Source organism: Crystallibacter permensis (assembly GCF_025960875.1).
Classification (GTDB): Bacteria; Actinomycetota; Actinomycetes; order Actinomycetales; family Micrococcaceae; genus Crystallibacter; species Crystallibacter permensis.
The window spans coordinates 1-57671 of record NZ_JAODLR010000001.1 but is presented as its reverse complement, the minus strand read 5'-3'; the positions used below and the strand labels follow the sequence as shown (position 1 = coordinate 57671).

General features: G+C 64.6%; 46 protein-coding genes and 2 pseudogenes (1 of these 48 running past the window's edge). 35 read left to right on the top strand and 13 right to left on the bottom strand.

Features of this window, described 5'->3' with window-relative positions:
* A protein-coding gene (pdxA, locus tag B0G38_RS00235; RefSeq protein ID WP_264667570.1) for a 4-hydroxythreonine-4-phosphate dehydrogenase PdxA crosses the window boundary here: on the bottom strand, positions 1–956 show its 5' portion. Its footprint begins 37 nt before the window's first position; only the first 956 of its 993 coding nucleotides appear in the window; it begins with the start codon at positions 954–956; the stop codon falls past the left edge of the window.
* Positions 953–2173, bottom strand: coding sequence for a four-carbon acid sugar kinase family protein (locus B0G38_RS00230; protein ID WP_264667569.1), 1221 nt, complete (start codon positions 2171–2173; stop codon positions 953–955). The genes pdxA and B0G38_RS00230 overlap by 4 nt, the downstream gene beginning before the upstream one ends.
* A gap of 199 nt (positions 2174–2372) precedes the next feature.
* On the opposite strand from B0G38_RS00230, the gene B0G38_RS00225 reads away from it, so the two are divergent.
* From B0G38_RS00225 to B0G38_RS00160, 14 genes are all read left to right on the top strand, one after another.
* Complete coding sequence (locus B0G38_RS00225; protein ID WP_264667568.1) at positions 2373–3788, top strand: Nramp family divalent metal transporter; 1416 nt, start codon at positions 2373–2375, stop codon at positions 3786–3788.
* 10 nt (positions 3789–3798) lie between these two features.
* Positions 3799–4785: a phosphoglycerate dehydrogenase gene (locus B0G38_RS00220; RefSeq protein ID WP_264667567.1), complete on the top strand. Its 987-nt coding sequence runs from the start codon at positions 3799–3801 to the stop codon at positions 4783–4785.
* 57 nt (positions 4786–4842) lie between these two features.
* Positions 4843–5820: an aldo/keto reductase gene (locus B0G38_RS00215; RefSeq protein ID WP_264667566.1), complete on the top strand. Its 978-nt coding sequence runs from the start codon at positions 4843–4845 to the stop codon at positions 5818–5820.
* A 57-nt stretch (positions 5821–5877) separates the two neighbouring features.
* On the top strand, positions 5878–6642 hold the full coding sequence (locus B0G38_RS00210) for an HpcH/HpaI aldolase family protein (RefSeq protein WP_264667565.1): 765 nt from the start codon (positions 5878–5880) through the stop codon (positions 6640–6642).
* 178 nt (positions 6643–6820) lie between these two features.
* Positions 6821–7579 (top strand): SDR family NAD(P)-dependent oxidoreductase, encoded by a 759-nt coding sequence (locus B0G38_RS00205; RefSeq protein ID WP_264667564.1) that lies wholly within the window; start codon positions 6821–6823, stop codon positions 7577–7579.
* 159 nt (positions 7580–7738) lie between these two features.
* Positions 7739–8632, top strand: coding sequence for a universal stress protein (locus B0G38_RS00200; protein ID WP_264667563.1), 894 nt, complete (start codon positions 7739–7741; stop codon positions 8630–8632).
* The gene (gene pdxR / locus B0G38_RS00195; protein WP_264667562.1) at positions 8625–10163 is read left to right on the top strand and encodes a MocR-like pyridoxine biosynthesis transcription factor PdxR; all 1539 of its coding nucleotides are present in this window, start codon (positions 8625–8627) and stop codon (positions 10161–10163) included. The genes B0G38_RS00200 and pdxR overlap by 8 nt, the downstream gene beginning before the upstream one ends.
* Before the next feature lie 182 nt (positions 10164–10345).
* Positions 10346–11584, top strand: coding sequence for an alanine racemase (gene alr, locus B0G38_RS00190; RefSeq protein ID WP_264667561.1), 1239 nt, complete (start codon positions 10346–10348; stop codon positions 11582–11584).
* An 82-nt stretch (positions 11585–11666) separates the two neighbouring features.
* The gene (locus B0G38_RS00185) at positions 11667–13037 is read left to right on the top strand and encodes an aspartate aminotransferase family protein (protein WP_169992538.1); all 1371 of its coding nucleotides are present in this window, start codon (positions 11667–11669) and stop codon (positions 13035–13037) included.
* Between the two features lie 47 nt (positions 13038–13084).
* Positions 13085–14152 (top strand): phosphate acetyltransferase, encoded by a 1068-nt coding sequence (pta, locus tag B0G38_RS00180; RefSeq protein ID WP_264667560.1) that lies wholly within the window; start codon positions 13085–13087, stop codon positions 14150–14152.
* A gap of 43 nt (positions 14153–14195) precedes the next feature.
* Positions 14196–15773, top strand: a complete 1578-nt coding sequence (locus B0G38_RS00175; protein WP_264667559.1) for an APC family permease — start codon at positions 14196–14198, stop codon at positions 15771–15773.
* 76 nt (positions 15774–15849) lie between these two features.
* On the top strand, positions 15850–16923 hold the full coding sequence (locus tag B0G38_RS00170) for a YeiH family protein (RefSeq protein ID WP_413542004.1): 1074 nt from the start codon (positions 15850–15852) through the stop codon (positions 16921–16923).
* Between the two features lie 36 nt (positions 16924–16959).
* Entirely contained in the window at positions 16960–18087 is a 1128-nt protein-coding gene (locus B0G38_RS00165) for a PLP-dependent cysteine synthase family protein (RefSeq protein WP_264667557.1), read from the top strand.
* Positions 18088–18179: 92 nt separating this feature from the next.
* Complete coding sequence (locus B0G38_RS00160; RefSeq protein WP_264667556.1) at positions 18180–18875, top strand: DUF6994 family protein; 696 nt, start codon at positions 18180–18182, stop codon at positions 18873–18875.
* Positions 18876–19078: 203 nt separating this feature from the next.
* On the opposite strand, the gene B0G38_RS00155 is transcribed toward B0G38_RS00160, so the two are convergent.
* Positions 19079–19858, bottom strand: coding sequence for a hypothetical protein (locus B0G38_RS00155; protein WP_264667555.1), 780 nt, complete (start codon positions 19856–19858; stop codon positions 19079–19081).
* Positions 19851–20546 carry a helix-turn-helix domain-containing protein gene (locus B0G38_RS00150; RefSeq protein WP_264667554.1) on the bottom strand — a complete coding sequence of 232 codons (696 nt, stop codon included), beginning with the start codon at positions 20544–20546 and terminating at the stop codon, positions 19851–19853. The genes B0G38_RS00155 and B0G38_RS00150 overlap by 8 nt, the downstream gene beginning before the upstream one ends.
* Positions 20547–20721: 175 nt before the next feature.
* Here B0G38_RS00150 and B0G38_RS00145 point away from each other — a divergent pair.
* Together B0G38_RS00145 and B0G38_RS00140 are read left to right on the top strand one after the other, a co-directional pair.
* Positions 20722–20916, top strand: a pseudogene (locus tag B0G38_RS00145) (DinB/UmuC family translesion DNA polymerase); the annotation flags it as partial.
* Complete coding sequence (locus B0G38_RS00140) at positions 20913–21179, top strand: hypothetical protein (protein ID WP_264667553.1); 267 nt, start codon at positions 20913–20915, stop codon at positions 21177–21179. The pseudogene B0G38_RS00145 and the gene B0G38_RS00140, both read left to right, overlap by 4 nt.
* A 56-nt stretch (positions 21180–21235) precedes the next feature.
* On the opposite strand, the gene B0G38_RS00135 is transcribed toward B0G38_RS00140, so the two are convergent.
* Together B0G38_RS00135 and B0G38_RS00130 are read right to left on the bottom strand one after the other, a co-directional pair.
* Complete coding sequence (locus B0G38_RS00135) at positions 21236–22219, bottom strand: NAD(P)/FAD-dependent oxidoreductase (protein ID WP_264667552.1); 984 nt, start codon at positions 22217–22219, stop codon at positions 21236–21238.
* Between the two features lie 257 nt (positions 22220–22476).
* The gene (locus B0G38_RS00130) at positions 22477–23346 is read right to left on the bottom strand and encodes a class I SAM-dependent methyltransferase (RefSeq protein ID WP_264667551.1); all 870 of its coding nucleotides are present in this window, start codon (positions 23344–23346) and stop codon (positions 22477–22479) included.
* Positions 23347–23411: 65 nt separating this feature from the next.
* Between B0G38_RS00130 and B0G38_RS00125 the strand changes: the two genes are divergently transcribed.
* Together B0G38_RS00125 and B0G38_RS00120 are read left to right on the top strand one after the other, a co-directional pair.
* Positions 23412–23978 carry a helix-turn-helix domain-containing protein gene (locus tag B0G38_RS00125; protein WP_264667550.1) on the top strand — a complete coding sequence of 189 codons (567 nt, stop codon included), beginning with the start codon at positions 23412–23414 and terminating at the stop codon, positions 23976–23978.
* Between the two features lie 554 nt (positions 23979–24532).
* Positions 24533–25606 (top strand): DNA polymerase IV, encoded by a 1074-nt coding sequence (locus B0G38_RS00120; RefSeq protein WP_461610090.1) that lies wholly within the window; start codon positions 24533–24535, stop codon positions 25604–25606.
* Between the two features lie 2 nt (positions 25607–25608).
* Here the strand turns inward: B0G38_RS00120 and B0G38_RS00115 are convergent, their stop codons facing one another.
* The 5 genes from B0G38_RS00115 to B0G38_RS00095 form a co-directional block, all read right to left on the bottom strand.
* A complete protein-coding gene (locus B0G38_RS00115; protein WP_264667549.1) occupies positions 25609–25983 on the bottom strand; it encodes a PH domain-containing protein in 375 nt (124 codons plus the stop codon).
* A 27-nt stretch (positions 25984–26010) separates the two neighbouring features.
* Entirely contained in the window at positions 26011–27072 is a 1062-nt protein-coding gene (locus B0G38_RS00110) for a thermonuclease family protein (protein WP_264667548.1), read from the bottom strand.
* A 200-nt stretch (positions 27073–27272) separates the two neighbouring features.
* Entirely contained in the window at positions 27273–28988 is a 1716-nt protein-coding gene (locus B0G38_RS00105) for a cobaltochelatase CobT-related protein (protein ID WP_264667547.1), read from the bottom strand.
* A 61-nt stretch (positions 28989–29049) separates the two neighbouring features.
* The gene (locus B0G38_RS00100; RefSeq protein ID WP_264667546.1) at positions 29050–30018 is read right to left on the bottom strand and encodes an AAA family ATPase; all 969 of its coding nucleotides are present in this window, start codon (positions 30016–30018) and stop codon (positions 29050–29052) included.
* A gap of 2 nt (positions 30019–30020) precedes the next feature.
* On the bottom strand, positions 30021–30860 hold the full coding sequence (locus B0G38_RS00095) for an IclR family transcriptional regulator (protein WP_264667545.1): 840 nt from the start codon (positions 30858–30860) through the stop codon (positions 30021–30023).
* Between the two features lie 194 nt (positions 30861–31054).
* Here B0G38_RS00095 and xsc point away from each other — a divergent pair, with 194 nt between their 5' ends.
* From xsc to B0G38_RS00050, 9 genes are all read left to right on the top strand, one after another.
* On the top strand, positions 31055–32863 hold the full coding sequence (xsc, locus tag B0G38_RS00090; protein WP_264667544.1) for a sulfoacetaldehyde acetyltransferase: 1809 nt from the start codon (positions 31055–31057) through the stop codon (positions 32861–32863).
* Positions 32864–33004: 141 nt separating this feature from the next.
* Positions 33005–34396: an NAD(P)/FAD-dependent oxidoreductase gene (locus B0G38_RS00085; RefSeq protein WP_264667543.1), complete on the top strand. Its 1392-nt coding sequence runs from the start codon at positions 33005–33007 to the stop codon at positions 34394–34396.
* Positions 34397–34466: 70 nt separating this feature from the next.
* The gene (locus B0G38_RS00080; protein WP_264667542.1) at positions 34467–34802 is read left to right on the top strand and encodes a RidA family protein; all 336 of its coding nucleotides are present in this window, start codon (positions 34467–34469) and stop codon (positions 34800–34802) included.
* A 635-nt stretch (positions 34803–35437) separates the two neighbouring features.
* Entirely contained in the window at positions 35438–36529 is a 1092-nt protein-coding gene (locus tag B0G38_RS00075; protein ID WP_264667541.1) for a LacI family DNA-binding transcriptional regulator, read from the top strand.
* On the top strand, positions 36526–36918 hold the full coding sequence (locus B0G38_RS00070; RefSeq protein ID WP_264667540.1) for a substrate-binding domain-containing protein: 393 nt from the start codon (positions 36526–36528) through the stop codon (positions 36916–36918). The genes B0G38_RS00075 and B0G38_RS00070 overlap by 4 nt, the downstream gene beginning before the upstream one ends.
* The gene (locus B0G38_RS00065) at positions 36915–37202 is read left to right on the top strand and encodes a substrate-binding domain-containing protein (RefSeq protein WP_264667539.1); all 288 of its coding nucleotides are present in this window, start codon (positions 36915–36917) and stop codon (positions 37200–37202) included. Before B0G38_RS00070 ends, B0G38_RS00065 begins: the two co-directional genes overlap by 4 nt.
* A gap of 45 nt (positions 37203–37247) precedes the next feature.
* Positions 37248–38768: a sugar ABC transporter ATP-binding protein gene (locus tag B0G38_RS00060; protein ID WP_264667538.1), complete on the top strand. Its 1521-nt coding sequence runs from the start codon at positions 37248–37250 to the stop codon at positions 38766–38768.
* Positions 38765–39826, top strand: a complete 1062-nt coding sequence (locus B0G38_RS00055; RefSeq protein ID WP_264667537.1) for an ABC transporter permease — start codon at positions 38765–38767, stop codon at positions 39824–39826. Before B0G38_RS00060 ends, B0G38_RS00055 begins: the two co-directional genes overlap by 4 nt.
* A gap of 37 nt (positions 39827–39863) precedes the next feature.
* Complete coding sequence (locus B0G38_RS00050; RefSeq protein ID WP_264667536.1) at positions 39864–41216, top strand: hypothetical protein; 1353 nt, start codon at positions 39864–39866, stop codon at positions 41214–41216.
* 873 nt (positions 41217–42089) lie between these two features.
* Here B0G38_RS00050 and B0G38_RS00045 read toward each other — a convergent pair.
* On the bottom strand, positions 42090–43415 hold the full coding sequence (locus B0G38_RS00045; RefSeq protein ID WP_264667535.1) for an MFS transporter: 1326 nt from the start codon (positions 43413–43415) through the stop codon (positions 42090–42092).
* Positions 43416–43543: 128 nt separating this feature from the next.
* Positions 43544–44233: a GntR family transcriptional regulator gene (locus B0G38_RS00040; protein ID WP_264667534.1), complete on the bottom strand. Its 690-nt coding sequence runs from the start codon at positions 44231–44233 to the stop codon at positions 43544–43546.
* A 194-nt stretch (positions 44234–44427) separates the two neighbouring features.
* Between B0G38_RS00040 and B0G38_RS00035 the strand changes: the two genes are divergently transcribed.
* The 8 genes and pseudogenes from B0G38_RS00035 to B0G38_RS00005 all read left to right on the top strand — a co-directional run bounded on the left by B0G38_RS00035 (position 44428) and on the right by B0G38_RS00005 (position 57592).
* On the top strand, positions 44428–46524 hold the full coding sequence (locus B0G38_RS00035) for a hydantoinase/oxoprolinase family protein (protein WP_264667533.1): 2097 nt from the start codon (positions 44428–44430) through the stop codon (positions 46522–46524).
* Positions 46521–48293 (top strand): hydantoinase B/oxoprolinase family protein, encoded by a 1773-nt coding sequence (locus B0G38_RS00030; RefSeq protein WP_264667532.1) that lies wholly within the window; start codon positions 46521–46523, stop codon positions 48291–48293. The genes B0G38_RS00035 and B0G38_RS00030 overlap by 4 nt, the downstream gene beginning before the upstream one ends.
* A 166-nt stretch (positions 48294–48459) precedes the next feature.
* Positions 48460–49881 carry a 2-oxoadipate dioxygenase/decarboxylase gene (hglS, locus tag B0G38_RS00025; protein WP_264667531.1) on the top strand — a complete coding sequence of 474 codons (1422 nt, stop codon included), beginning with the start codon at positions 48460–48462 and terminating at the stop codon, positions 49879–49881.
* A gap of 27 nt (positions 49882–49908) precedes the next feature.
* Complete coding sequence (locus B0G38_RS00020) at positions 49909–51054, top strand: Glu/Leu/Phe/Val family dehydrogenase (protein ID WP_264667530.1); 1146 nt, start codon at positions 49909–49911, stop codon at positions 51052–51054.
* Positions 51055–51091: 37 nt separating this feature from the next.
* On the top strand, positions 51092–54049 hold the full coding sequence (locus B0G38_RS00015; protein WP_264667529.1) for an FAD-binding and (Fe-S)-binding domain-containing protein: 2958 nt from the start codon (positions 51092–51094) through the stop codon (positions 54047–54049).
* 252 nt (positions 54050–54301) lie between these two features.
* Positions 54302–55222, top strand: coding sequence for an EamA family transporter RarD (gene rarD, locus B0G38_RS00010; RefSeq protein ID WP_264667528.1), 921 nt, complete (start codon positions 54302–54304; stop codon positions 55220–55222).
* Positions 55223–56013: 791 nt separating this feature from the next.
* Positions 56014–56235: pseudogene (locus B0G38_RS23265) on the top strand (RidA family protein); the annotation flags it as partial.
* A gap of 355 nt (positions 56236–56590) precedes the next feature.
* The gene (locus B0G38_RS00005; RefSeq protein ID WP_264667527.1) at positions 56591–57592 is read left to right on the top strand and encodes an FAD-dependent oxidoreductase; all 1002 of its coding nucleotides are present in this window, start codon (positions 56591–56593) and stop codon (positions 57590–57592) included.
* Positions 57593–57671 lie beyond the last annotated feature (79 nt).

Below are 57671 nucleotides of genomic sequence, written 5' to 3'. Positions count from 1 at the left end.
GCCTCCACCATGCTACGGGAGTCGGCGATGTTCTTTCCGGCGATATCGAAGGCCGTGCCGTGATCTACCGACGTCCGGATGACAGGTAGTCCCACCGTGATGTTGACTCCCGCCTCGATCCCCAGCACCTTGACCGGGCCGTGTCCCTGGTCGTGGTACATGGCTACTACGAGGTCATAGTCGCCTCGCCCGGCCAGGAAGAATAGAGTGTCTGCCGGCAGAGGGCCGACCGCGTCAATTCCTTGCTCGCGGGCTGCCTCGATACCAGGAGTAATTTTGAGTGCTTCCTCGTCGTTGCCAAAGAGCCCATTTTCGCCGGCGTGCGGGTTGATAGCGCATACACCGATCCGAGGGCTCTCGACGCCGGCCCTCTGTAGGGCCTCGTAGCCGCGCTGGATGGTTCGCTGGACCAGTCCGGGCTCGATGCGCGCCACCGCGTCAAGTAGGCCGATGTGAGTTGTCACATGGATGACCTTCAGTTTGGGTGTGGACAGCATCATGGAGACCTCGTCGGTTCCCGTGAGAGTGGCCAGCATTTCGGTGTGCCCGGGATAGAGGTGGCCGCCGGCGTGCAGGGCCTCCTTGTTTAAGGGTGCGGTACAGATTGCCTGCACCTGCCCTGTCATGGCGAGCTCTGCGGCTACCTTGATGTACTGGTACGCCGCGTCGCCGGCTACTGGGGAGAGCATTCCCCACGGAAGGTCTCTCGGCAGGAGCCCCAAATCGATCACGTTGATGCGGCGCCCCTCGAAGACGGCTTCGCTTATGTCGCCGATCGCCTGAATCTGGGCGTCGGAGCCAATAGTTGTGGCGGCTGTCTGCAGGCGGGTCGCATCTCCGATGACGATAGGGCGGCACACGGCGAGAATGTCGGGATCTACCGCAGAGGCAACCGTAACTTCGGGGCCGATGCCGGCACCGTCACCCATTGTGACGGCTATATACGGGATGCTCATGAAACGCCCTTCCTGAAATGCACGTTTTGCAGTGCATTGATGGTTTGGAGAATGCGGGTGAGACTGTCGTCGGACCCATAGGAGCCAGGACGGGTGGCAATGAGCCGACCGTCGGAGGCAAGACTGACCACGGCGCCCGGATGTGCCTGGACGAGTGGAACGAGCTCGGTGACGCGCAGTTCGTCCAGTGCGGCTCGGGCAGTTGCTCCGCCGCTGAGCACAAGATGCCGGCCGGCACCTTCGCGGGCGGCTAGCTCGGCTAGGTCCCGCTCCAGACGCACTGAGTGATCGGGCTCGAAGGTGCCCTCGAGAACCACGGCAGCAGTGCAGCCCCTTGGCAGACGCAGACCCGATACGTCACCAGGTCCAACACGTACCACGGCGACCTCCGCCTCCTCTAGACGAAGCGCTTGGCGTCGAACTACTTCGCTGGCGCTGCCGAGGATGAAGAGAGTGTTCCTTGCCGGGCCGAGGAACACGGGCAGTTCATCTCCGTGATGGTCACTGTGGCGGTCCTCGGGAGGAACCTGCTGATGTACCCAAGCAAGTCCCAGACCCGCTGCACCGGCGAGGATGAAGCGTCCTTCCCCGGCGGCCTCGGCAAGCAGGGCGAGATCGGAATCATTCTCGGCATCGCAGATGACTACATTGTCGTCCGCAGCCGCCCTTTCCAGACGATCGGCACGATCTGCTGCACGGAGCGAGGCGAGGCTCAGTCGTGCAGTCTTTACGCCCGCGAACTGTCCCGCTACGGTGGCTGCCGGTGCAGCTGGTTCTGCCTGCCACAAGGAAGTACTGTGCAGGGGCTGGTCGCCGATGAACAGCACCCCGTCCACGACTGTGCGACGGTTGCTTGGCACAGCCGGACAGAAAACCACGGGAGCAAAATTGCGCGCAACGCGCAATTCGTGGGCGAGATTTCCTCGGAGCAGCGAGTCGAATTTGAGGAACAAGGGCGCCCCGCCGTCGGCGGACCACTTGCTTAGTAGCGCAGACATCGCCGCTGCAGCCGATTCGGGCCTTTTGGAGCGGTTGTTTGAATCAAGAACGTGGGGTCCCGAAGTGTGAGCAGAGGGCGCGTGTGCCCCTAAGGACACGGCGACCGTAGGGCGTGACGGCGCCCAAGCTTGGCCAGCTCCAGTGTCGGGAACGTCGGCCCAAGCCGCCGCGATTTCCGTCGCCCCCGAAAGATCGTCGGCAATGGCAGTCGGCAGCATCGTGGCCTCCTTCGGTTATCAGTTCGCGATGAATGCTTGCGTGAATCACGCTATTCTAGTTGCGGATTTCGCGCAAGTGACATAGCGTGATTCACGCAACAAGAATGCCATCCCACGCCGCGTTGTGGTGTACCGACGAGAAGCTTTGAGTTCGGTGGGCACAGAGCGACTACGATTTTTTGAGTCAAGGGAGACTGAAATGACTGCAACACCCACCCGGGCGGAAACGGGCGCATTGCCCGCCGACCCATATGCGCTGCGCCCCGAAGACGTGCAAGCACCGCCGGTTACTTTCCGAGGCCGCTTCCGGTATCTCGGACCCGGCATGGTGCTATCCGCCGCCGTCGTCGGTTCCGGCGAACTCATCACCACCACCGCACTGGGCGCGCAGGCCGGCTTCGTTCTGTTGTGGCTGGTAATCATCTCCACGGCCATCAAGGTCTGGGTGCAGATGGAACTCGCACAGTGGGCCATTTTGAGCGGCAAGACCGCTCTGGAAGGTTACAGCCAGGTCAAACCGCGCACGCGCCGTGGCAGTTGGATCAACTTCCTGTGGATCCTGATGGACTTCGCCAAGATTCTGCAGCGCGGCGGAATCATCGGCGGCGCGGTCGCGGCCATGTCCATCATGTTCCCAGTCATGAGTGACCCGCTGGAAATGCCGTCGCTGACGTTCTGGACCGTCATTGTGATGGCGTCTGTGATCACGCTGCTTGTGAGCGGGAAGTACAGCGTGGTTGAGCGGGCCGCTTTCGTTGCCGTGGTGGTCTTCACTCTCATCACCGTGGCTCTCGCTGTCGGCCTGCCTCTCACTGATTTCGCCTACAGCGGCTCCGACGTCATGTCAGGCTTGACGTTATCCCTCCCGGCAGGGGCGATCGGCTTCGCCGTTGCCATGTTTGGCCTGACTGGTGTGGGGTCAGACGAAATGACCACTTATACGTACTGGTGTTTGGAGAAGGGGTACGCCCGCTGGACCGGACCTGATGACGGCACCGAAGAACGCGCCAAGCGTGCGGAGGGCTGGATCAAAGTAATGCGCCTGGACGTGCTGGCGTCCTGGATTATCTGTACGTTGTGCACGCTGTCTTTCTACATGATCGGCGCTTCAGTACTGCACCCGCAGGGGCTGGTTCCCAAGGGAAACGACATGATCCTCACCCTGTCCCGGATGTACACGGACACGATGGGTCCATGGGGCCACTGGATCTTCCTGGTCGGCGCATTCGGGGTCCTGTACTCGACACTGATCGCTTCCACTGCGTCGGTACCGCGACTGTGGACTAACACCCTTGCAATCCTGGGCTTTTTTGACTGGACGGACGTGCGCAAACGCCGACGCATCATTTCGACGCTCACCATTGTTATGCCCATCATTTGGGCCTCGACATTTCTGGTCATCAAGTCTCCGGTCATCATGGTTGTCATTGGCGGCATGGCCTCCGCAGGTTTCCTCGTTGCCGTGGTGATTGCCGTTTGGGTGCTGCGTCGTCAAGTTGACCGCCGCTACCGGCCCAGCCCGGTCTGGACAGTTTTGCTTGCGGTCAGCAGTACAGCCATCGGCCTGATCGGCATCTACTCTGCGCTTGAGGTCTTCGGTGTCAGCATTGGTTAATGTGTCGACTATGGGAGATCCAACGGATACACCGATAGTGCCATTCAGCGATGTGCTGATCACTACCCCGAGCTTCGGACAACAGTCGTCCCTGCCGTGGGACGAGTTGGAGCGGCTGGGCTTGAGCCACCAGGCAATGACGGGAAACCACCCGCTTTCCAGCGAGCGGCTGGCAGCCGCCCTTGCTGGAAGTCGTGCGGCCGTCGTCGGATTGGACGAGGTGGGGCCGGAAGTCTTCACCGCCAATCCGCAGCTCCGGGTGGTGGCTAAGCACGGCGTCGGCGTGGACAACATCGACTGTGAGGCTGCCCGTACAGCCGGGGTCCGCGTGATAAACGCGCCGGGTTCGAATTCGGACGCGGTCGCGGACCTCACGATCGGCCTGATGCTGGCCTTGGCCCGGCAATTGGTTCAGGCCCACATCACCATGCTGGCGGGACGTTGGGACCGCTTCCACGGCGTTGAACTGGGAGGCCGGACGCTCGGCCTGCTGGGCTTCGGCCGCATCGGACAGGCCGTGGCCCGCCGGGCCAGCGCATTCGGCATGAACATCATCGCCTATGACCCGTATCTGCAGGACGAAGCGTTCGCCAACCAGGGCGTACAGCGGGCCAGTCTCGATGAATGCATTTCCAACTCCGACTTCCTCAGCCTGCATCTGCCCGGTTCGGCGGGGGATAGGCCCCTGTTGGATGCGGCACGGCTGGATGCAATGAGAAGGGGAGCTTTCCTGATCAACGCCGCCCGCGGCGGACTAGTGGACGAAGACCATTTGGCTGGTCTGCTGGACGACGGGCATCTGGCCGGCGCGGCGCTAGACGCCTTCGCGACCGAGCCTCTGCAAGCGGGTAGTCCCTTGGCGCTGCTGCCAAATGTCATCCTCACGCCGCATATCGGCGCTTTCACGGATAAGGCGAACGCCACCATGGGTGCCATGGTGGTGGCAGATATCGCCCGCGTCCTCCGCGGCGAGGAACCCGTCAACGGCATTGCCTGATTCAACCGAACATACGTGCCCGGGGTAGCGCCCCGAGCCCATTTCATGAGGAGAACAATGAAGACCAGACAACTGCCGGGACTGGAAAAACCGCTTTCCACCATGGTGCTTGGGACCATGACGTTCGGCGACACGTTGGACGAACAGGGATCTGCAATCATGCTCGAGTCCGCGCTTGAGGCGGGAATCACCGCTGTCGACACGGCCAACGTCTACGCAGGCGCGCAAACGGAAGAAATCCTCGGAAGGCTGTTGAGCGGGCGCCGCGACGACGTTGTGCTTGCCACGAAGGCAGGTATGCCGCATGTGGATGCTGACGGACATGCCCCACTGTCGCGACAAGGGCTGCGCCGATCACTGGAGGGCAGCCTGCGTCGATTGCGGACGGAGCATGTAGAGATCTTCTATCTCCACCAACCGGACAGAAGCACGAGCCTCGACGAGACGATGGAGACGCTGGCCGCGCTCGCCGCCGAAGGAAAGTTTGATGTCCTGGGAGTATCGAACTTCGCGGCTTGGCAAATCGCCGACGTGAACGTTGCCGCGGACCGGGCCGGGCTCTCCCGGCCGGTCGTCGCCCAGCAACTCTATAACCTCTTAGCCCGTCGCATCGAGGAGGAGTACGCCGAGTTCGCCCAGGTCACGGAGCTGCACACCATGGTCTACAATCCGCTCGGCGGCGGTCTGCTCACTGGCAAGCATCAGTTTGATGCCGCGCCTGAGGGCGGGCGATTCGAAGGCTCCCGACTGGCCGAAATGTACAAGGAACGCTACTGGGACCGTCGGCTCTTCGATGCCATCTCGGAGCTGTCTGCCATCGCTGATGGTGCCGGTATCTCCCTTGTAGAGCTTTCCCTGCGCTGGTTGTTATCCAAGCCGACCACAGGCTCAGTTCTGCTCGGGGGATCGAAACCGCACCAGTTGCAGTCCAACATAGACATCCTTCACCGCGGGCCCTTGGCTCAGGACATCATCAAGGCCTGCGATGAGGTTGGCGCTCAGTTGCGCGGGCCGATGCCGGCCTACAACAGATAGCCAATTCACATACGTCCCCCTCATACCTTCCCACCCACACGAAAGCCGGAGTACACAGTGAATCACCCAGCCGCAGATGTCATCGCCCAGGCCAAGCAGGGAAAGGTGACGGTCGGCTACTGGTCCGTGCTTGACTCACCGATCTCTAACGAGCGTGTGGCCATGACCGGCTACGACTACATCGCACTCGACGGCCAGCATGGGCTGATGGGCTACTCGGGAATCTTAGCCAACCTCATGGCCATCGACGCAGCTCACGGTCCGGCCGGCATCGTCCGGGTGGAGGCAAACAATGCGGCGGTCATCGGGCAGGCGCTGGACGCCGGTGCCCGTGGCGTAATCGTCCCATTGGTCAACAATTCTGCTGAGGCCGAAGCAGCAGTCCAAGCCACTCGATACCCGGGTACCGGCATGCGGTCCTACGGTCCCATGCGCTCAGGACTGCGGGTCGGTCCTACACCCGCAGATTCCGATGGCTCCGTGATCCTGCTCGTGATGATCGAGACCGCTGAGGGGCTGGACAATGTTGAAAGCATTTGCGCGGTTGAAGGCGTCGACGGCGTTTACATCGGTCCCTCGGATCTCTCCCTTGCTGTCGGAGGCAAGCGACCAAACGACCCTGACGTCGCGGAGGACTTCAACGCCGCCGTCAAACGGGTGCTGGCTGCTGCCAAGGCGGCGGGGCGGATTGCAGCCATCCACACACCCAGCGGTGCTGTGGCTCGCCAGCGCATCGAGCAGGGCTTCACCTTTGTCTCGATCGCCTCAGATCTGACACACCTGGAGCAAGCAGCGCGAGACCATCTGGCAGCTGTCCGGTAATGGTGAGGGTACGCCGGGAAGGCCGTTCCTAGTCAGCACAAACAGCGGCAAATATCCGCTTAAGGGCGACGGCGATGACCGGAATCGGTAGTGTGGGCGGCAGGCCCCAGGGCACGAGTACCAGCGGGCGCAGGGACGCCGCGGACCGTCTGCGGCGCGCAGCAGAATGGAGCGTGGCATGGCACAGTTCACGGACAGGGTAGCCCTCGTTACCGGTGGCGGCTCCGGCATCGGCGAGGCGGTCAGCAAAGAACTGGCGGCAAAGGGTGCCAGCGTAGTGGTGACCGACATCAATCTGGACGCCGCGCAGCGGGTCACGCAGGAGATCATGGACGCTGGCGGTACCGCCTCGGCCGTGAAGCAGGACACCGCCAGCAAAGAGGACAACGAAAGGGTCGTCCGCCACGCGGTAGACACCTATGGCGCCCTGCACTTTGCCGTGAACAATGCCGGGATCGGCGGCAAGCAAGCCCCTGCTGGCGAGACCGATCTGGAGGACTGGGACAAGGTCATCGACATCAACCTCAACGGCGTGCTGTATGGCATGCGCTTCCAGATCCCGGAGATGCTCAAAGCCGGAAGCAGTAAGAGCGCGATCGTCAACATGGCGTCCATCCACGGCTCGGTCGCGGCGCTGGGCAACGGCGCCTACACCGCCGCCAAGCACGGCGTAGTCGGCCTCACCAAGAACGCGGCCGCGGAATACGGGCCCCAGGGCCTGCGCATCAACTCGGTGGGCCCAGGCTACATCAGGACTCCTCTGGTCGAGCGCAGCCTCAGCCCGGAAGTCCAACAGGCCCTCGAAGGCAAGCATGCGCTCGGGCGCCTGGGCACCTCGGAAGAGGTAGCCCACCTCGTGAGCTTCCTCCTGTCGGATGACGCTTCGTTCATGACCGGCGGCTACTACCTCGTGGACGGCGGCTACACCGCCGTGTGACGGCATCCGCCGACGGCCAGCACTCGTCGTCGTTAGTGGCGGTGACGTACGTCATAATGGGTGCTGGTGTTTCCAACCCAGACTCTCGGCTGGTAGTGATGGGCGGACACAAAGCAACGGTGCCGTCGCGCGCGGCCTGAGCCAATGGAGGCTGGATAGATGCGATACGTGGTCGGCTGTACCGAGGACGAACGCGGCCGCGAAGCCATAGCCTTGGCACGTGCCCTCGCCCGGGCGCCCGGCGCGGAACTCGATCTGGTGCATGTCCTCCCCGGCCCGGGCGACCATCTCCGGTTGGCGCAGGAGCGCGAATACCAGCAGTACCTCGCCGGACAGGCTGACGTCTGGCTGGACAAGGCGTTGGCGCTCGTGCCGCCGGACGTCACCGCGCGTAAGCACATCCGGACCGCGGATTCCTTCGCGGAGGGCCTGATCGAGGCGGCCGAGGAATTCGGCGCGAAGCTGATCGTGGTCGGCGCCGCCAGCAAGGGCTTGTTCAAGCGGTTCACCGTCGGGGCGGTGGCCAACGCGCTGCTGCATGCCTCGCCGGTGCCGGTAGCGCTGGCTCCCTCCGGCTACCGCCCGCCCCGTGACATCACCAGGCTCACGTGCGCGCTCGGAACCCGGCCCGGCGCCGAGACCTTGCTCGATGTGGCGGTGGAGGCGGCGGCAATGCGCCATGTCCCGCTGCGGGTAGTTTCCCTGGTGACGCTCGACGCCGGACATGGCCGCTCGGTAGCAGAGGTGGAGGGCTGGGCAAAGAGTCATGTGGAGATTGCGCTGGCCAAGGCCGTGGAGGGTGTTGCCAGGCGGACGCTGGTGACCGCTGCCGTGGCGAGCGGGGACTCCATCGAAGACGCCATCGAACGGTTGGACTGGGACGAGAGCGAAGTGGTGGTGATCGGATCCAGCCGGCTCGCGGCGCGCAGCAGGATCTTCCTGGGCACGACGGCGAACAAGATGCTGCGCGCGCTGCCGGTGCCCATGGTGGTGGTGCCCCGCGACCATGTCCGGCTGGACGAGCACCCCGGGTTGCCGGCAGACAGTGATTAGCGCCGGGAGCGGGGAGCCGGACCGGCAGGCACGGGCGCAGGCGCAGGTATCCGCCGTCGCGTCCGCCGTACGCACGCCGATCTCCATCAACGAAGACAGCACCGCGCCGCTCTACCGGCAACTGCGCGAGGCGCTGGAGCACCAGATCATCAGCGGCGGCCTGAACCCGGAACTGCCGCTGCCCTCCTCGCGGGAGCTGGCGCGTGAACTGGGGCTTTCGCGCAATACCGTCAACGCGGCATACCAGGAACTGCAGGCGCAGGGCATCATCGAGCCGCACGCCCGCCGCGGTTTTTTCGTCAACCTGCAGATGCTGCAGGGCGCCGCACCGGCCGATGGCGGCACGGATGCGCGCGCCGAGAAGGTGGACTGGTCCCGGCATCTGGGCCGGCGGCTGGACGCGGGGATGCCCGAGATCACGAAGGTGCGCGACTGGGTCTCCTATCCCTATCCGTTCGTGGCCGGCCAGGTGGACGAGAAGGACTTTCCGCGGCTCGGCTGGTCCAAGGCGCTGCGCGACGCGCTGGACCCGCCGCACCTGCACTACAGCCTGCGCGACGGCGTCGACGAGGACGATCCGCTGCTGGTCCGGATGCTCTGCCAGCAGGTCCTGCCCGCCCGCGGCATCGAAGCCGCTCCCGAGAACGTGCTGATCACCTCGGGCTCGCAGCAGGGGCTGGACCTGCTGGCGCACACCATCATGGAGCCGGGGACCGTTGTCGGGGTGGAGGATCCGGGCTACACGGATGCGCGCCACACCTTTGTCCGCGCCGGCGCACAGCTGCGGCCGCTGCCGGTGGACGACGCCGGCCTGGTACCTCCGGAACGACTGGACGGCATCGGGCTGCTGTACCTCACTCCCAGCCACCACAGCCCCACCAACGTGACGCTCTCCGGTGCGCGCCGGCACCAGATCCTCGCCGACGCCCGTGCCGCCGACGCCCTGATCATCGAGGACGACTACGACAGCGAGTTCCGTTACCGCGGGAAACCGACGCCGGCCCTGAAGGCGCTGCCCAACAGCGAGCGGGTAATATACCTCGGATCCTTCACGAAGTTCCTCGCCCCGGGGCTGCGGCTGGGCTACCTAGTGGCCGATGCGGAGCTGGTCGCCGAACTGCGGAACCAGCGCCGCTACCGGCTGCGGCATATCTCCGGACACCTGCAGCGGGCCATGGCCCTGCTCATCGAATCCGGCCAGTACCGCCGGACCATCCGACGACGCCGGACGCAGCTGCAGCGCAAATGGACCGTCCTCACGGAGGCCCTCGACGACGTGCTGCCGTGGAACGTCAACGCACCGCCGGGCGGCGTGAGCGTGTGGCTCCGCGGACCCGAGGGGCTCGACTGCGTCCAGCTCGCCGAAAAGGCCCTCGCGGCCGGCGTGGTGATCGAGCGCGGCGACGTGTTCTTCGCCGATCCGCTGGCCAACCGCGAATGCTTCCGGCTCGGCTTCGCCGCCATCGACATCGCAGACATCCGGCCGGGAGTCGAGCGGCTGGGCAAGGTCATCGCCGAACTGACGGGGTGAGACCGGCGGCAAGCTGCCCTGCTGGTACCTGAACAATGGGGCCGGACTGGCCCTGTCCGTAGCCGATCCCCGTGACCCACAGTGTTGATACCGGGTGCGCTCCTGCGCGCCCCGCCCACCCAAGACAGACCCACTCATGCACCCGTAATTCCACCCGCACCTGCACTGAAAAAGGAGCAATCATGACGGAAACACTGGCCGGCCGGTCCCCTGCTGAAGTCCCTTCGCAGCCGCAGCCGCACCCGCAACGCGTCGCCATCATCGATCTGGACGCCATCAGCCAGAACGTCGCAACGCTGCGCTCGGTGGCCCGGTCCCCGGAGCTGATGACCGTGGTGAAGGCCGACGGATACGCCCACGGCCTGGTGCCAGTTGCCAAGGCCGCGCTGGCCGGCGGCGCCACCCGTTTGGGAACAGCCGTGCTCGAAGAGGCCTTCGCCCTGCGCGACGCCGGCATCACCGCGCCGATCTTTTCGTGGCTCGCCTCGCCCGGAACGGACTATGCCGCGGCCATCCGGCGGGACATCGAACTGGCGGCCTACGGCACGGACCAGCTGGCCGAAATCGTCCAGGCGGCCGAGGCGACAGGCACCCCCGCCGTCGTTCATTTGAAGGCGGATACCGGGATGTGGCGCGGCGGAGCGGCCCCGGCGGACTGGCCCGAGCTGGTGGCGGCCGCCCGGAGAGCGGAAGCGGACGGACTGGTCCGGGTGGTGGGGCTCTGGTCCCATCTGGCCTGCGCCGACGAGCCCGGGCATCCGTCCCTCGCGGCCCAGCTGCGCGTCTTCGAGGAGGCCACCGGCATTGCCCGTTCGGCCGGCCTCCGCCCGACGCTGCGGCATATCGCCAATTCCGCCGCGACGCTGTCCCTGCCCGAGAGCCATTTCGACATGGTCCGCCCCGGGATCGCGACCTACGGCATCAATCCGATTCCCGTGGAACATCGCGCGGGCATGCCGCGCCTGCGCCCGGCGATGACCCTGGCCGGAGCCATCGTCCAGACCAAGCGCGCCCCGGCCGGCTCCGGCGTCTCCTACGGCCATACGGAGATCCTGCAGCAGGAAACGACCCTCGCCGTCGTGCCCTTGGGCTACGCCGACGGCGTTTTCCGCAGTGCCAGCGGGACCGGTCCGGTGCAGGTGGGCGGCCTGCGTTACCGCGTCACCGGGCGCGTCTGCATGGACCAATTCATGATCGATGTCGGCGATGACCCGGTTGCGGCGGGGGACAGGGTGGTGCTGTTCGGCCCGGGCGACGACGGCGAGCCGAGCGCCGATGACTGGGCTGACGCGGCCGGAACCATTCCCTACGAGGTGCTGACCCGCATCGCTGCGCGGGTGCCGCGCGTCTACCGGGGTCTGGTACCTAAAAAGTCATCCCATTCTGGGTCTTTGGTGGGTCCTGGCAATAGTCCAGAGTGATACACACCACACCATGATCCGGTCATGGTGGTCCGATCAGCCCAGTGCTGATGCATCGTAAAGAATTCGACTGGAGGGTCCCGTGACTAACTCAGAGAACCGCACGCTTGCCCAGCGGCACCTGTTTCCGCACTTCACCACCGGTAAGGCCTGGCGGGACCCGAACCTGCCCATCATCGTCAGCGGCGAAGGCTGCTACCTCATCGACGAGGACGGCAACCGCTTCCTGGACGGGCTGGCCGGCCTGTTCTGCGTGAACATGGGCCACGGCCGCACCGACATCCCCGCCGCGGCCACCAAGCAGATGTCCAAGCTGGCCTACTGGACCAACTGGGGCTCCGCCCACCCTGCAGCCGTCGAGGCCGCCACCACGATCGCCAGCCTGGCGCCGGGCGACCTGGACGTGACGTTCTTCGTCAACTCCGGTTCCGAGGCCGTGGAGTCCGCGATCAAGTTTGCCCGCCAGTACCACCGCAGCCAGGGCCAGCCTGAGCGGACCAAGATCATCGCCCGCAACATGGCCTACCACGGCACCACCCTGGGCGCGCTCGCCGTCACCGGCATCCCCGCCTACAAGGAAGCCTTCGGCGAGCTGATGCCCGGCGTGCGGCACGTGCCCAACACACTCGGCGAGACCATCCCCGAGGGCGGCACCGCGGCGGACCTGCCCAGCATCCAGGCCATCCTGCAGGTCATCGAGGAAGAGGGCGCGCACACCATCGCCGCACTGTTCGCCGAGCCGGTGCAGAACTCCCGCGGCGCGCTGGTCCCGCCGCCCGGTTACTGGCAGGAACTGCGCGCCATCTGCGACCGCTTCGGGATCCTGCTGGTCGCGGACGAGGTCATCTGCGGCTTCGGACGTCTGGGCGAGTGGTTCGGCAGCACAAAGTACGACGTCGTTCCGGACCTGCTGACCTTCGCCAAGGGTTCCACCTCCGGCTACGCGCCGCTGGGCGGCGTCCTGATCCGCACCCCGCTGGCCAACGCGCTGCTGGATTCCCCGGCCGCCGGCATCTTCACCCACGGCGCCACCTGGGGCGGACACCCGGTATCGACGGCGGTGGCGGTCGCCAACCTCGGCGCACTGCAGGAAGAGAACATCCCGGGCAATGTGCGCAGCCTCGAACCGTACTTCCAGGCCGGACTCAACCAGATCCGCGACGCGCACCGCAGCGTGCTGGAGTGGCGCGGCACGGGCTTCTTCTACGCCATCGAACTCACCGGCGACCGCGAGACCGGACGCACCCTGACGCCCGAACAGTCCCAGGAGCTCCTCGGCAGCGTGATGCCCAAGGCCATGCGCGAGGTCAACCTGATCACCCGCCCGGACAACCGCGGCGCCACCATGCTGGTGCTCTCGCCGCCGCTGGTCGCGGACCAGGCCGTGCTCGATGACCTGCTGACCAAGGTGGACCACGTCATGTCCGCCACGGACAAGCATCTGGGGCTCTAGGCAATGAAGCAGCTCAACACGTCGAGGCCCATGGGGCGGTGCACGGCATGACCACGCAGTTGGCCCGCCGCCGGCTGGCGCAGACGATACCGGCGGACAAGCAGCTGGCGGACAACCAGCTGCAGGCCGGCTGGTGCGCCCGCCTCGCCGGGGACCGGAACCGGGTAGTGCTGGCGGACGGGCGGGACGAACGGGTCCTGGCCGCGGCCGCCGAGCTGGCCGGCCTAGGCATCGTGCCCGTGCTGGTCGACGAGCCGGCCGAGATCCGCCGAGCTGCCGCAGCCGCCGGTGTCAAGCTGCCGTCCGACGTCGTTATCCTGGCCCCGGAGCAGGTGCGCCGCTCCGGGGCGGGGGAGCTGCTCGCCGAGCGCGCGGCCGGACGCAAACCAGGAACGGCCGAGGGTTGGCTGACCGATCCGCTGTACCTGTCCATGGCGGCGCTGGCCGCGGGCGACGCCGACGCCTGCGTTGCCGGGGCGAATCGGCCCACCGCCGACGTACTGCGCGCGGCATTGCGCGTGGTCGGCACGGCGGAGGGTTCGGACTGCGTGAGCAGCAGCTTCCTGATGCACCTGCAGGACGGCCGGACGTTCGGCTACGGCGACTGCGCCGTGCTGCCGGAGCCCGACGCCGGCCAGCTCGCCGAGGTGGCGGTCGCCACCAGCCGCACCTTCGCGGCACTCACCGGCGAGGAGCCGCAGGTGGCCATGCTGTCCTTCAGCACCATGGGCAGCGCTGACCATGCCAGCGTGTCCCGGGTCCGTGAAGCCACCGCCATCGTGCGGGAGCGGGAGCCCGGGCTGGCCGTCGACGGCGAACTGCAGTTCGACGCCGCCCTGCTCGAATCCGTGGCCCGCAGCAAGGCGCCGGATTCCGGCGTCGCCGGACACGCCAACGTGTTTATCTTTCCCAATCTCGCCGCGGGCAACATCGGTTACAAGATCACCCAACGGCTCGGCGGAGCGGCGGCCTACGGCCCGATCCTGCAGGGCCTCGCCCTGCCCGTCAACGACCTCTCCCGCGGCTGCACCGCGGCAGACATCGTCAATGTAGCGATCATCAGCGTTTTGCAATCCCAAACCAGCGTCACCAGGCCCGGTCCCTTCGGACTGTAGCCAGCACGGGCAGAGAGTTCTGTCCCTGGAGAATGAGGTTTACATGAAAGCAACAACTGAGACCGGCAACGTGGCCGGCAGCGGAGCTTCGGCCGGACCGGCGGCAACCCCCGGACCCGACCAGCCCGAGCGGCTGGCCAAGACCCTCAAGCCCAGCTGGGTCTGGGCCATCGCCCTCGGCTCGGCCGTTGGTTGGGGCGCGTTCATCCTGCCCACCGACTGGATCGCCGCGGCGGGACCGGTGGGCGCGATGAGCGGCTTCCTGATCGGCGGCGGGCTGATGGTGCTGATCGCCGTCAGCTACGGCTTCCTGATCCGCAGCTTCCCCGTCTCCGGCGGCGAGCTGGCGTTCGCATTGGTCGGCTTCGGCCGGACCCACGCGTTCTTCTGCGGCTGGTTCCTGACCCTGGGCTACACCTGCATTGTGGCGCTGAACGCCTCGGCGCTGGCGCTCCTGTTCCGGAAACTGCTGCCGGGGGTGGTCCAGCAGGGCTACCTCTACACCATCGCCGGCTACGACGTGTACATGGTGGAAGTGCTCATCTCGATCACCGCGCTGGCGGTCTTCGCCTACCTGAACATCCGCGGCACCGCACTGTCCGGCCGGGTCCAGTTCATCGCCTGCATAATCATGTTGATTGCCGTCGCCTGCATCCTGGCCGCCGTGCTGGTCCACCCCGACAGCCTGGTCAGCAACGCCGCGCCGGCCTTCCCCGAGGGCGTCTCGCCGCTGACCGCCATCCTCGCGATCGTCGCCATCGCGCCGTGGGCCTACATCGGTTTCGACAACGTGCCGCAGGCCGCCGAGGAGTTCGACTTCCCGCCGAGCAAGGCCATGAAGCTGATTGTGCTGGCGCTGCTCGCCGCGGCCCTGCTGTACGCGGCCATGATCGCCGCCGTCGCTGTTGCCGAGCCGTGGGAACAGCTCGTCTCCGGGCAGTCGGCCTGGGGCACCGCCGACGCGGTAACCGGTCTGCTGGGCGGCGTCGGCATGCTGCTGCTGGCCATCGGCATCACCATGGGCGTGACCACCGGCCTGAACGGCTTCTACGTTTCCGCCAGCCGCATCCTGCTGGCGATGGGCCGGGCGCAGATGGTCCCGCAGGTCTTCGCCAAGCTGCACCCGAAGCACAAGACGCCGTACGTGGGCATCCTGTTTGTCGGCGCCTTCTGCCTGGTGACCCCGTGGTTCGGCCGGGCCGCGCTGGAATGGGTGGTCAACATGTCCGCCGTCGGCGTGACCGTGGCCTACCTGTACACCTGCCTCTGCGCCTTCAAGCTCTTCCGCAGCTCCGGCTCGGCACCCCGTCCGGGCGATCTGGAAGGCACACGTTCGACGACGAAGAAGGTGCTCAGCATGGTCGGCGCGGTCATCTCGGTGTCCTTCATGGCGCTGCTGCTGTTGCCCGGCTCACCCGCCATGCTCGGCCCGGAGTCCATGACGGCCCTGCTGATCTGGATTGTGGTGGGAGTGGTCTTCTTCCTGCTGCGGCGCAAGCACAACAGGACGCTGACCAACGAGCAGGTGGATCTGCTGGTGCTGGGCAAGCCCCGCCCGGAAGGGTTCGCCATCAAGGACAAGAACGCGCAGCGGGCCCAGGGCGACACGACGTCGGTCTAGCCAACGCTGCAAGGCCGGTGCGCCGCGGGCACTCCCCGCGGCGCACCGGCCGCCATGAACGGAAAGGAAAACGACTATGGTGAACACCGTGACACAGACGGTAAAGGGCGGTCCGGCCGGGAAGCAATCGCGGCTGCGCTCGCTGGCAGAGTGGCTGGGGCGGAACTGGCCCGGCCTCACTGCCTGCGCCGTTGCCGTGCCGGCGGCGTTCGCCCTGCACCTGCTGATGCCGGCCGTGCCGGTGATGACCCTGGCCGTGATCATGGGCGTGCTGGCAGCCAACATCCCCGGGATCTCCCGACTCACCGTCGGCCCGTGGCGGAAGGGCCTGGATTTTGCCGGCAAGCGCCTGATGCGCGCCGGAATCGTGCTGCTGGGCCTGAAGCTCAGCGTGGTGGACGTGCTGGAACTGGGCTGGGCCACGTTCGCGGTGATTGTCGCCGTCGTGCTTCTGGCCTTCGGCGGTACGTATCTGCTGGGCAAGGCCTTCCGGCTGCCGGGCGACCAGCCGCTGCTGATCGCCACCGGGTTCTCCATCTGCGGCGCCTCGGCTATCGGCGCGATGAGCGCGGTGCGCCAGTCCAAACAGCAGGACACGGTCATCCCGGTGGCGCTGGTGACCCTCTGCGGCACGCTGGCCATCGCCGTGCTGCCGCTGCTCATGCAGCCGCTGGGCCTGGGTCCGCTGGCCTTCGGCCAGTGGGTGGGCGCTTCAGTGCACGACGTCGGCCAGGTGGTTGCCACCGCGCAGACCGCGGGAACCGCCGCGCTCGCCGTCGCCATTGTCATCAAGCTGACCCGCGTGCTCACGCTGGCGCCCATGGTGGCTGTCACCGGCATCGTCAGCCGCCGCGGCCGGAAGGGGCAGGAAGGTTCCGAGCACCTGAAGCTGCCGCCGATCGTGCCGGCCTTCATCCTCGGGTTCGTCGCACTGGTCGCCGTGCGGTCCCTGCTTCCGGTGCCGGAGGGCGTGCTGGAGGCGGCGACCATTGTCCAGGACGTGCTCCTGGCCGCCGCGCTCTTCGGGCTGGGTTCGGCCGTGCGCATGCGCGAACTGTTCAGCTCCCGCGGCAGCGCCGTGCTGATGGCCCTGTGTTCCTGGGCGCTGATCGCCGGCCTGGCCTACGGCGGGATCCTGCTGCTGCAGTAAGCTTCTTTCGCCGAGCAAACACTCTGGAAGGAAGCGATGACCGTCCCCACCCCCACCACCCCGCAGGTCCACGCCGAAGAGGACGTCGACCGGTACGACGCCGGCTACCGCAGTTGGCTGGCCGAGGCGCTGGCGAAGGTCCAGGCGGACGCCAACCGCTCCTCCGACACGCATCTGCTTGCCGTGCCGCTGCCGGAACAGTGGGGCGTGGACCTCTACCTGAAGGACGAGTCAACCCATCCCACCGGCTCCCTGAAGCACCGGCTGGCCAGATCCCTGTTCCTGCACGCCCTGTGCAACGGCTGGATCCGGCCGGCCAAGCCGGTCATCGAAGCCTCCAGCGGCTCCACGGCCATCTCCGAGGCGTACTTCGCGCGCCTCATCGGCGTCCCGTTCATCGCAGTCATGGCCCGGTCTACCAGCCAGCAGAAGGTACAACTTATCGAGTTCTACGGGGGCCAGTGCCACTTCGTGGAGAACCCGAACGAGGTGTACGAGGCCGCCGCGGCCCTGGCCCAGCAAACCGGCGGCCACTACATGGACCAGTTCACCTACGCCGAGCGGGCCACCGACTGGCGGGGCAACAACAACATCGCCGAGTCGATCTTCGACCAGATGTCGCAGGAGCGGCACCCGGAACCCGCGTGGATCGTAGCGACGGCGGGCACCGGCGGCACCTCTGCCACGCTCGCCCGCTACATCCGCTACACCGGGCGGGCCACAGGCATCTGCGTCGCCGATCCGGAAAACTCCGCGTTCTTCCCGGCCTGGCGGGAGCAGGACGCCAGCGTCACCACTGCCACCGGTTCCCGGATCGAAGGGATCGGCCGCCAACGCGTCGAAGCAAGCTTCATCGGGTCCGCTATCGACCGAATGATGCGCGTCCCCGACGCCGCCGCCATGGCCTCCATCCGTCTGCTGGCAGAACTGCTGGGCAGGCGGACCGGGGCATCGACCGGAACAGGCCTGTGGTCGGCGTTCCGGATCATCTCCGAAATGATCAACACTGGGCAGCAGGGCAGCGTTGTGTCTTTGATCTGCGATCCGGGGGACAGGTACCTCGACAAGTACTACTCCGATGAATGGCTGGCGGAGAACAAGATCGACGTCGGACCCTACTACCGCCGGTTGGAGACTTTCATGAACACAGGCACCCTTTCCTAAAGGACGGGCAAGAAGAGGGTGGCTGCGCTCAGACGAAGGCGGGTAGCGTGTCGAGGGCAGCGAACGTCGGCCGCTCCTGCTAGCTTCAGTTCATGGGCGAGCCTAATGAGATTGACGTCGACTACAACTTCTTCGATGACACTCCGACGGGTAAGGACCCCGATAGTCACAGCCCCACACTCCGGCGATACCACCAGCTCCTATGGAGCAAGCCGCTCCCCGACGGGCGGCCGTTCGAGCTCCAGACTGCGCGCGCACTTGCGCCCTATCTTGTGTATGAAGCAGGCGGCACGAGAGTTGTTCTCGGGAGCGACACGATTGCGACGCGGCATCGAAGGAAACTGCACCACCTCTACGCGCAGCTCCCCGACGAGGTCAATAACTCGTTCCTGCGGCGCTCCTACACGATCTGCGGCTTCATGATCTTCCCGGTCTCGCAGGGCGGTATCAATCAGAGACGAGGCATTCATCCGCGGATCCAAGACCGATGGGACTTGACTCTCGAAGCGATCCGGCGCTTTTACGAGGGTGGCACGAATCCCTTGGCTGCAGTCATGGATCGTCATGCCGACTTCTTCGAGCTCTTCGGTTCGTTCCAGGGATACGTCAAGCATTTCCTTCTCGACGACTTCGTGGATGAGCGTGGCGCCGTACGCTTCTTGCTCCCCTTCGACGACTTCGAGCCACCGGCGTTGCCCTCCGACCTGCCAACGTACGCGCGTTATCGTCTGGACAGTCTGGAACTATTCGAGGCACGCCGCCTGCGCATCCTGAACGCGATCAGGTAGCAGCCGCTGCGCGCTCGGCTCATCACCAAGTCTGGCAATAAGAACAAGATCGACGTCGGACCGTACTGCCGCCGGTTGGAAACCTTCATGAACACAGGGACCCTGTCCTAAGGCGCAGGAGGCCGAACCTAAGAACGTCGGCGGAGTTGGGCGGCGTAGGCGGTGTTCAGGACTGGCGATAAGGGTGGGCGTCGTCGGCGTTCTTATTTGAGCTTGAGCCTGTTCAGCGGCCGCGGCGACGGCGGATCTGCTGCCAGGATGCGGAGGGCATCGGCGGCCGGTTGCCGGTCGGCTGCTTCCAGCAACAGCCATGACGTGTGCGATGGATCAGACAGCGGCTTTTCGAGCATCCGGATCCGGGACCGGTCGCTGCCCTTCATCTGTTTGGCGGTGCCCAGTGGGTCTTTTACCGTTGCCAGCAGAACCGCTGCGTCATCGAGGTGGCGGGATTTGTCCCGGGAGTCCTCTTGGTAGGCGGCGCCCTTGAGGACCAGTGCGCCCAGGGCGTTGGGGATGCTGACCAGCACGGGCTCCTCATAGGGCAGCGTGATGCGACAGTTCACGGTGCGCTGCAGTGCCTGGGTTCCGGCAGGCAGCTTGAAGGGCTGGCGGCCGCCGAGGCGGGAAATCATTTTCGGTGCCGCGTGGTCGGCGATCATGACGTCGATCTGCTCATCGCCGCGCACGAAGCGGTGCGCGGGCGCTTCGCTGTCCACCGAAGTATGCAGCGTGTACCCGAGCTCGCCGAGTACCTGCTGGACGCGGCCGGTGGTCGCGGCCCCGGTTTCGATGTGCAGCACGATGTCGACGTCGGCGGTCGGCCGCGTAACGGCCAGATTGGCGGCTGCCGAATGCAGCTGCACCATGAGCCCGCCCACCAAAGTCCACTGGTCGGCCGGCAGATGTCTGGCCAGCTCTACGCACTGGGGCCAGGGCGAGTCCCAGCCACCGGGAGGGGAGGCTACCTCCCACAGCTCACGCACGGCGGAACTCCTCGAGCAGTTCGGTCAGGACCCGTTCTCCAGCACTGCGTTCCCGTGTGGCCAGTGAGTCCATCAGGTCTACGGCGATGGCGGCCAGCGGCGGCCGACCGTTGGCGGCGGCGAAGGCGTGAAACACCTCGATCTCATGGATCACTACGTTGCCGGCTGGGTCCGGGGCGAGAAAATAGTGTTCGGCGAGAGCATCAGCATCGCCGATGGCGACGTAGCCTTCCGCGATTCCGCCGCCGGCTGCAAGGCCGAAACGGGCGGCCGTGTGCTTGTCAGTCATAGCCGTAGGGCCTGTAGTCACCAGTTCTTCGGCTACCGCCGGAATACTGGCCGGGGGAGTGCGGTACCTTTTGACCTTGTCTTTGTGCCGGGCCAGACTGTGGATGTGGCGTGCGGTCAGCTCGGGATCGCGAAGGGATGTTTTGATCCGCGACCGGCGTGGCGGGATCAGCCATTCCGGGTTGTCACCCGAGAGCATGCTCAGCGTCGCCCATGCCGTGTGTGGAGCCCAGACCCGGCCACGCCGCACGCCCTGGTACTTGACCCGTTGGACCGAGGCTGGATCGATGATCATGGAACGCCCGGTGTGGCCGAGTTTGATGAGGCGGCCGGATGCCACCAGGTCTCGCACGCGGGCTTGATTAATGCCCAGCTGCTCCGCTGCCTCTGTTGAGGTCATTCCGTCCATGATTACCACAAACACCTTCTTACCAACGGGTTAGTGATAATTTACCAGATACACGACGATATCATCTGGATAGTGGTAACCGTTGATGCAGGGCGAACAAAAGGGGCCGCCTTCCGGCGGCCTCCCTCGTCGATCGTTTGTCAGACCTTTTCGCGCGCCAGCTTGATCACCCAGGCGGACCAAGACCCACGCGAAGAAGATTCCCGAGACCTTCGACCGGAACGAAATCCTCGCGCGGGCCTTGGACCTCGCAACGGCAATCGAAGCGGGCCGGCCGATCCGACTTCTGGGCCTGCGGGCCGAAATGACAATGCCCGACGACGCACGAAAGGGACATACGCCGACGCGCGGCGGTTGGTGACGGCGTCCACATCCGGCGGTGCAGAGCTGCTGGGCCGGCGAACCGGGGCGTCGGCCGGGGCCGGCCTGCGGTGGGCGTTCCGGATCATGTCCGAAATGATCAACACGGGCAGGCAGGGCAGTGTTGTGTCTTTGATCCGCGATCCAGGGGACAGGTACCTCGACAAGTACTACTCCGACGAGTGGCTCGCGGAGAACAAGATCGACGTCGGACCGTACTGCCGCCGGTTGGAGACTTTCATGAACACGGGGACCCTTTCCTAAACGACGGGCAAGGCACTACCGGGCAGCTCGGCGGTCAGAGGCGAAGGCTCACTGGATTATTGATACTGACCCACGCTCTCGACCGCTGCCTTTTTCATGCGCAACTCAGCCACTTTACGAGCGAACTCTTCCTGCATGAGGTCGGCATTCACCCTAAGACCCATGCCGAGTCCGTCGGCGGCGGCCATGATGACCTGAGCCATGGGGTTGGCGACATTTCCTGCAAGCCAGAGCCCCGGCACCTCGGTCTGGCCTCCATCGTCGACGGGTACGTGCCGGCCGATGCCCGAGACGTGCTCCTGCGTCACCAGCCCAAGAGATTTCACGCAGGAGACATCGACGTCGAAGTTCGGCGTAATGACCAACGCGTCGATCTCACGTTGCGTTCTGTCGCTGAGTTCAACGCCCTGCACGGAGCCCGCCTCGCCGAGCACAGCGGTAACCGCCGCCTCCACGACTTCCACACCCAGCGCTTCCAGCTGTTCCAGTTCCTCGGCAGCAAGCACCTTGTTCGGGTCCTTGAACAGGGTGACATGATTGGACCACTGGGTGAACATCGGTGCCTGATGCATCGCCATGGCGCTGTCGACAACGCCGAGGCGCAGGTCCTTGACCTCCCAGCCGTGGCAGTACGGGCAGTGCAGCACGTCATTGCCCCAGTGTTCGGCTAGGCCGGCGATGTCGGGCAACTGGTCTTTCAGTCCGGTGGCAAGAATGAGTCGGCGCGCCGAGACCTCCGTGCCATTGCCAAGTGTGATGGTGAATCCGGCGTCGCTGCGGCGGCTGTCCAATGCGCGGGTGTTGATCACCTCGACGCCGTACTTGACGAGTTCTGCGCGCCCTTCCTTGAGCAGTTCCAGTGGGTTCATCCCGTCGCGGGAGAGGAAGTTGTGCATGGCGGCCGCCGGTGCGTTGCGTGGTTCGCCCGCGTCGATGACAACGACCGAACGCCTCGACCTTCCCAGCGCTGCTGCGGCACTGAGCCCAGCGGCCCCGCCACCAATGATTGCCACGTCGTAGTTCTTTGTCTGCATTTCCATATGTTTTGCTCCAAGTCGAGTTGTTCGCCGCGCTTTGTGCCGACGCTAGTTTGAGATGATGATCTTGCCGCTGGGCCATGGTCCGGAGGGGCTTCAGGCATTCGAGCTTGTGATTCCGCCGGGAGGCTATCCGAGAATGGGGATCTTAGAACCCAACGAGGGCTACGGGTGGCTGTACGTACTTAAGGGCAGGATCCGCCTCTGCCTCGGCGAGCACGACATCGTGATGCCTGCCGGGCCCTTGCGGCGCGAGGAGCTTAGCGCCCCGGACGTGCGGCCCACACGGTGCGGCTTCCGCGCATCGACAGGTCCGTGCGTCTGGTCAGGGACTGCGGGCCGTGGGGATCAAGCAACTGGTCGATGGTGGCAAGGTCCTCCGCTGACAGGGGGTCTCCCAGGCTGGTGCGCATCCTGGAGAGGAACGTCTGGGCGTTGTGCGCAATCAGTTCCCGGTTTTCATCCGTGGCGTAAGTAAAGGTGCGCTGTTCGGCGATCTCCATTCCAGCTTCCCGGATGGCCGGGGCCCAATCCGGGTGTGCGTTCCAGCCAGCAAGCGCCACAGCATCGTGGAGGCGCTGTTCGAGCCCCGGGGCGCCGAATCCAAGGTCATCGGGCAGGTGGCGCGGCAAAGTATCCATTTCCACGACCACCAGCAGGCCCCCCGGTGCCAGCGTTTTGCCGATCTGGCTCAAGATGTTGGCCGGGTCGCCCATGTGGTGCATTGAGGATGCCGCCCAAATCAGGTCGATGTCGGCAAGTTCGGGCCATGTGGCATCGAGGTCCACTTGAAGGGTGGAAACCCGGTCCGACAGCTGGTTTTTCTCAACCGCCGAGGCCAGGTGGGCGAGCATGAACTCGGACTGATCGACTGCCACGACGCTGGCCTGGGGAAAGGTTCGCGTCAGGCCGAGGGTTCCGGTGCCCGTTCCCGCGCCCAGGTCCACAATGGTGCCCGGAGCCGGCTGGTGTTTGGCGGTCCAATCGAAGATTTCCTGCAGATGCTCATGTAGCAGCAGTGCATCGAGGTCCAGCGTTTCGGCCAGGCCCGGTTCGTGCGACTGCTGGGCCTCGTTGTGCCGGCCCTGCTGGTGACCGTGGTGGTGTCCGCGTGAATGCTCACTTGTCATGGATCAAGCGTAACCAGGTAATGCTTCAGTGGCATATACTCTTGCGTATGACGCAAGAACTTTCTATGGATACTGTAATTCGCCAACGCATCAAGGGCTTGCGACTGGCCAAGGGCTGGTCTCTGGACGCCCTTGCCGCACGCTGCTTCCTAAGTCCATCCACGCTGAGCCGCATTGAAACAGGCCACCGCAGGATTGCCCTGGACCAGCTGGTACCTCTGGCCAAGGCGCTTGGCACCACACTTGACCAGCTGGTCGAGCCCACATCGGACGAGGACGTCGTCATCCGCCCCGAGCCCGAACACCAACAAGGGTTGACCAGCTGGCTGCTCTCACGCGAGCACTCGGCGAACGGCACCACCGTGGCCAAGATGCGCATCACGCCCGAACGCTCCATGGCCGACATCGACCGGAGCGTGCATCCAGGCCGCGAGTGGTTCACGGTTTTGTCGGGAACCGTCAGCCTGCTGCTCGGGGACCGCACCATTCTGGTGCACGAGGGGCAGGCCGCGGAGTTCTCCACCATGGTCCCGCACCATGTTGCTGCCCACGACGGGCCGGTGGAGATCCTGAGCATCTTCGACCACGGCGGAGAACGCGCACATCTTCACCCTCCGGAGCGATTGAGCTAAGAATGCCTGTCGACTCCCGCGAGACGAATGGCCTGGGAGGGACATGACCTGAGGGAATCGACATCGAGACAGTGCTTTCCGCACCGGCGCGGGATATCGGAGGCCCTAGCTGGAAAGCGTCATGAATACATGCCTGCCGGGGTTCACGGCGGTATCCCTTTTGCAGCGGCGCCCCCCTGCGGCTAATGTCGCAGCGAAGACTTCTGCCACCGTCCGCCGGATCTTCCCCGGACGGACACGGAAGAGCTGCGCAGGCGACTTTGGACACCTAATGCAGTCGCCTTCGGAAAACGACATCGTGAGAGTTCGTCCACGTCCGGCGATACTCGTAACTATGTCTCGAAACCTTCTTAGTGAATCGGTGTGTTCACCGTTAGTTACGAGACACGTCGGAGCGGTCAGGAGCTGGGTGGCGCCTAAAGTCTCGAGGTGTTCCGGAAGAGGAGCCCGAGCGGTACGATTTTGGACCGCCATGCTCAGGACATTGCAGGATCCGCGGCCAAGCTCGCTGCAGAGTTGATGCTTGCTAAGGATGTTTAGGGCAGACTGGTGCCGTGAGCGGAATCCCCTGGATACTGCACGTCGATCTCGACCAGTTCATCGCTGCGGTCGAGGTACTCCGGCGGCCGGAGCTTGCGGGCAAGCCGATCATTGTCGGAGGCCGGGGCGACCCCACGGAACGAGCCGTGGTGTCGACCGCATCCTACGAAGCCAGGGCGTTCGGCGTCGGCTCCGGAATGCCCCTACGCATCGCGGCCCGGAAAGTGCCCGACGCTGTGATCCTGCCGGTCGATCAGGTGGCTTACCTCGCGGCGTCTGAAGTGGTGATGGCTACCCTGCGCGCGCAGTCCGGAGCCATCGTGCAGGTGTTGGGTTGGGATGAAGCTTTTGTCGGCACAGAGACAGAAGACCCGGAGGCCTACGCCCGCCAAGTTCAGGCCGCTGTCTTCGAGCGGACGCAGCTGCATTGCAGCGTGGGCATCGGCGACACCCTGGTCCGGGCCAAGGTCGCCACCGGTTTCGGCAAGCCTGCTGGCGTCTTTCGCCTCACTGCCGTGAACTGGCTCGACGTCATGGGCAGCCGGCCCACCAAGGACCTGTGGGGTGTTGGACCCAAAGTGTCGGGCCGGCTGGCCAAACTAGGCATCAACACAGTCGCCGAGCTCGCCGCGGCCGACCCCCAGGACCTGGTCCCGGAGTTCGGCCCCAAGATGGGTCCTTGGTACGCGGAGCTCGGACGCGGGGACGGCGCCAACGTTGTGGACGACACCCCGTGGGTCGCCCGTGGGCACAGCCGGGAAACAACCTTCCAGCGCGACCTGACCGAGCCCGCCCAGGTGGACGAGGCCGTAAGGGAGCTGACGGTACGAGTCCTCGAGGATGTTATGGCCGAAGGACGGCCGGTGATTGGGCTGACCCTCAAGGTCCGGTACGCGCCGTTCTTCACCAAGACCCACGCGAAGAAGATTCCCGAGACATTCGACAAGAACGAAATCCTCGCGCGGGCCCTGGACCTAGCAGCCGTAATCGAACCGGGCCGGCCGATCCGGCTCCTGGGCCTGCGCGCCGAAATGACGATGCCCGACGACGCCCGCAAGGGACATACGCCGACGCGTGGCGGCTGGTGAAGTTACAGGACAAACTGGGCTATGAGTTGCGAGAGTCCCTGTACATTGACGTTTCCCTTGAACTCGAGGCGGATCTTGCCGAGGCCGCTGAACCACAGGTCAAGCTCGCCGTCGAGGTCGAACGTGCCGGCTGTTTCCACGGAGAACGCCTGGACCTTTGAGTAGGGCAGCGATGTGAAATCGCGCTTCTTGCCCGTGATGCCCTGGATATTAACCGTGATCAGGCGCTTGTCGGTGAAGACCACGAAGTCGCGGATCCCGCGGAAAGCGGCAATCGCGTTTTCTCCCTGGACGAGCAGCGGCTCGATGTCGCCGAAAATATCCTGGACGTTGGCCGGTTGGAGTTTGAAGAGCGAGCCGTTGGCGAAGTCGATCATGAGGTTTCTCCCGTAGGTAATTACTTGCTAGCAGGGTGTGTAGGTCTTACCGCCCGGGGCGTAGCAGCGGGGGCCGGTGTATCCGGGGTAGGGATCCTGCTGGGCAGGAGCCGGAGCCGGCGCGACATTATGCTGTTTCGGTGCTTCGTAAGCCGGTGCAGGCGGTGCGGCGCGTCGAGCAGCTTCCGCTTCGGCGGCAGCCCGCGCGGCAGCCTCTGCCTCCGCAGCCGCGCGTGCGGCGGCTTCCTCGGCTGCCTGTGCCGCAGCTTTTTCCGCCCGTTCTTCAGCGCGGCGTTTCTCCTCTGCCAGCCGTTTCTTCTCGGCAGCCTTGGCCTTGGCGGCAGCAGCCTTCCGCTTCTCCTCCGCCTTGACGTCGGCGGCGCGCCCCTCAAGTGCCTTGTGCTGTGTCTCGGCAGTTGTGAGGGAGCGTCCCAGCTTCTTCTCGGAGTCGGCGGCAGCCGCTGCGCCGAGAGCTGCGACCACCACCGCGGCCTTCGCGTCGTTGAAGAGGTCCTTTACTGCTGAAGCCGCGGCAATGGTCGTTCCGAGTGCGGCTGCCGCCGCCGCAATCTCGGCCGACGTCGCCGCGGTCCCCGGCTCCACCGGTGCGGCAAGCGCAGCGATCTGCGCTTCCGCGAGGACCGCAGGGCTGCAGGCGAGCCCTTCCTGGAACAGCCCGGCCTTGTTCTGCGCCGCCTCGTCTTGGGCCGCCTTGACGTCGTCGTAGTACTTGTCGTTGGCGCCGAACGTTACGGCCGTGCCGAGTCCGACGCGGGCGATCGAGGCGTTCACCAGTTCGTCGCCGACAAATGCTGCTGCCAGGACACGGTCGAATTTGTCCGTCTTCTCCTCGTCGAAGCGCAGCGTGACGGTTGATCCCGGCGGCAGCTTGTTCTGCAGGAACTCCGTGGCCTCCGGACCTTGGCACTCCACAATCTTGTTCGGGTGCTTCGTTTCCGGAGTGTCGATATTCAGCAGGCGGACCATTTTCGTGGCTCCGCCGTACTGCGCTTCGAACGTGTCGCCGTCGACGACGCGGACCACTTCCGCCTCCACGGAATCGTCCGGCGAACAGGCCGAAAGGCTCATGACGGCCAGGGCTCCGACGACGGCAAAAGCCGGAAACGAGCGAAGGCGCGCGGATAGAAGGCGCCCTGATAGACGTGCCATTGTTATTTCCCCCAACAACGAATTTACTGGCGGCTCGAGCGGCCGGGCCAGAACTTGATTGTACCTTTAAGCTTTCGCGGCACCAAGGGGTACAGGTGGTCTGTTCCGGGCACGGGCCGCTACCGCAGCGGCGGCAGCGACCGCTCCAGCAGCCCGAGCAGTTCGCGCACGCCTTCGGGCTGGCCCAGCCGCTCCGTGTCCAGGATCAGCGAGCGGGAGAAGTACGGGCTCATGTCCAGTCCGAGGCCGACGCCGAAGACGTTGACCGCGCCGACGTCCTCCAGTTCCCGGACCACGCTGGCGAGGTGCTGCTGCAGGTAGTGTTCGTCGTTGGCCAGTGCGGTGGCGCCGTCGGCCGGGCTGCCATCGGAGAGGACAATCAGGATCCGACGCTCTTCCGTCCGGTCGGCCAGCCGGCGCGCGGCCCACTGGACCGCCTCGCCGTCGATCCCTTCCCGGTACAGGGTGGTCTTCAAAAGTGCCGCGATGCCGGGCCGGGCCTTGCGCCAGTTGGTGTCCGCGTCCTTGAAGACGAGGTGGTTGACCTCGTTGAGCCGGCCCGGGCGGCGCGGGGAGCGGGCACGCTTCCAGTCGCGCGCGGCCTTCCCGCCGTTCCACGCCCCGGTGGTGAACCCAAGCACCTCGCTGGCCACCCCGATCCGCTCCAACGCGCGCAGGAAAACGTCCACGTAGGCCGCGATGCCCTCGCCGTGCTGCTTCATGGAGCCCGAGCAGTCGATGAGGAAACTGACCACGGTGGCGGGCCTGGCCTCATGCCGCTCGGTCTGGAAGAGGCGGCGTTCGGCGGGGGAGCAGACCAGCTGGCTGAGCCGGGCACCGTCGATCATTCCTTCTTCCTGCCCGCTGTTCCAACCCGACGTCACCGGCACGCACAGCAAGGGCTCGAGCCGCCGCGCCAGCAGCGCCACGTTCACGCCGCTGTCCGCGATCCGCTTGTCCAGCCGGCGCCGGTAGTCATGCAGGAGCTCGGGCCGTACCAGCGAGGCGGCGCGCTGGATCCGGTCATAGGCGGTGGTGAAGGCGCGGTAGGCCCCGCCGTCGTCCGCCAGCGTGGGGCTGGCCCCCGAGGCCGCGGTCTCGGGCAGCCAGGCATCCTCTTCCGCATCCACCAGCAGGCTGAACTGCTCGCGGGTCTTGCGCGCGGAGCGTTCGGCGCCGCCGTCGTTGTCCGCCTGCGCGGAGTCGGCCAGGGATTCAATAACGACGGCGATCGCCAGCGCCGGCTCGGCGTAGTCCGCCTGGCGGGTGCGCGTCCGCCGCAGCAGGGCCAGGTCGGGGCCGAGCAGGGCCGAAAGCCTGCCGCGGGTCTGCTCGATCAGGTCCTCGGTCTCGGCGACCACCGGCTCGCCGGTCACGCGGGACCGGCAGACCTGGGCCGTCGTGTAGAGCAGCAGGCCGAGGGACGTCTCGGTCAGGCCGGAGCGGTGGAACTGGGTGGACCAGGCCTCGTGGCGCAGGCGCAGGTTGCGCACCACCCCGGGCTGGTTGGCCAGGGACTCCGTCCGGAACTGCTCGAGCAGCTCGAACACCAGCCGGGCCGTCTGGCCGGCAGGGCGCAGCCGGGCGTGGAGCACGGGGTCGGAGTGAAGCAGCCGCAGGGCCATCCCGTCCGCGGCGCCGCGGAAGGAACCGAAGCCGTCGGACGAATGGTCAGGGTAGAGGTGCGGCGCGTTCAGCGGGAGCACGCTGCGGCCCCGGTAGAGGTGGTCGCCGCGGAAGTCCAAGGCCTGGTCCGCGGCCAGCGCGCGGATGCTGGCCGCGCAGAGCTGCCGGATCTGCTGCTGCCGGCGCCGGGCAGCGGTATCTGCCGTCACTGTGCGATCTGCCATCACCGTGCGGCCTGCGGTCGCCGTGCGATCAGCCGTCACCATACGGTTAGGCGTACGCGGGGGCGAGCTCAAAGGATTCCTCGAGCTCGGCGTCGAAGCAGCGCTGGAAGTATTCGGCCACCACGGTCCGCTCCGACTCGTCGCACTTGTTGACGAAGGAGAGCCGGAAGGCCAGTGCCGGGTCGCGGAAGACCGCCACATTCTCGGCCCAGCTGATCACAGTGCGCGGGGACATCAGCGTGGACACGTCGCCGGCCAGGAAGCCCTGCCGGGTCAGGTTGGCCACTTCCACCATCGACGACACCAGCGCCGTGCCGGGTCCGTCCGCCAGGGAAGGAACCCGTGCCTGGACAATGGCGATCTCCTCCGCGGCGGGGAGGTAGTTCAGCGAGGCCACGATGTTCCAGCGGTCCATCTGCGCGTGGTTGAGCCGCTGGACCCCGTGGTACATCCCGTTCAGGTTGCCCAGCCCCACCGTGTTGGAGGTGGCGAAGAGCCGGAAGCCGGGGTGCGGGCGCAGCACGCGGTTCTGGTCGGTCAGCGTGAAGGAGCCGTCGCGCTCGAGCAATCGCTGGATGACGAACATGACGTCCGGCCGTCCGGCGTCGTACTCATCGAAGATCAGGGCCATGGGCTGTTGCAGGGCCCACGGCACCACGCCCTCCTGGAAGCGGGTGACCTGCCGGCCGTCCTCGATCACCACGGTGTCCTTGCCCACCAGGTCCAGCCGGCTGATGTGGCCGTCCAGGTTCACCCGGATGCACGGCCAGTTCAGCCGGGCGGCCACCTGCTCGATGTGCGTGGACTTCCCGGTGCCGTGCAGCCCCTGGAGCAGCACCCGCCGGTTGTGCGCGAAGCCGGCCAGCAGGGCGAGCGTCACGTCATGGTTGAAGCGGTAGGCCGGATCGAGCTCCGGCACGTGCTCGTTGGGCTCGGGGAACATCGGCACCATAAGGCCGCTGTCGATGCCGAAGGCGTCGCGGGCCGAGACCATCAGGCCGGGGCGGAACTCCATGCTCATCCTCCTGCCAGTGAGAGGGCGAGGGAGGGCCCATCGGACATTTGCTGTTCTTCGATCCGGCCCAGCGTTTCGGCCGCGGCGCGCAGCGAGGGGAGCAGGCGGACCAGGTCCTCCGAGGACATCCGGACAATGGGCGCCTGGACCGCCACGCACATGTTGGAGCGGGTGGTGGTGTTGGGCACGAGGACGGCGATGCACACCAGCCCGTCGAGGAATTCCTCGCGGTCCAGCGCGTAGCCGTCCAGCCGGATCTGCCGCAGCTCTTCCTCCAGCAGCGCAGGATTGGTCTGCGTATGCCGGGTGAAAACCTTCAGCGGCTGCATCGCGATCACCCGCTCGCGCTGGGCGGGGCCGAACTGGGAGAGGATCATCTTGCCGCTGGCCGAGCAGTGCACCGGCACGCGGGAACCCGGGCCCAGATGGATGCGCAGCGGCTCCGTGGTTTCCACCCGGTCCAGGTAGATCACCTCATTGCCGGAGAGCGCAGTGATGTTGCAGCTTTCGCCGATCTCGTCCACCAGGCTCTTCAGCACCGCGTGCCGGGAGCCATGCCGGGTGTCGTTGAGCAGCACGTCCTCGGCCATCCGCCGCATCCGCGCGCCGGTGCCGTAGTGCTTGCCGTCGCTCTGGCGCATCAGCAAGTCCGCGCCCTCCAGCTGCTGCAGCATGCGGTGCAGGGTGGGCTTCGGGATGCCGGTCTGGTCCACCAGGGACTGCAGGGTGAAGAGCTGGTCGCGCGTGGTGATGAACTCCAGCAGGGCGAACAGCCGCAGTGCCGGCGTCTCGCCCTGGACGCTGCCTACCGGACCGAGGTCCGGCTCCGTCAAGCCTTCCATGATGCCTCCTTGCCGAGAAAATGTTCCGCTGTTTCAAAAAATAGTATCACTGGGAAGAAAAAACGGAATATGTGTTGACCGATGTGATCCAGACCGCATATGTTGGTGCCAGTCCCGTTTTCGGGAGCAATCCGAATCATTTTTTGGAACTTCTTATCGCCCAGCGCGGCGGCACGATTCAAAGGAGAGTTGTTATGAGCGAGCAGAACACGGGCCGGGAGGTCGTCCAGGGCGTCCAGAAGATGACCCCGTCGGAGGCCTTCGTCGAGACCATGGTCTCCAACGATGTCACGGACATTTTCGGCATTATGGGCTCGGCCTTCATGGACGCCATGGACATCTTCGCCCCCGCCGGCATCCGGCTGGTCCCTGTAGTCCACGAGCAGGGCGCCGCCCACATGGCTGACGGCTACGCCCGGGCCAGCGGCCGCCACGGCGTGGTGATCGGCCAGAACGGCCCCGGCATCAGCAACTGCGTGACCGGCATCGCCGCCGCCTACTGGGCGCACAGCCCGGTGGTCATCGTGACCCCGGAGGCGGGCACCAACGGCATCGGCCTCGGCGGCTTCCAGGAAGCCAACCAGCTGCCCATGTTCCAGGAGTTCACCAAGTACCAGGGCCACGTGGTCAACCCCGCCCGCATGGCCGAGTTCACCGCCCGCTGCTTCGACCGCGCCATGAGCGAGAACGGCCCCACCCAGCTGAACATCCCGCGCGACTACTTCTACGGCGAGATCACCACCGAAATCGCCAAGCCCCGCCGGGTGGACCGCGGCGCCGGCGGCAAGGAAAGCCTGGAGGCGGCGGCCGAGCTGATCGCCACGGCCAAGGCCCCGGTCATCGTCTCCGGCGGCGGCGTGGTCATGGCCGACGGCGTCGAGGAGTGCAAGGCGCTCGCCGAACGCCTCGGCGCCCCGGTGGTCAATAGCTACCAGCACAACGATTCCTTCCCCGCCAGCCACCCCCTGTGGTGCGGCCCGCTGGGTTACCAAGGATCCAAGGCGGGCATGAAGCTCATCTCGGAGGCCGACGTCGTTATCGCCCTCGGCACCCGGCTGGGCCCGTTCGGCACGCTGCCGCAGTACGGGCAGGCCTACTGGCCCGAGAACGCGAAGATCATCCAAGTGGACGCGGACCACACCATGCTCGGCCTGGTCAAGAAAATCGACGTCGGCATCTGCGGCGATGCGAAGGCCGTCGCCACCGAACTCACCCAGCTCCTCGCCGACCGCACGCTGACCAGCGACGCCACCAAGGCAGAGCGCGCCGCGCGGATCAAGGCGGAGAAGGACGCGTGGGAGCAGGAACTCAGCGCCTGGACGCACGAGCAGGACGAGTACAGCCTGGACGTCATCGAGGAGGCCAAGCACGAGGAGGGCAACTGGCTGCACCCGCGCCAGGTCCTGCGCGAGTTGGAGCTGGCCATGCCGGAGGATGTCATGATCTCCACCGACATCGGCAACATCAACTCGGTGGCACACAGCTACCTGCGCTTCGAGAAGCCACGCAGCTTCTTCGCCCCGATGAGCTTCGGCAACTGCGGCTACGCCCTGCCCACCATCATCGGTGCCAAGGCCGCCGCCCCGGAGCGTCCCGCCGTGGCCTACGCCGGCGACGGTGCCTGGGCCATGAGCATGGGCGAGGTCCTCACCGCCGTCCGGCACAACATCCCGGTCACCGCCATCGTCTTCCGCAACCGCCAGTGGGGCGCGGAGAAGAAGAACCAGGTGGAGTTCTACAACCGCCGCTTCGTTGCCGGCGAGCTCGATAACGACGGCGAAAGCTTCGCCGAGATGGCCCGCTCCATGGGTGCCGAGGGCATCGTGGTGGACCAGCTGGAGAACGTTGGCGCCGCGCTGAAGGACGCCCTGAACGCCCAAATGAACGACGGCGTCACCACGGTCATCGAGGTCATGTGCACCCGCGAACTGGGCGACCCGTTCCGCCGCGACGCCCTGAAGAAGCCGGTCCGCATGCTCGAGAAGTACAAGGACTACGTCTAAACCGGGCAACGGTTCGAAGCCAACGGCTCGAATCAGCTCCACCTAGCAGGACAGGCAGGCCGGTGCCCCGTGGGGGTGGCACCGGCCTGCCGCACACAAAAACAGGATTGGCACCAACTGAAGCACTGATCGGAGAACACAATGGGTAACTCGAAGGCGCCTGAGCAAGTAGTGGTGGTAGGCGCGGGCATGGTGGGACTCTCCACCGCCTGGTACCTGCAGGAACGCGGCGTGCAGGTCACGGTGGTCGACAAGGAAGGCGTCGCCTCCGGATCCTCCTGGGGCAACGCCGGCTGGCTGACCCCCGCGCTGACCCTGCCCCTGAGCGAACCGGCGGTCCTGAGCTACGGGCTCAAGGCCATGCTCGATCCGTCCTCCCCGCTCTACATCCCGCTCTCCGCCAACCCGCAGCTGCTGCGCTTCCTGATCGGCTTCGCCCGCCACTGCACCCCCGGGAAATGGCGCGAGGCCATGGAAGTCTTCACCGAGGTCAACCGCATCGGCATGGACGCCTACGACGAACTCGCCGAAGGCGGCAACCTCCTCAACACTTCCCAGCAAACAACGACGACGGCGGCCGGCACCACTGGCGACAGCGCAGCCTCCGGCACCACAACCACCACCCGCGCCGGGACCACGACCCTGACCGCCGCGGCCCCAACCTCCAACGGCGCAGTCGGCGAGCCTACCAGGGTGGCCGACCCGTTCCTCGCCGGCTTCGTCTCGCACAAGCACCGCGACGCCCTGGTCCACGAGTTCGACGCGGTGCGCCGCGCCGGCGGCACCGTGGACTACAACCTGGTGGACGGCGACGAGCTCCGCGCCCTCGAACCGACACTGGGTTCCGGTGTCCGGGCCGGCGTGCAGATCCGCGACCAGCGCTTCATCAACCCGCCGAAGTTCATGGAGTCCCTCGCCGAGTCAGTCAAGGCCCGCGGCGCCGAAATCATCAGCGGCTTCGACGTCGTGGACATCCGGGACGACGGCACCGGCGTCCGCGTGATCGCCGCGGACAGCCGCCTGCTCCAGGCCGACAACGTGGTGATCGCCAGCGGTGCTTGGATGGGCAAGCTCGCCCGCCGGTTCGGTGTCAAGCGGGTCGTGCAGGCCGGCCGCGGCTACAGCTTCACCGTGGTTCCAGAGGTCATGCCCACCCACCCTATCTACTTCCCGGCGCAGCGTGTCGCCTGTACCCCGCTCGGGGATCGCTTCCGCGTGGCCGGCATGATGGAATTCCGCGACGCAGACGCACCGCTGGACCCGCGCCGGATCAAGGCCATCATCGACGCGGCTACGCCGATGTTCAAGGGCATCGCCTGGCAGGACCGCAAGGAGGAATGGGTCGGCTCCCGCCCCTGCACCACGGACGGCCTACCGCTGATCGGCGCCACCAAGTCCTCCCGTGTCCACGTGGCCGGCGGCCACGGCATGTGGGGCGTCGCCCTCGGCCCGCTCACCGGCAAAATGCTCGCCGCCTCCATGACCGGCGACAGCACCCCCACCGTCATGCGCCGCTTCGACCCCCTCCGCTGACCAACCCTGTACTGCCCGTGACGCTGGCGACTGGGCCCCCATTCCCCGGACCAGTCGCCAGCGTCGCCCTATGCCCCTCGCCTCGCGTGCCGTGGTTGCCGGCGGCCTCGTCTACGCCACTGTCATTCCCCGCCGCGAGGACGGCAGCATCGAGACCGGCAACGTCAATGACCAGACGGAGCAGATCTTCGCCAACCTGGACGCGGTTCTGACCCAGGCCGGATCCTCGATGGATCGTCTGGTCCATCTCACGATTTACTTGACCGACATCGCGGATCGCGTGGCTTTCAACCAATTTTATGAACGCACTGTTCCGCGGCCCTTTCCCTCACGATGCGCCGTTCAGGTTTCCGCCCTCGCGGTCGAAGGGATGAGGGTAGAAGTAACAGCCGTCGGCGCTGTATAAGTCTTCGCGCGCCGACATTCCTTGGAACCAGAGCCAGCACCTTGTCGCCGCCGCACACTAACTGGGCATCCGTTGCCCCTTCCAGAAGGTCTACCTCTCCGCAGTCATCCACGAAGCGTCTACTGGTGTCATATGCGCCGTTATCGGTACCTGGCCGTGTAGTCAGACTGGGCGGGGGAGTGATTCCCCCAGCGTTCGCAGCAGCGGTTGGACGCGGTAGGGAATGTGATCGCGAGGGAGAGGGATGTTGCGGTGCGGTTACACCGCGGATCCGCAGGATCGCCCGCAGCACGCCATGCAGGTCGCGGGTTTCCCGGGCATACCCACTTCGGTCGTCATACCGTACCTTCCTGTGAAGACCGAACGTCGCCCGATGAAAAGGACGCGACCGGGTAGAGGCCCCACCTGCTGACGGTGCGGGCCCCTGCCGTACGTCGACACCCCGCTAGACGGAGGTTTTCAAACGAGGCAACGTATCCGCATACGCGGAGGTTATCTATGAGTCAACAGTGACCTATTGACGGAAGTTGTGTGATGCGCATAACATCTTCCTAAACGTTTATTGCTAAACGTTTAGGGACGCCTTCAATCTAGGAGATGTCCCTCATAGACCTACATGCGAGGAGATCAAGAAGGTGCCCAAGAAGCCGACCTTGGTGGACGTCAGCGCCGCTTCAGGCTTGTCCGTCTATACCGTCTCGCGCGCCCTCAACAACGCCGGTGGCGTCTCCAAAGCCAGCCGGGAGGCAGTTCTTCGCACCGCCCGGGAAATGGGGTATGTGCCCAACCGAGCGGCCCAACAGCTGCGCAGGAACACCTCTGCATCGGTCACCGTGATGACGGCCAGCACCTCGAATTACTATTACATCGACATGATGAGTGGTGTCCAGCAGGTCCTGCGGGCATCGGGGCGGAGCGCGGTGGTGGCTGACCTCGCTACGGACGGCGTCTATTCAGCTGAGGCCGAGAACGCTATTGTGCAGGACATCATCCAGGCGCGAACCGCGGGAGTCGTCTCCACGCTGATTCTTAGCCTCGATAACGTCCGGCTGCTTGAGAGCTGGGGAATTCCTGTGGTCTTTGTGGATTCAAGCCCGCCGAAAGGCGTTCGGGATGCAGCCAGTGTGACGACGGACAACTACGCCGCGAGCCTGGCTGTAGGCAACCACCTCGGAGAGCACGGCTATGAGGACTGGGCGCTGCTTATGTATCCATCCCGCTGGTCAACCAGGGCGGAGCGTCAACGCGGCATCACCGCGGCAGCCGCCAACACCGGTGCACGACTAACGGTTATCGAGTGCGAAAACGATCCTGACTCGGCCGCCCGCGCACTTTCCGCCCATCTGGCGGCCAACGGTTCGAAACCACCACGCGCCGTGATCGCCGGAAACAATCCACTTCTCCGCGGCGCCTTGGACGTCCTACATGGCCACGGCATCCGGGTCCCGGACGAAGTTGCGCTGGTGGCTTTCGACGAATTCCCTTGGGCCCCATTCGTGAATCCACCGATGACTGTCCTCAATGAGGACAGCAAACATATCGGCGAAATTGCCGCCACCATTTTGACCCGCCTTATCGACGAACAGGCCGAGACCGCGGGGAACGGGGAAGCCACACCGCGGTACCGCCCGGAGGACCGCCGTGAGGTTGGTTCCAACCTGATCATTCGAAGGTCCTGTGGCTGTGTACCCCTCAATTTAGAACAATCCGATAAAGGAGCCCTATGAATACCATCCGGTACCGCTCCATCGCGGCCACCGTGAGCGTGGCTGCCACCCTCGGCATGGTTGGGTGCACGTCGGCACCAACCGAAGCCGCCCCTCCGCCCGAATCCATCGAGTCCATGGCCCTGATGGTGCAGGACCTATCCAATCCCTTCTTCGCCGCCATGGTGAAGGGCGCCGAAGAAGCCGCGGAAGAACTCGACGCCACCCTCAACGTGCAGGATGCACGCCTGGACCTGGCTAATCAAAGCACACAGATCGACGCCTTCATCCAGGGCGGTGTGGACCTCATTGTCATCAGCGCTGTCCACCAGGCGGGTATTGCACCAGCTATTGAACGTGCGAAGCAAGCGGGCGTCATCGTCATCGCGGTGGATACTCCAGCCAGATGAACGACCCCTCCGCACTTGGCGCGGTACTCGCCGTTGAACAGGCCGGCCTCAGCGAGCAGATCATCATCACCGGTGTAGACGGCAGCCCGGCCGCCGTCGATGAACTCAAGCGCGAGGGTTCACCGTTTGTTGCGACCGCCACCCAAGACCCAGCCGAGATGGTCCGGCAGGGCGTCGAAGCCGCGCAAACCATTCTTCGGGGTGAGGAGCTGGAGGAAACCACCATCCTCATTCCCAGCGAGCTGGTGACCCGCGAAAACGTGGACGAATACGAGGGATGGTAATGCACCGACAATCCTGCCCTCCCGGTACTAACGAAAGACGGCGCCATGACAACTAATCCTCAACCGCTGTTGAAGGTCGACGGCGTCACCAAACGTTACGGGGCCACGCTGGCTCTTAACTCGGTGCACTTCGACCTATATGCGGGCGAAATTCACGCCCTCATGGGTGAGAACGGCGCCGGCAAATCAACGCTGATGAAGATCCTCGCCGGAAACGAGCATCGTGATGCCGGGCGCATCCTGCTCGACGGCCAGGAGATTGAGATTCGTTCTCCGCAGGAGGCAAGGGCGCACGGGATTGCGATAATCCACCAGGAGCTGAACACGGTACCCACCATGACCGTGGCCGAAAACCTCGCGCTGGGGCGGGAGCCCAAGGGGCAGTTCGGCGTTCTGGACCGGCGGGCCATGACCCGGGCCGCCCGGGAAAAGCTTCAACGCATCGGTTCCCAGATCGACCCACGCCGTCCGCTCGGTGACCTCACTGTCGGCCTGCAGCAGATGGTGGAGATCGCCCGCGCAATCAGCGAGGAAGCTCGAATTCTCGTCCTTGACGAACCCACCGCCGCTTTGTCACGGGGTGAAGCCGTTTCGCTCTACCGCATCCTCAATGAGATGAGGAGTGCCGGAGTCGGGCTCATCTACATCTCCCACCGGATGGAGGAAGTGTGGGACCTGGCCGATCGCGTAACGGTACTGCGTGATGGAACCTACGTGGACACCAAGCAGAAGAGTGATATCAGACCGCCTGATGTAGTGCGCATGATGGTGGGCCGGTCCGTGGATGACCTCTATCACCATGAGCAGCGTACTCCCGGTGAAGTTGTCCTGGATGTCCGCGATCTCAGTGGTGCGGAGGTGGGCCCGGCCAGTCTGCAGGTCCGCGGCGGTGAAGTTGTGTGTCTTGCCGGTCTGATCGGCTCCGGCCGCACCGAACTTGCCCGCCTCATCTTCGGCGCGGACAAGTCCGAGTCAGGGGAGGTGCTCATCAACGGAGCCGCTGCCAACTCGGCCTCACCCCGGGCCGGCATTGCCGCCGGTATCGCAATGGTGCCGGAGAGCCGAAAGGAGCAGGCACTCTTTCTTGAACACACGGTCGAAGACAACATCGCTATCAGCTCCCTGGACCGTCACTCCCGCCTTGGCGTGCTGGACCGGCCCGGTATCCGGCAGTCGGTGAAGAAAGGCATGGAGCGCCTCCGGCTGAGACTCAATGCCGCTCAGTTACCCGTCAGCGCGCTCTCCGGAGGCAACCAGCAAAAGGCGGCGCTGGCCCGCTGGCTCATGCGTGAGTCTGAGGTGCTGATCCTGGATGAGCCTACGCGAGGGGTCGATATTGGGGCGAAGAGCGAAATCTACCAGCTCATTAATGAACTCGCCTCCCGGGGCAAGGCCATCCTAGTGGTCTCATCAGACCTCCCGGAGGCCATCGGCATAAGCGACCGCATCCTGGTCATGCGCGCCGGCCGGGTGGTGGCGGAGATGGCCGCGGACTCCGCGACAGAAGAGGATGTTATGTTCCACGCCACCGGCACGGCGGCCACAGACAACGAAGGATCACGATGACCGAGAACACGCAGTCCGACCGCGCCGCGACGCCGGTCGCCACCGAAGACCATGACCGGCAACCGTTCGACTTTGCACGATGGTGGGACCGGGTAGGAATCCTGGCAGTCCTGCTTATCCTGGTTGTGCTCATGATCATCATCGCGCCGAACTTTGCGTCGATTGACAACATTCTGAACATCGCGCGCTCCATTTCGGTGACGGCCATTTTGGCTGCCGGCATGACCTTCGTCATTCTGACCGCCGGGATCGACCTGTCGGTCGGCTCGATAGTCGCCGTATCAGGGGTGGCCAGCGTACTCGTGGCGCTGAATGGCGTGCCCGCCCCGTTCGCGATTCTTCTTGGAGTACTCGCAGGAGCCGCCGCCGGTGCGATCAATGGGTTCTTCGTGGCCTACATGTCCCTGGCCGCCTTCATCGTGACACTCGCAACCATGATCTTCCATCGGGGCCTTGCCTACACCATGACCGGCGGTGTGCCGGTCGTGGATAATGCGTTGAACTTCCGTGACTTCGGTAACGGTTATGTTCTGGGCATACCAGTACCGGTCATCGTGATGGTGGTTGTGTACGTAGTGGGATGGTTTGTCCTTGAGCGGACCCGGTACGGACGCCATGTGTACGCCGTAGGAGGTAACCCCGAGGCAGCGAGACTGGCAGGCGTCAACGTCAAAGGCGTCCTCTTGTCGGTTTACGTCATCGCCGGAGCCTGCTCGGGACTGGCCGGTGTCATCTTTTCGGCCCGCGTTGTCTCCGCACAACCCACCGCGGGAACAGGCTACGAACTGACCGCCATTGCCGCGGTGGTTCTCGGCGGCACGAGCCTGATGGGTGGACGTGGACGAATCATCGGTACGCTCATCGGTTCAGTCATTCTCGGCGTCCTTACCACTGGACTGATCCTGATGAACGTTCCGTTCTTCACCCAACTCCTCATCCAGGGCATCGTCATCATCCTGGCGGTTTCAATCGACAGCCTGAAGCAGCGCCCGCTCCGGTTACGCCGATCCGTACGGAGGAGGGGTGACGTCGGTGGACAACCCATTACCACGTCCTGAATCCATGCCCAACAACAGCCGTGAAGGAACCGCGCAGGTGACACACACCGTCGTCGTAAGCGATCCGCTTCCAGCGAAACGGGTGAACGAACCCATTACCTTCACCCTCGAGGGAGAGTTCCATGAGCCGCTCTGGACGGCGCGGACCCGGGAAGGCCGGGACGTCCTGTGTCAGAAACTGGCGCAGGCAGAGGCCCCCGGCAGAACGTCCTTCGTGACAGTACTGACGTTCGAAGGGGAGACAGAACTGACGCTCATGGGCCCGGCGACAGAGGCGGACGGGATCACGGAGTTGCCGCCCGTGGAGCAGGATGCCTTCATCCGCCTGGACACCGGGTACTTCGACCTCGAGATGTGCGTCGGTACGGCGCAGGGGGAGGGTTCCTCGAAGTGGGGGCTGCGTCATTTCCGTTCAATCGATGAAGGAATCGACCTGCTGCCTTCGGGCAATAACGCCATTGGTGGTTTCTACGGCCCGTTCTTCACCCCCGAGAACGGGCTCATCAACCCGCCGGAACACGCCACGGTGGAGATCGAGGTGGTTGAGCGCGGCCCCGTACTGCACCACTACAGGATGCACGGCACTATTCCGGATGGCCTGCTTCCAGAGTTGAAAGACAAGTCCTTCGTCATCGATTGGTGGTTCACCTACGGCACGCCATACTTCAGCCGGCGCTACCGCGTGGACGATTTCCAGACGGTGATTAATGGGCGGGCAGTCACGAACAAAATCACTGTGGGCGACGAATTTGAGGGCGGACAGGGGGAGTTGGTCTTCGACCGGTTCGCGGCCTATGGAGGCACCCGCTACCGTGAAGGCGATCCCTATGCGGAGGAACTGGCGAACATGGTCCAGGAAAGCCTTCAGGCTCCTCCCTCCAGCAATGAAAAGTTCGAGGCGTTCCGAAGTCAGTTGACCGACGGCATTGCAGGAGCGCATTGGGATCTGTACTGGCGCCTTTTCTGCATCTGGGAGGGAGCACTTGACGAGCCGATGCTCCGCGAACGGCTCGAGCGGGTGCGAACTGCCGCCCATATCCGGGCCGACTTGCCCGACCGGGCATGGACCATCGATGAGGCGCCCATCGATGTCTCAGCCGTGCCGGACGAGACCATTTTCCCCGGCCCGGCGAATAAGACGGCGGAGTTCCATTCGTCCACCGGGCGCGCAATGATCTGGTGGACCGGTGTACCCTCGGGCGCCTTCCAAATTGTCCAACGCCTTCAATCGGGGTGGGTTAACTGGGGCAGCAATGGCGAGAACGAGTGCCCGGAGCTTCCGGTCGGCACGCCGATCAAGACCGCCTACGGCCAGTTCGCGGATCACTGGGAGCAGGTAGCAGAACAGCTTGAGTATCCGCCCGTCGTTTCGAAGAGGTCCTCATCGTAGGGTGCATCCTCCCGGCGTGTCCGGAGAGGGTTCACTCGGGCACAAAACCGAGGGCCATACCGACAAATTGTGCCTCGAAGATTTGGCGACCGCCCTCCAGCAGTGGCAATGCCTGCTGGAGGACCGGCATATGGGACGCGCCCGAAGTGGCCTTGGGCTCATGAGGTCTGCTTCTGAATTCACTGCAGGAATCGTCGTTATGGCATGGCGTCGGAGCTGTCGTTTACTTCTCTTTGAACGACGGCCTTGCCGGAAGTGATTTCGTCAAGTTGAGGTTCTGCCTGTGCTTGTTCAACGGTGTCGGGGGTGAATCTTGGGAAGGCGGGTGGTCGTCGTTTCCGGCATGATGGCCAATGAGTGCGTCGGGTGCTTCCATGCGGCCGAGTATGACGCCGCCAACAGGCCTGTCTCGGTTGAAGGTGCGGTAGCTTGTAGGTCAGGCACAATGCTTCCTCGCGTCATGTGCGAAAATTTCGCATAATGTGCGAATCGGCTGGATAGGTCCCTACAACGGCGCGGATCCGACTCGCGTCTCACGCCTCCGGACCGGCAACCGCCACCCCAATTCCAACGGTCCTTTGAAAAGATGCCGCGACCCAAAACTGCCGGAAAGCCGGGCGGGAGCAGGCAAAACTGGGCTTCCCGTATCAAAATCCGTCGAATTCGCGCCCGATGCGATTCGCCGGACTTAAATGGGCCTATGCGCCGTTATCGGCGTTTCTGCCGTCGAGGCTGCCTGCCGCCCGTCGGAGTGGTCTGTGAGAGTTTCAGCGACGCCGGCGGCTTCCGCCAGATGAAGCCTGGCGCTGCCGTTCGGGAACGGAGCGCCAGGCTTCTAGCGGTATTCGTTTACTTTCGAATGTTGACCCGTCGCTAAGGAGTTCCGGATGTACGGGCATCCGTCAATCGTGGGGCGGTCTCCTTTGTCTTGATTAGGACGACAAAGGTGATGAGTGCGGCTGCCATGATGTAGAACCCCGGTGAAGCGGTGACGCCTGTCTGGGCGATCAATAGTGTGACGAGGAAGGGGGCGGTGCCACCAAACATGGACACGGACAGATTGTAGCCAAGGGAGAATCCGCCGTACCGGACCGCTGTCGTGAATAGTTCGTTCATCGTTGCCAGGACGGGCCCTAGGAATATGCCCAGGATGATGCCGAGTCCGATGTGCGCTGCCATGGCAAGTCCAGGATCTCCTTGCTCCATCAGCAAGAACAGCGGATAGGACAGGATCATTGCCGAGACGCATGAAGTTGCGAGGATCCGTTTGCGGCCGATTCGGTCCGAGAGTGCGCCCATGAGGGGAATCGTCAAGCAGACAACAGCCATTGTCACGACGGAGGAAGTTGAGGCCAGGAGCGAGGTGTGACCGAGGGTCGTGGTGAGATGGCTGGGAACGAAAGTGAGAACTACGTACAGGGCTGCGTTCTGGAACAGGGCAAAGGCTCCGACGATGAGAACGGCCCTCCAGTGCTTGGTGACGGTCTCCTTCAACGGGTTTTTGGAGACTCCTCCGGCGGCTCGCAAAGCGGTGAATTCGGGAGTTTCCTCCAGCTTGGAACGGATGAACAGGCCGACGAGTCCCAGCGGAGCGGCGAGAAGGAACGGGATACGCCAGCCCCATGCCAGCACCTGGTCCTGGCTGAGCATCAGATTGAGGATCAGGACCGTGAGTGAGCCCAGGAGAAATCCGAGGATGCACCCCATTTCCACAAGACTGACGAGGAAGCCTCGGCGTGCGGGGGGAGCATATTCCGCGACGAAGGCGGAGGCGCCGCCCATCTCGCCACCGGCCGAGAAGCCCTGGAGCAGGCGCAGAGTTACGAGCAGCACGGGTGCTAGAACACCGATGGCTGCTTGCCCGGGCAGGACGCCAATGCCGAACGTTGCGGCGGAAACCAGCAGGATTACGGCGGCCAAAGTCTTTTGCCGCCCGACGCGGTCACCAAGGAAGCCGAAGAAGATCCCTCCGAGAGGGCGGACGATAAAGGCGGCTGCGAAAACGGCGAAAGAGCTGAGAAGGGCGGTGGTCGGATCGTCGGCTCCGAAGAATACCTGGCCGATAACCACGGCCAGGTATCCGTATACGGCCACATCAAACCACTCAACGATGCTTCCGACAGTGGCTCCAAGCGTGGCGCGGCGTACCAATGCCGGCGACGGTGGAGCCTTGTCGGCACTAACGGATGTAGAGCTCATGGGATCTCCCAACGATTCCTCGCCAGCGGGACCTCCGCGTGGCGCTAATCACAGAACCTTAGAAGAATCGTCTGATGATCACAAGGCCTAAGTGGACGCATTTTTCAAACAATCTTCGATATGCGGCGCTAAATCGTCCGACTCTTGGAGGCGGGGTAGCGGGCGAGAAGGGCCTCCTCCGAGTCCTGCAGATAAGATTCCAGGGCCAAGGCTCCGCCTTCAAGGTCTCCCGAGCGCACCAGTTCTGCGATCTGGACGTTGCGCTCCAGAAAGGGCGCGTGGAAGGACGAGGGGTCGCTCATATACGCGTAGGACAGGCGAAACTCGGCTAAAACCTGCCTTGCAAGCGCAGTGAGGCGCGGGCTGCCGGCGAGAGCGGCCAGCGCCTCATGGAAGCCGATGCTGGCGGCCGCCACCATGTGCCAGTCCGCTTGTTCGGCGGCTTGCTGCCCCTTCGATACGGCGTGCGTCAAATCCCTTAGTGTCTGGGGCGGAAGGAGGGTGACCTGGCGCAGTGCTCCGCATTCCAGGACTCTGCGCACAGCGTAAAGATCTGAGATGTCGGAGCGGGAAAGCTCCCGCACGAAGAAGCCGCGGCTGAGACGGTGGACCATGAGGCGTTCTCGAATAAGCAGTTGGAAGCCCTCACGTAAGGTGCTTCGGGACACGCCCAGTTCCGCTCGCACCCGCTCCTCCGGGAGGCGCTCCCCGGGCAGCAGTGATCCCTCGATAATTTGTGTGCGTATGGCCACGGCGACGCGGCTGGCGGCGCTGGTTGTTGCCTCCGGGGTCGCTGAAGCTTCTGCTGGTGCGCTCATGGGAGTCCTCACTCTTTTCACTCTTTGGTCCTCACTGTACTGAGAGGATCGCCCGCTTGGTCGGCGGCAAATCCTTAAGGCAAAAATCGTCCGACGAAATCTTTGCAAATCGTCCGACGATCTGTAGGATCTTTCTTATCAATCAGTGGCCGGAGTCACAGGCCCTGCGTCATTTCGAATTGGAGGTCAATCCAATGGCTGCATCCGGCAACCTGCGCGTCGGCATAGACATCGGCGGAACGTTCACGGACCTGTCCATCTTGGATTCGGATGGAATTGTCGGTGTGGGCAAGACCCTAACGACGCATGGAGCGCCGGCAGCCGCGGTAGCCAGCGTCTTGGCGGACACGCTGAAAGCCCACGGTTTGAAGGGTTCGGACGTCCAGGGCGTCGTCCATGGCACCACGTTGGTGACCAATGCCCTGATCGAACGCCGTGGGGCGAAGACGGCTCTCATGACCACGGACGGGTTCCGGGATGTCATCGAGATGGGAAGGGAACATCGCTACGAGCTCTACGACCTGAACCTGGAACTCCCGCAGCCCTTGGTGCCGCGTCACCTGCGGATCGGCATCCGCGAAAGGGTGTTAAGCGACGGTTCCGTCGATACGCCCCTCGACGTGCAACAGGTGCAGGAAGTTGCTCTTGAACTTGTGGAGGCCGGGGTCGAAGCCGTCGCTGTATGTTTCCTTCACAGCCACATCAATGAACAGCACGAGGCCAAGGCCAGGGAAGCCATCCGTGCTGTCGCCCCCGGGCTGCGGATCGCGCTCTCCAGCGAGATCAACCCCGAGATCCGGGAGTACGAGCGCTTCAGCACCACGCTGGCCAATGTATACGTCCAAGGCGTGGTGGAGGACTACCTCGAGGACTTGCGCCAAAGGATGAAAGATATCGGTGTGCAGAATGATCCCTTGATCATGCTCTCGAACGGTGGGGTAACCGCGATCGACGTAGCGCGCAGCTACCCCATCCGCATGCTCGAGTCCGGCCCGGCCGGCGGGGCGCTGGGTGCCGTTTCTTTCGGCAAGACGGCCGGACAGCCAAACCTCATGGCCTTCGATATGGGCGGGACGACCGCCAAGCTCTGCATTATTGAGAAAAACCGTCCGCTCGTGACCCATACATTCGAGGTCAACCGCGTATACAGGCTGCGGGCCGGCTCCGGTCTGCCCGTCCGTGCCCCCGTCATCGACATGATCGAGATCGGCGCCGGTGGCGGGTCGGTCGCCCGAATCAATTCCCTTGGCCTCATTACCATCGGCCCGGACTCCGCAGGTTCCGAACCGGGACCCGTTAGCTACGGCCGCGGCGGAAAGCAGTGCACTGTCACGGATGCCGACGTGGTGCTGGGCTACCTCGATCCCAAGTCGTTCCTGGGCGGTGCCATGCCGCTTGATGCCGATGCTGCCGCTGCCGCGATCGATGCCCAGATAGCCCGGCCCTTGGGAATCGACATCGCCGAAGCGGCGTGGGGCATCCATGCCACGGTGAACGAAAACATGGCCAATGCAGCACGAGTCCACGCCATGGAACGCGGCGAAGACCCGGCCCGCCTGCCCCTCTTCGTGTCCGGGGGAAACGGGCCCCTACACGGCCCCGGGGTCGCTCAGGCGCTCGGCTCACCGCAACTCCTTGCGCCGCCCGCCGCAGGAGTGTTAAGCACTCTCGGATTCCTTTCCGCGGCGACCTCGATCGATGTCGTACGCTCCTCGCACGCGGCCTTGGCGGATGTCGGGGACGACAGCATCTGTGCGTTGTTCGAAAAGCTGGAGGACGAAGGAGGGCAACTGCTCAAGGAATCCGGGGTGCCGGAAGCCGATATGCATCATGAACGCAGCGTTGAAATGCGTTTTATCGGCCAGGGTAACGAAATCGAAGTCCCCGTGCCGGCTCCAAGCCCGTCCTGGAAGCAGGAAGCCCTGGCCTCCTTCGCGCTGGAATACGAACGCAAGTTCGGTGACGTGGCGCCGCAGGGCGTCGGCGTCGAAATCCTTACCTGGCGGGTCCGTTCAAGCGGTCCCGAGCCGGACGCCAAACTCCGTTTCCGGGATGCCCCGGATGCGGCGGACGCCCTCAAGGGTCACCGGATGGCGTACTTCCCCCAGGAAAGCGGATACGTCCAGACCCCGGTCTATGACCGCCACCGTCTTGCTCCCGGCCACTCGTTGGCGGGTCCGGCACTCATCGAAGAAAGAGAATCAACTCTCGTCATCCCGCCCGCCAGCCGTTGCACGGTTGCGCAGGACCGCAGCATATCCATCGACTTCAATCAGGGGAGCGCATCATGATGCAGCAACAACAATCGTCCGTGGTCGCCCTTGAGGGTACGGATCCCGTCCTGGTGGGGTTGGTATCGAACCGCCTCCATTCGATGCTGGACGAACAGCAGGCAGCATTGGTCAACACTGCATTCAGCCCGGTGGTTCGCGAATCATACGACCTGGCGTGCGCGGTTTTCGACTCCCGAGGCTCAATGATCGGGCAGTCCTCCGGCGGCACACCGGGCCACATCAATGCCCTCGCCACCGGAATGCGGCACATCGCCTCGCGATACCCGGCCCAGTCCATGGCCGAAGGCGATGTCTTGATTACCAACGACCCGTGGATGACTGCAGGCCAGATCAACGACATCACCGTGGCCACCCCGGTGTTTCGGAACCATGTGCTGGTCGCGTGGTTCGCCAGTTGCTGCCACTCGCCCGACATTGGAGGCCGTATCCTCTCGGCGGCCGCCACGGAGGTCTATGAGGAGGGCCTGCGCATACCCATCCTGAAGCTGCGTACTGCCGAGGGACCGAACGAGGTCCTGGAGGAGATCATCCGGGTCAACGTCCGGACCCCGGATGAGACCCTGGGTGACATCTACGCCCAGGTTGCCGCCAACCAGGTCGGGGCACGCAGCCTGCTCAGGCTGATGGACGAGTACCAACTCGACAGCATCGATGATGTGGCAGCAGAAATCATGGACCGGTCCGAGGCCGCCCTGCGCAACGCGATCGAACAGCTGACCGACGGAACGTACACGGCAGCGATGGAGTGCGACGGTTTCGGCGGCCAGCCCCTGACCCTTCAGGTCACCGTCACCGTCCGGGGCAACGGCATCACGGTCGACTACGCGGGGTCCTCCCCCCAATCCCCGTTCGGCGTCAACGTGGTCCTGAACTACACGCGCGCATACACTTCCTTCGCGATCAAGGCCGCTCTTGCGCCTGAAGTGCCGCACAATGCTGGGTCCTTCCGGCCGGTGCACATCACCGCCCCGGAAGGCTCGGTTCTGAACTGTCTCGATCCGGCGCCAGTGGCTTCCCGGCATTTGGTGGGGCATTTCCTTCCCAGCCTGGTGTTCGAAGCATTGCGACCTGCGCTGCCCGAGGGCCTGCCTGCCGCCAGCGCTGACGCGCTCTGGATGTCAGTATGGCGGGGCAATGGAACCACGAAGGACGAATCGTTCACCCTCACGGTGTTCGGCGCCGGCGGCAGCGGTGGCCGCCCCACGAAGGACGGCCTCACGACCACAGGATTCCCCACTGGTGTCCGCGCGGCCCCAACTGAGGTGCTCGAGACCCTTACCCCGCTGGTCCAGACCCAACGTGAACTGCTGCCGGATTCCGGCGGCCCCGGAAAGTTCCGCGGCGGACTGGGGCAGCAGCTTCAAGTCCGCCGGCGAGGCGGGCAGGCCTGGACGGTCAATGCCAACATTGACAGGGTGGACCACCCCGCCGCGGGTGCCCTCGGCGGTATGCCCGGCAGCGCCGGGAGCTTCACCGACATCCAAACAGGCGAAGACCTGCCGCGCAAGTCACTGCTCAGGCTCGCCCCCGACACGCATGTGAGGTTCCGGTTCCCCGGTGGCGGAGGCTACCAGGACCCCTTCGAGCGGGACATCGAGGATGTATTCAACGATGTGGTCAACGGCTACATATCACTGGAAGCAGCACGTGGCATGTACGGCGTCGCCATCGAGTACCTGGGGCGCCCTGATGCGACGGTGCGGCTCCCGGAGTCCTTCCGAATCGATAGGAATGCGACCCGGACGCTCAGAGGCGAGCGTCAGTAGATACTCCGCGCTCCGCTGGGCGACGCCGAGGTCCTCGCCTGCATGCAGGTGTCGGTCCAACGGCCTTTCGAGTCCAGTCCACCCTGACTGTCGACGTTGAAGCCCACGCTGTACAGGGATGCGCACGGCATCCAACTACTGCACAATCCCCGAAAGGAATAGTCCATTGAGTTTCAAGAGTCAGTGGGAAATGCGAGCCGCGTTCGCCCAAAGCCTGTCGACGATGTACGGCACCGAAGTGCCGGCCTACAACACGCTGGTGGAAGTCTCCACCGAGGTGAACCAGGAACACCTGCGCCGTCACGGGGCCGATGCCGAGCGGTTGGGCAGCATCGGGCGCGTCACTGCCGAGCGCCACGGGGCCATCCGCGTCGGCTCCGACCGCGAGATGTCGCAGGTGGCCCGGGTCTTCGCGGCCTTCGGCATGCACCCGGTCGGTTTCTACGACCTGCGCGACGCCGCGTCCTCCGCGGTGCCGGTGGTCTCCACAGCCTTCCGCCCCATCGACGCCGACCAGCTGGCAAAGAATCCGTTCCGCGTGTTCACCTCGATGCTCGCCGTCGAGGACCAGCGCTTCTTCGACGGGGCACTCCAGCGTGAGCTCGCCGACTTCTTCGCGCACCGCGAGCTCTTTGTCCCCGAGCTGCTGGAACTGGCCGACCGGGCCGCAGCCGGCGGCGGACTGCCGGAGACGGAAGCGGACCGGCTGCTGGAGCTCGCCACCGGCGCGTTCGAGCTGTCCGCCGAACCGGTGGACCACGACTGGTACCGCCGGCTCGAGGCGATCTCCGCGGTGGCCTCCGACATCGGCGGCGTCGCATCCACGCACATCAACCACCTCACCCCGCGGGTGCTGGACATCGACGCGCTCTACTCCGGCATGGAGGACCGCGGCATCACGATGATCGACGAGATCCAGGGTCCCCCGCGCTGGGACGGCCCGGACGTGCTGCTGCGCCAGACATCCTTTAAGGCCCTCGGAGAGAAGCGGTTGTTCCGCCACGCCGACGGATCGGTCCAGCCCGGGGAGCTGCGGGTGCGCTTCGGCGAGGTCGAGGCCCGGGGGATCGCGCTCACCCCAGCCGGACGCGACGTATACGACCGTATGGTTGCCGAGGTCGACTCCCGGCTCGCCACGGACCCTGACCTGGTGCGACAGGACGTCGCCAAGGGCGTGTGGGAGGAGCACCTGCCGCGCACCGAGGCCGAGCTGGCTGCCCGCGGCCTGGCTTACTTCACCTTCGCCCCCCGCCCGGAGGCTCTACCCGAAGCCCCGTCCGGACCTATCACCCTTGCGGAGCTGATCGCCTCCGGCGCCGCGGTGCCGGAGCCGGTCGTCTACGAGGACTTCCTGCCGCGCTCGGCGGCCGGGATCTTCCAGTCCAACCTCACCGACGAGGGTTCGAAGAACGACGCGGAACAGGCGGCCGCGTACGACATCGACCGGATGAGCCGGATCGTCGGCCGCGAGGTGCTCGACCCCAACGGGCTCTATCAGGCCCAGCAGGACGCCTCCGTCGTGGAGCTGGCAAAGGCCCTCCAAATCGAGATCGCCCCGGCATCATCAGCAGCAATCCACACCCGCTAGATATGTGCAGATAGAAGGAGAACCAGCATGGCAAACGTGTTTGACCTGATGGACGAGTGGGGACCGGAAAAAATCGTGGCGGTCAGCGACGCGAAGACGGGGATGAAGGGTGTTTTGGTTATCGACAACACCGCCCGCGGCATCGGTAAGGGCGGCACCCGGATGCAGCCCACCGTCTCCGTGGACGAGATCGCCAGGCTGGCCCGCGTCATGACCTGGAAGTGGGCCGGTGTGGACCTCTTCTACGGCGGCGCCAAGGCCGGTATTCAGGCCGACCCCGCCTCGCCGTACAAGGAGGAGATCCTGCGGGCCTTCGTCCGCCGACTGCGCAACGAGGTCCCCGAGGAGTACGTGTTCGGCCTCGACATGGGCCTGACCGAGAACGACGCCGCCATCATCAACGACGAGCTCGGCACCCGCGGTGCAGCGGTCGGCACACCTTACGAGCTCGGCGGGATCCCCTACGACCAGCTCGGCATCACCGGGTACGGAGTGGCCGAGGTTGTCGACCAGGCCGCCGCGGCGACCAGGCTCCCCGGACGGCGGGTGGCCCTGCAGGGCTTCGGGGCCGTCGGCCACGCTGCCGCCGAGCGGCTGCACACCCTGGGCTACCAGGTGGTCTCGGTGTCCACCGCCGCAGGGGCACTGCACGACCCTAACGGGCTGGACATCCCTTCGCTGCTGGAACTGCGCCGCGACCACGGCGACGCGTTCGTCAGTGCCCTGCCGGAGCTGAAGATCGAGGCCGGAACCGAGTTGTTCGTCGACGCCGACATCGTAGTGCCCGCCGCGCTGCAGGATGTCATCGACGATACCAACGCCGGCGACATCAGAGGCCGGCTGCTGGTCGAGGGCGCGAACCTGCCCACCAGCCCCGAAGCCCAGGCCGTGCTGCGCGACGCAGGCGTCACCGTGGTCCCGGACTTCGTCGCCAACGCCGGGGGCGTGGTGTCCGCCGCGTTCGCGATGGACGCCCGCCACTCAGCCTTCCGCCCGGAAACCGGGCAGATCTTCGAGACCGTCTCCAGCAAGCTGCGTGCCAACACGGTGCAGGTGCTGGAGGAAACCGAACGCAGGGGCGGCACCAGCCACGAAGCCGCGCGCGGCCTGGCGCAGGAGCGGGTGAAGCGCGCCATGCAGCTGCGCGGCAAGCCGCTGCCCGTGAACGCCTGACCCCGACCGCGAGCCCTGCCAAAAAGGAACCGAGACAGTGACATACGACGTAGAGGTCAAGCCCATGGGCGGCGACCAGCCGGGGGTGAACGGCAACATCGATTTGCCCGCCGTGCAGATGGATTTCGACGCCGTCGTCCGCGAATTGGCCGAAGCGTTGGACTGCGAGGTCGATGCCAGCCCGGTGCGGCTAGCCCAATACACCACCGATGCCTCGAACTACCGCGTCCCGCCCCGGGTCGTGGCCATGCCGCGCACGGAGGCTGATGTGGTCGCCGCAGTGCGGATCGCCGCGCAGCACGGGCTGCCCGTCACAGTACGCGGGGGAGGCACTTCCTGTGCCGGCAACGCCGTCGGCCCCGGCCTGGTGCTTGACGTCAGCCGGCACCTGAACCGGATCATCTCGATCGATCCCGAGGCGCGGACCGCCGTCGTCCAGCCCGGTGTGGTCCTGTCTGACCTGCAGGCAGCCGCGGCCGCCCACGGGCTGCGCTTCGGGCCGGACCCGTCCACCGCTACCCGCTGCACGCTCGGTGGCATGATCGGCAACAACGCGTGCGGACCCCACGGGCTCGCCTACGGCAGGACGGCGGACAACGTGCGCCGGCTGCGCTGGCTCACCGGGACCGGCCAGATGCTGGAACTCGGTGCCGGGCACGAGGCAGTCGACGCCGTCCCAGGGCTGGAGAAATTCGTGCTGGCTAACCTGGAGACCATCCGCACGGAGTTCGGCCGGTTCGGACGGCAAATCTCCGGGTACAGCCTGGAGCACCTGCTGCCGGAGAACGGGCGCAACCTCGCCGCAGCCCTCGCCGGGACCGAGGGCACCTGCGGCATCATCCTCGAGGCCGAGCTGGATCTGGTCCCGCGTTCCGCCGCCCCGGCCCTCGCCGTGCTCGGCTACCCGGACATGGCTACCGCCGCCGACGCCGTGCCCGCCCTGCTGCCACACAAGCCGCTGGCCCTCGAGGGCCTGGACTCCGCACTCGTCGAAGCGGTGCGCCGCTCCCCGGCCGGCGGATCCATGCCCACGCTGCCCGCCGGAGAAGGATGGCTCATGGTCGAGATCGCCGGCGCCACCAACGCCGAGGCCGTTGCCGCCGCCCAAGCAATGGTGGCGGACGCGGGCACACTCGACGCCGTCGTGCTGCCCTCCGGTCCGGAGGCCACCCGGCTGTGGCAGATCCGCGCCGACGGCGCCGGGCTGGCCGGACGCACTGCCACCGGCGCCCAGGCGTGGCCGGGCTGGGAAGACTCCGCCGTCCCGCCCGAGCACCTCGGCGGCTACCTGCGTGACCTCACCGCCCTCATGGACGAACGCGGACTCTCCGGCCTGGCCTACGGGCACTTCGGCGACGGGTGCGTGCACCTGCGCATCGACTTCCCGCTGGGGCACGACGGGGCCGCGATGCGCAGTTTCCTCAAGGCGGCCGCGGAACTCGTGGCCCGCTACGGCGGCTCGCTCTCCGGCGAGCACGGCGACGGGCGGGCCCGAGGCGAGCTGCTGCCCACCATGTACTCGCCGCAGGCCATCGCCGCGTTCGCCGGGTTCAAGGCGCTCTTCGACCCGCACAACCTGCTCAACCCCGGCGTCGTCGTGGACCCGCAACCAATGGACACCTCGCTGCGCCGGCCGCAGGCGGTCCAGCTGTTGGCCAGCGACGGCTTCGCATTCGCGCACGACGCCGGCAACATCACCGATTCGCTGCACCGCTGCGTAGGCGTGGGCAAATGCCGGGCAGACCTCCACGAGCAAGGCGGCTTCATGTGCCCCTCCTTCCAAGCCACCCGGGACGAGGAACATTCCACCCGCGGCCGGGCACGAGTGCTGCAGGAGATGCTCAACGGCGGCATCGTCACACTCGGCTGGTCCTCACCGGAAGTCCACGACGCCCTGGACCTGTGCCTGAGCTGCAAGGCCTGCGCCAACGACTGCCCCACAGGCATCGACATGGCCATGTTCAAGTCCGAAGCCCTGCACCAGACCTACAAAGGCAAGCTCCGGCCCCTGGCGCACTATACCTTCGGCCGCCTGCCGCAATGGCTGCGGCTGGTCGGACCGTTCGGCCCGCTGGCCAACACGATCACCAAGATCACCCCGCTGCGCCGGCTGATGATGCGGCTTGCCGGTGCAGACCCGCGCCGGGGTCTGCCCGTGTTCCCGGCCAAACCGTTCCGGTCACTGGGAGCGGCACCGGTCGCGGCAAGAGCCGCCGGTGTTGCGGAGCAGCCACAGACCGCGGCAGGGGAGTCTTCTCTCCATGCGATTGAACGGCCGGCAGGACATCCGGTGCTGCTGTGGGTGGATTCATTCTCCGACGCAATGGGCCCCGAGGTGGCCCTCGCGGCGGTCAAAGTGCTCCGCGCCGCGGGCTGCGACGTCCAACTCGCCGGGCCGGGCGCGTGCTGCGGACTGACCCTGATCACCACGGGCCAGCTCACAGCCGCGAAAGCAAAGCTGACCAAGACACTGGACGTCCTTTACCCGCAAGTAGCTGCGGGCCGGACCGTCATTGGGCTCGAACCCTCCTGCACAGCCGTGCTGCGCTCGGACCTGCTCGAACTGCTGCCGGATGACCCCCGATCCTCGGAGGTGTCCCAGGCGACAAAGACCGTGGCGGAGTTCCTACGCTCCATCGACTGGACACCCCCAGTCGCCGCGGAAAACCTGCTCGTCCAGCCGCACTGCCACCAACACTCAATCATGGGCTACCAGCAGGACCTGGCCCTGCTCGAGGACATGGGGTGCGATGTCGAGGTCTCAAACGGCTGCTGCGGCCTCGCCGGGAACTTCGGAATGGAGAAGGGCCACTACGAGATCTCGGCGAAGATCGCCCAGGACGGCATCCTGGGCAAGGCCACCGCGAACCCGGACCGGATGATCATGGCCGACGGCTTCAGCTGCCGCACGCAGCTCGCCGACCTCGCCGGCCTCGACTCCCGCCACCTGGTCCAAGTCATCGCCGACGCTTTGGAAGTCAGCATGGACGCATGAACGTCGAAGTCAGGACGTTGAATCAGCGATCGAGAATCCGTGACCGCTTCGTGCGTTCCGTAACCACTCCTCCGGACAGTTGTATGCAGCTTTCGCGCAACAGCTGAGTGCCTCGTGCTTGGGGAGCGGCCAAGTAGGCGCAATTACAAAGGGACAACGCGAATCTTCGCCTCCTGGGACCATGCGGCGAGCCGACCCCAGGGTGCCCTTCCAGTCCCGGAAAAACGCGCTTTCAACCTAATGGAGGATTCCATGCATGAGGCAGAGAACGACCGCCGGTACGGTTTGGCAGCGGCCGTAACTACCTATGCCATCTGGGGATTCTTCCCCGTGTACTTTGTCCTCCTCCTCGGCGGGGTGGATCCCCTGGAGATCCTGGTCCACAGAGTGCTCTGGGGGTCGGTGGTGTTGGTGGGCGTAATCACCGCTGCCCGCCAATGGGGCTCCATCAAAGAGGTGATCAGGAACTCCCGAGCCCGCAACGGACTCGCGCTGGCCTCTCTTCTCATGGGCGTGGTGTGGTTCTTTTATGGGTACGGTGCCCTGACCGGCCGCGCTGTCGACGTCGCACTGGGATACTTCGTTTGTCCTCTGGTCACGATGGTGCTGGCGGTGGCCGTTGAAGGAGAAAAGCTGCGCCCAGCCCAGTGGGTCTCCGCCGTAATAGGTGCTTTCGCCATCGTCATTGTGACAGTCGGGTACGGCAGCTTTCCGTGGATCTCGTGCATCATCGCGGTTGCTTTTGCTCTTTACAGCCTTGCAAAGAGCCGTGTCAGTCGTGGCGTGAAAGCTACGGCGGGGCTGACCGTCGAGTCGATATTCCTTGTCCCTGCCGCCGGAGCGATCATGGCATGGCTGTACGCCACTGATCGCGCTGCGTTTGCTGTTGAAGGCCTCGGCTCCACCGAGCTGTGGCTGGTGCTCTCGGGACCGCTAACAGCGTTTCCACTGCTGCTCTTCGCCATAGCTGCCGCTCGTTTGCCGCTGTCCTTGGTAGGCAACCTCCAGTACCTCAACCCCGCACTCCAGTTCGTAGCCGGAGTTCTAGTGCTCCAGGAAGAGATGCCGCTGACGCGGTTGCTCGGATTTGGGCTCGTCTGGCTGGCCCTTGCAGTCCTAGTGATTGACGCGTCACAAGCACGAACCCGAAGGGTCCGGCAGTTCGTCCGATGAACCGCTGGGACAGCGGGGACGAAGTCAGACCACCGAAGTGGCCGTGATTCCCTGCAGTGGCTGCGATGGCTGGGAAGCCCCAGCAGGCAATACGAGAGCAGGGGCTCCAGACGTATGCGCCGTTATCGGGGTTGGAGTCGAACTACTGCTATTGATTGGGAGAGGAATGCCGGCCCGATTGTGCCTTATCTGCGATTTGCCGTGATCAGAAGGAGCCCAGTGTAGGCCATATTGCGGTACAGGCGTTCTACTGCCTGTTCCCTGATCGGCGGAATGTGAACACTTATGTAAGTCAGGGACCACTGCGTATGCGGATGAACCCAGATGGACAACGTGTTGGTCCGGATCTTGATGTCATGATTGCGGCGCAGCATCGGGACCAGGAACGGCATGGACGCGCCAGGAGCTTGCCAGCGGTGGCGCGGAGCACTGCCCAGCATTTGATCAGCGACGGCAGCAGGTCCGGCCCGTAGACCGGTGTCCTGTCGGGTCTGGGCCTGACGATTCTCCAGGACCGGGCTTCTCTCAGGGCCGTCCGGGCGTAGTCGCGGTGCCAACCGGTCAACTCGACCTGCTCGTCCAAGGATCCGAGTCTTCCCAGTACGATCGGCGTTCTTTTTTCTTTGTCACAGCTTGTCGCTGGGCCGTCGTTAGCTCCATAGAAACGGGCATAGCTTGCATCCGCTGCCCAAACTGAACCGCGCCGCTAGGCAGAGGCGCTCAAACGAGGCGAACGTATCCGGCTACGCGGAGGTTTTCTATGAGTCAACGCGGACAGAGCAAATCTTCGCGAACTGGACGCGGTTCTGACCCAGGCCGGAACCTCACTGGTCCGACTGGTGCATCTGACCATCCATCTGACGGATATTTCGGACCGCGAAGCCTTCAACCAAGTCTATGAACGCGCTGTCCCGCGGCCTTTTCCCTCGCGATGTGCCGTCGAGGTGTCCGCCCTCGCGATCGAAGGAATGAAAGTCGAAGTGACAGCCGTCGGAGCGGCCCCGGCGCGATGAAGTTCCGATCGGCAGCTTCCTCTGGAAGGCGCCGGATACGGGCCATTGGCGTAGCCCGTCCGATGTTCACCACCTCCTGCTGAGTGCGCCGCTTCGGTGTCTGCGCTAAAGCAGGGGTATTTGCTCGCCACTAGCAGCCAGGGAATTTGGACTGCCAAACGATATAGGTCCAGATCAGAAGCACGTTTTAGGTACCAGAGCGAAGCTCACAAATATCTTCCGTAATGAAATCCACAACCATTGACCACTGCCAAAATCTCAGGCTAGTCTGATGCAAGTTCCAGATAAATGTGATTTGCGTCTCGTTTTTTGGAACTAAGACCCGCTTAGTCAATGAAGACAGGCAAGGAGACTCATGCAAACGGATTGCGATATAGCTGTCATTGGCCTCGGTGCTATCGGCAGCATGGCGCTATGGAGACTCGCGGAAAAAGGCGTTGCCGTTCTCGGCTTCGAACAATTTGGCATAGGTCATGACCGTGGCGCAGTAGGGGGCGAGACGAGGCTCTTTCGCCGAGCCCAGACTGCGGACCCGAGGTTCACGCCCTTGATAGACATTGCGTACAAGAACTGGCTCGAGTTGAACGAGCACTCGGACATTGAGTTGTTAAAAATCTGCGGTGGCCTGACCGTAGGTCAGGCCGACGATCAGCGCATTCTTGCCACACTTGAAGCCGCACGAATGAGTGATCTAGATGTCGAAGTCCTAGGGCCGCGACAAATGAGGGAGCGCTTTCCGGAGCACCACCTGACGCCTGACGAGATCGGTGTCTATGACCCCACGCAGGGGTATATGCGGTGCGAACAAGCGGTTATTGCCGCGGTCCGCCAGGCACGGGCACTGGGTGCAGAAGCCCACGCCTATACTCCGGTCCGGATTTCCGATGTATCGGCTGATTCAGTCACTCTTTCAAGTGATACCAGGGAGTGGACGGCCAAGAAGGTTGTAATTGCAGCAGGTGGCTGGAGCGGTCACTTACTGCCGTCTTCTGTGAAAAAGCGCTGCTCACCAAAACGCATAATGCTTTCTTGGTTTGCCCCGAGGAGGGGACACGACTTCAGCGTCGAACAGTTTCCCGTATTTCACAGGATGACCGACGGCGGGGCCATTTATGGCGCTCCGTCGCTTGATGGGGGTGCATCCGTGAAGGTGGCCCGAGGCGCCGCTCCCACCGAGATCGAGGATGTGAACCATTTTGAGCGTGGTCATTCCCGTGAAGAAATCGAGTTCATGGAGGCGCGAGTTGCCAAGCACCTTCCAGGACTGGAAAGTTCACCAATTCGGGTTGGTTCATGGGTTGATTTCTATCCCGAGGACTGGACACCGCTGATGGGGCCGGTGGTTACGTCCCGCTGAGTGGTGGAGTTTCTCGACACCGTGCAGGTCAGTTCTCTGATTATGCTGCAGCGAGTTCGGGAAGCAAAATCGCCTCCTC

Bases quoted from the DNA above. Each gene is read 5' to 3' on its own strand.
- B0G38_RS00055 (WP_264667537.1), top strand. From the start codon at position 38,765: ATGACCGAGAACACGCAGTCCGACCGCGCCGCGACGCCGGTCGCCACC.
- B0G38_RS00165 (WP_264667557.1), top strand. From the start codon at position 16,960: ATGACCGTCCCCACCCCCACCACCCCGCAGGTCCACGCCGAAGAGGAC.
- B0G38_RS00220 (WP_264667567.1), top strand. From the start codon at position 3,799: ATGGGAGATCCAACGGATACACCGATAGTGCCATTCAGCGATGTGCTG.
- xsc (WP_264667544.1), top strand. From the start codon at position 31,055: ATGAGCGAGCAGAACACGGGCCGGGAGGTCGTCCAGGGCGTCCAGAAG.
- alr (WP_264667561.1), top strand. From the start codon at position 10,346: ATGACGGAAACACTGGCCGGCCGGTCCCCTGCTGAAGTCCCTTCGCAG.
- B0G38_RS00070 (WP_264667540.1), top strand. From the start codon at position 36,526: ATGAATACCATCCGGTACCGCTCCATCGCGGCCACCGTGAGCGTGGCT.
- B0G38_RS00065 (WP_264667539.1), top strand. From the start codon at position 36,915: ATGAACGACCCCTCCGCACTTGGCGCGGTACTCGCCGTTGAACAGGCC.
- B0G38_RS00150 (WP_264667554.1), bottom strand. From the start codon at position 20,546: ATGACCTCAACAGAGGCAGCGGAGCAGCTGGGCATTAATCAAGCCCGC.
- rarD (WP_264667528.1), top strand. From the start codon at position 54,302: ATGCATGAGGCAGAGAACGACCGCCGGTACGGTTTGGCAGCGGCCGTA.
- B0G38_RS00135 (WP_264667552.1), bottom strand. From the start codon at position 22,219: ATGGAAATGCAGACAAAGAACTACGACGTGGCAATCATTGGTGGCGGG.
- B0G38_RS00060 (WP_264667538.1), top strand. From the start codon at position 37,248: ATGACAACTAATCCTCAACCGCTGTTGAAGGTCGACGGCGTCACCAAA.
- B0G38_RS00100 (WP_264667546.1), bottom strand. From the start codon at position 30,018: ATGGAGTTCCGCCCCGGCCTGATGGTCTCGGCCCGCGACGCCTTCGGC.
- B0G38_RS00080 (WP_264667542.1), top strand. From the start codon at position 34,467: ATGCCCCTCGCCTCGCGTGCCGTGGTTGCCGGCGGCCTCGTCTACGCC.
- B0G38_RS00160 (WP_264667556.1), top strand. From the start codon at position 18,180: ATGGGCGAGCCTAATGAGATTGACGTCGACTACAACTTCTTCGATGAC.
- B0G38_RS00200 (WP_264667563.1), top strand. From the start codon at position 7,739: ATGCGATACGTGGTCGGCTGTACCGAGGACGAACGCGGCCGCGAAGCC.
- B0G38_RS00020 (WP_264667530.1), top strand. From the start codon at position 49,909: ATGGCAAACGTGTTTGACCTGATGGACGAGTGGGGACCGGAAAAAATC.
- B0G38_RS00125 (WP_264667550.1), top strand. From the start codon at position 23,412: ATGGATACTGTAATTCGCCAACGCATCAAGGGCTTGCGACTGGCCAAG.
- B0G38_RS00030 (WP_264667532.1), top strand. From the start codon at position 46,521: ATGATGCAGCAACAACAATCGTCCGTGGTCGCCCTTGAGGGTACGGAT.
- B0G38_RS00215 (WP_264667566.1), top strand. From the start codon at position 4,843: ATGAAGACCAGACAACTGCCGGGACTGGAAAAACCGCTTTCCACCATG.
- B0G38_RS00130 (WP_264667551.1), bottom strand. From the start codon at position 23,346: ATGACAAGTGAGCATTCACGCGGACACCACCACGGTCACCAGCAGGGC.
- B0G38_RS00110 (WP_264667548.1), bottom strand. From the start codon at position 27,072: ATGAGCCTTTCGGCCTGTTCGCCGGACGATTCCGTGGAGGCGGAAGTG.
- B0G38_RS00085 (WP_264667543.1), top strand. From the start codon at position 33,005: ATGGGTAACTCGAAGGCGCCTGAGCAAGTAGTGGTGGTAGGCGCGGGC.
- B0G38_RS00115 (WP_264667549.1), bottom strand. From the start codon at position 25,983: ATGATCGACTTCGCCAACGGCTCGCTCTTCAAACTCCAACCGGCCAAC.
- B0G38_RS00040 (WP_264667534.1), bottom strand. From the start codon at position 44,233: ATGAGCGCACCAGCAGAAGCTTCAGCGACCCCGGAGGCAACAACCAGC.
- B0G38_RS00095 (WP_264667545.1), bottom strand. From the start codon at position 30,860: ATGGAAGGCTTGACGGAGCCGGACCTCGGTCCGGTAGGCAGCGTCCAG.
- B0G38_RS00005 (WP_264667527.1), top strand. From the start codon at position 56,591: ATGCAAACGGATTGCGATATAGCTGTCATTGGCCTCGGTGCTATCGGC.
- B0G38_RS00225 (WP_264667568.1), top strand. From the start codon at position 2,373: ATGACTGCAACACCCACCCGGGCGGAAACGGGCGCATTGCCCGCCGAC.
- B0G38_RS00170 (WP_413542004.1), top strand. From the start codon at position 15,850: ATGGTGAACACCGTGACACAGACGGTAAAGGGCGGTCCGGCCGGGAAG.
- B0G38_RS00035 (WP_264667533.1), top strand. From the start codon at position 44,428: ATGGCTGCATCCGGCAACCTGCGCGTCGGCATAGACATCGGCGGAACG.
- pta (WP_264667560.1), top strand. From the start codon at position 13,085: ATGACCACGCAGTTGGCCCGCCGCCGGCTGGCGCAGACGATACCGGCG.
- B0G38_RS00230 (WP_264667569.1), bottom strand. From the start codon at position 2,173: ATGCTGCCGACTGCCATTGCCGACGATCTTTCGGGGGCGACGGAAATC.
- B0G38_RS00175 (WP_264667559.1), top strand. From the start codon at position 14,196: ATGAAAGCAACAACTGAGACCGGCAACGTGGCCGGCAGCGGAGCTTCG.
- B0G38_RS00045 (WP_264667535.1), bottom strand. From the start codon at position 43,415: ATGAGCTCTACATCCGTTAGTGCCGACAAGGCTCCACCGTCGCCGGCA.
- B0G38_RS00205 (WP_264667564.1), top strand. From the start codon at position 6,821: ATGGCACAGTTCACGGACAGGGTAGCCCTCGTTACCGGTGGCGGCTCC.